The organism is Lactiplantibacillus dongliensis, from assembly GCF_005405105.1.
In the GTDB taxonomy this organism is placed as follows: Bacteria; Bacillota; Bacilli; order Lactobacillales; family Lactobacillaceae; genus Lactiplantibacillus; species Lactiplantibacillus dongliensis.
In genome coordinates this window covers 1-46,544 of record NZ_BJDK01000002.1, presented here as the reverse complement: position 1 = coordinate 46,544, position 46,544 = coordinate 1, and the positions used below count along the sequence as shown (strand labels likewise).

Below are 46,544 nucleotides of genomic sequence, written 5' to 3'. Positions count from 1 at the left end.
TCCAATAGCCATGGTTGGCTCAATCATCCAGACTTTGATAGCTTGATGAAAGCCAATGCCATCAAGAATTACAAGACCGCCTGGAAACTATTCCGCCAGGTTCATCAGGCGGGGACGCCTAAGTTTCATAAGCGTGGTTATAAGCAAACTTATCAAACCTCTTGTCTTTACAGTGCTAAAGTGACAGTTCCAACGATGAAGAATGGTAGCGTTAGACTAACTGATACCCGCCATCTATGGCTGCCCAAGTTAGGTTGTCTCCGTTTCTAGGGACTGCCGCTGAAGATTTTAGAACGAGCTGATGATATTAGAATCGGGACGACAACGGTCTCAATGGACGCTGTAGGTCATTACTTTGTGTCCATACAAATTGGGTCAGAACGCTCCTTTGTTGCCAAGCAACCCGCAATTGAATCTAAAGTCGGCATCGATTTGAATCTTGATAATTTTCTGACAGATTCCAATGAACAAGTCATTGAGAATCCCCGTTACTATCGAATGATTAAAGGAAAGCTAGCTAAAGCTCAACGGAAATTGTCACGGCGAGCCAGACGAGCTAAAAAGGCCCAACGACGCTTATCAGAATCAAAAAATTATCAAAAGCAACGGCTACAAGTAGCCAAGCTACAGCTTAAAGTTGCCAACCAACGTAAAAACTTCCTGCACCACGTCTCTACGGCCTTAATCAAAAATCACGATTTAGTCGTAGCTGAAGAATTGCGAAGTAAAAATATGTTGCGGAATCACGCCTTGGCAATGAGTATCTCGGACGTTGGTTGGCGAACTTTACTGAGCATGTTGGCTTACAAAGCTGATCTATACGGCCGGAAATTTTTGACAATCGATCCCCGAAATACGACACAAACTTGTAGCCAGTGTGGACACATCATGACCGGTAAGAATAAGTTAACGTTAGCTGACCGCAAGTGGATGTGTCCTAGTTGTGGCATGCTTCATGTGCGTGATCATAATGCAGCTAAGAACATTTTAGCTAAAGGTTTAGCAACCTTGTAAGAAACAAGTCCGTCTGGCAACCTGCGGACCTAAAAGGCTTTGGTAATTAGCGGATAAGTCCTATTCGTAGGCTAACGCTGTATCTAAGCAAATTGTGGTCGCCATGCCAGGGGGTGTGGCTCTCACAAGCGTCCGTTTTTAAACGGGCGTGGTTGACCTGTTCTTCCAACCAGATTGACGCTTACCATTGAAATTTGTTTTGACCGACCAATCAAAAAGCGGTTACAATACCTCTAGTACGACATTTAGTGCTAGTTAAAAATATCGACTGATCGTTCATTTATAGCAACTCAGTCATTAACGACGGACCCGCCAGGATTGGCGATTTAATCCAACTAGATCCTGTCAGATTTCTATATTGAGGTGACACCATTGCAAATTCAACATGAAGCGGTCCAGTCCATGCCACGACTGCCCTTTAAATATTATGAACACGATCCACTAACGACCATTGATGTTGCCCCCCACTGGCATCAAGGCATCGAACTTAACTATTTATTGGCCGGTGACAGCTTGACCTTTGTCACAGATGGCCAAACACAACAGTATCAACCAGGTGATATCTGGGCGACGAATCGCCGGAGCGTCCACAGCGCTACTGGTAGCCCAGACGCTGACTGGGATGAATTCGGGCTGATTATCGATGATGATTACTTGTTGACGCAACTGCCAGCTAGTGCCAATTGGCAACTAACTTTAGGCTTGACCACGGCTAAGGCAACGCACCCTACTAGCTATGCCGTGATCCAGCAACAATTATTGACCATCCATGACTTGCTCCAGCACCCTGTTACCGACACTGTTCGCTTACAAGTGTTGAGTCACTTTTTTCAGCTATTGGTTGAACTAGATCAACATTTCGTCATTTTGAAAGACGACACGACAACGAGTCCCAATCAATCACTAACCGATACCGTTATGACGACCATTAATGACCACTATGCTGAACCGATTAGCGGCACGACTTTAGCTGAACAATATCACGTTTCACTAACGACCTTGAACCAACAATTCAATGCCAATTTACAACTATCTGTTAATCGCTACTTACGGCTGGTTCGCTTAATGAATGCCCGCCGTTTACTACTATCAACGGATATAAAAGTTGATTACATTGCCGTCCAATGCGGGTTCACTTCCGCTAAGACACTCAACCGCAATTTTAAAGCTTGGAAAGGACTGACGCCAACCGATTATCGTCAAGCCTACCAGCGCTATCATCAAATTGATACCAGTTGCCTTTAAAAATGACCCCTATTCAAAATTTCAGCATGCTAAACTACGTTCGGTTACTTGAAACCGAGCGTTTTTATTTTAAAAATAAAAGGAGTTTTCCCTCATGATTAAACTAATTGCAACTGATATGGACGGGACATTTTTACGGCACGATATGACTTATGACGAAGACCGCTTCGCCATTTTGCACGCACAACTACAGCAACAAGGGATTCGCTGGGTCGTGGCCAGTGGCAATCAATACTACCAATTAAAATCATTCTTTAAGCAATATCCGGATACGATTTACGTCGCTGAAAATGGCGCTTATATTCGTGACCTAAAACAAACTTACGCGGTGCATACCTTTGACCCTATCGCTGTCGCAGCCATTTTACCGAAACTTCAAGCGATACCGCATTTGCAGATCACCGTTTGTGGCGTCCAACGCGCCTATGTTCTCACTACGGAAGACCCGGTCCACGTGGCAGATGTAAATCGCTATTATCCAGAACTAGCAAGTGTCGACCACTTTACCGACATTGATGATCAAATTCTCAAATTCGCTATCACTTGCCCAGTTGCCGAAACCGATGCCATCGTGGCACAATTACGAACGGCTTTGCTAGGCCTCGCCGTACCTACTAGCAGTGGTCACGGTGATATTGATGTCATTCAGATTGGGACTCATAAAGCAGCGGGACTACAAGAATTAGGTAACGTTTTGGGCATCGGTCTCAATGAGATGTGTGCCTTTGGCGATGGCGGTAATGACTTAGAAATGCTGCGCGAAGTTGGTCTCGGCGTGGCGATGCAAAATGCCCAAGCGCCCGTCAAAGCCGTCGCTGATGACCAGACGACCGATAATGAAAGCCAAGGCGTCTTAAACTTTATCAGTGATTTACTGGTTAATCCGCAATGAAGACGCCCAGTCAATTAACCACTGCGAGCATTTTAAGTCTATCATTCGTCAGTGCCGTCACCACGGTGATTACCGGGATCATTCCGCAACTAACCGCTGAATTTCCACAAATCGCGCCAACGTTAATCGAATGGCTCGTCACAAGTGCGAATCTAAGTGCACTGGTCACCCTGTTGCTCAATCCTTGGCTGACTCGCCGTTTCGGCAGCCAGCAGCTAGTGATTGGCGGCTTGCTAGTGAGCGCCGTGGCCGGAACCCTCCCCATACTCGTCACTAATTTTGCCGTACTGATGACTAGTCGAATCATACTGGGACTCGGGATTGGCCTGTTCTCACCACACGCGATTGGTCTGATTGCGCACGTCTACCACGGTGAGCTGCGGGCCCGGCTGCTGGGCTATCAGACCGGCCTGTCAGCGCTAGGTAATGCCATCTTACTTGTCCTAGCCGGTTGGTTGGTCATCTTAAGTTGGCGCGCCGTCTTCTTGCTGTATCTGATTTTAGCTGCTCTCGCGCTACTGGCATTCAAAGCGTTGCCGGACTTCCGACCGACCGCCACGACCCCTAATCACGCTGAGTCTTTGCCAGCTTCCAGCTGGATCTTACTGGCATTAACGTTTGTCACCTACTTGCTGATTTGGGGTGTTCAGTTAAAGTTACCGACATTATTCACCGAACGTCACTTCGGCAATGCCAGCGTCTTGAATCTCACCTTAGCCGCGATGAATCTAGGCGGTCTTGTTGCTGGATTATCATTTGGTAAGCTCCACCAGCACTTGCATCGTTACACCTTAACACTCGGCTATGCTGGCGCAGCGACAGCCATACTGGTCCTATGGCAGACGACCAACGCGACGCTAGGTATCATCGCCGCTATTTTCTTTAACTTTATCTACTCTTATACCGGCCCCTACCTAGTCTTTAGCAGTCAGGCTGGCTTAACCGGAAATCAGATTGATACCATGAGTAGCCGCTTAACGATTGCGACTATTATCAGTGCTTTTTTCGCGCCCCTCGTGTGGAACTGGCTCGGTAATTTCGGCTCGCAAGCCCTTACGACCAACGTTCTGGCCTGGATTGCCGGCTGTTTAACCGTGATCACATTATTGACCGGCGTGTGGGCATACCGCACCCAGAAAGGACCAACCAAGCATGTCGAATCTTGAAAAAATGCACACTGGGGATCTCTATCGACCGGATGACCCCGCAATCGAAATCCAGCAAAAACAATTGCTGAACCGCTTATACGATTACAACCAAACCCGCGTCACCGAACCCGAGAAACAACAAGCCATTCTAACAGAACTGTTCGCTGAAATCGGTCCAAATTGTTACATTGAACCACCATTTCACGCCAACTTTGGCGGTCATCACGTCCATTTTGGGTCTAATATTTACGCTAACTTCAATCTGACACTAGTCGATGATACCCATATCTATGTCGGTGATCAGACGATGATTGGCCCGAATGTAACCTTGGCAACCGCCGGGCACCCGATTCTACCGGAATTACGCGCACAGAATTATCAGTATAATATGCCAGTGCATATCGGTCGCAACTGCTGGCTAGGCACTGGCGTCATCGTTTTACCTGGTGTGACCATTGGTGATAACGTCGTAGTCGGCGCTGGTAGTATCGTCACTAAAGATTTACCAGATAACGTCGTTGCGGCTGGCAATCCTTGTCGAGTGATGCGCCAAGTCAGTGACCATGACCGGCAATATTACTTTAAGGATCGGCAAATTGATCCAAAATTATTAAACTAGTCTACAAAAAATGGAGACCCTGTATTTGAATCAGCGTCTCCATTTTTATATCGAGATAATTTTTTCATTTAATACAAATATTGTAAATCACTAGCTGGTGTCGGCTAAAACTTACTTATCGATCAAATAATAATGATTTTTCTTCAAGCAGTTTAAAATCCAAGCACATTCTGTTGAAGAAATCGATGTTCTTCTCATTTTTCAACTGATAGACCTTTGAAGCCTGCCTTGTAATTTGTGCCTCACGAGGTCGAATATAGTTAATTTCATTAAGCATCAATTGATATTTTAATACATTGCGTTCCTTTTCAACCTCCATATCTACCAAAGTATAATTAGCCTCGTTGATAGGAATCATATCATTAAGCAATAAAAAGCTTAGTGGCGCTGTATCTGATTGAGAACTACCCCAAACTTGAACAGCAATTCGTTTATTCACACGTTTACCAGACTTGGCAGTTTCCAATGGTGCAAAGTACGTAAATTCATTAAACTTAAAAATAATTCCAACATATGGTCGATGACTCTTATTCCATAAAACTCGACGATCAAACATTCTCAAATACGAAATATAATCACTATTTACATAATAAAGATTCATCTGTCCCCAAAAAATTTAGAAAAAAAAAGGGCCGCCATGCAGTCCCCTTTCATACTAAGGTTCTCACTTACGGTAGAGAATCACCAATTTTAAAAGTCTCACTTACGGTAGAGAATCACCAAATACTGAACTTCTATTCTATTCAAATTATACAACACTCTTGAAAGAAGTAAATGGATTTGCACGATATTAATTGTGCACAACAATTACCTTGAAACACGAGTTATTTACATTCACTAATACAAATACTGCAGATCACTAGCCGGCGTTGGATAGGCCAAGACTAACTTCTGCAATCCAGCTAACGTGACTTGCTTATCAATCAACAAGGCCACATAATTAATCAGTTCATCGGCAATCTCACTCAGAAAGCTAGCGCCGACCACGAGTCCGGACTGTTGGTCCACAATTACCTTCGCTAAAGCTTGCGGCGTTTGCAGCCGATAGTACGTGAACCAATGGGTCATATCCAATTCATGAACCTGGTATTTATCCGACTTCGCCGCTTGAGTTGCAGTCATGCCAACTTGGGCTAGCTTAGGTTCAGCGTACACTTCAGTCGGAACAACTGGATAGCTGATTGGCGCACCAGCTTGGGTTAACTCACCGACTAAGTAGCGCGCCTCATAACCTGCCAGCGGCGTTAACTTGGGTACCGGCGTATCACTCACATCTCCAATCGCATAAATATGCGGATTAGCAGTCTGTAAATGGTCGTTAACTTGTACCCCGTGTCGACCGTAACTAACCCCAACATTCGCTAGGCCTAAGTGATCTACATTTGGCACCCGCCCAGCAGAACAAACCACTAAGTCAGTTGTGAGATCAAAGCCGTGATCATCCGTTAGGTGCAGGCCATCTGCTTGTTGCGTAATTTTGTTTAAGTCCACGTCTAAATCAAACGTTACTCCTTGTTGCGTTAAGTTTTGCATCAACGCCTTAACAAGGGCTGGGTCAAATGCCTTCAATGGCCGTTGATTGTGATGAATCAAATGAACTTCAGCACCCGCCGAACGCGCAATCGTTGCCAATTCGAATCCAACATAGCCACCACCAACAAACGTGACGCGGCTGGGCATCGTGTCTAAATCAAGAAAGTCCGTACTAGTGGCAAAATACTCGTGACCAGTGATAGGCAAGATACTTGGTCGTTGGCCGGTCGCAATCACATAATCAGTCGCAGCGACGACCTCACCATCTACGGTCAATTCGCCATCAGCCCGAAAATACGCTTGGCCATGCATAGTATCAATCTTTTGGGCCTTTAAACCGTTCAACGTGCCACTCGGAATCTGATCCGTATACCCGCGCTTAGTTGCCATCAAAGCTGGCCAATCAATCGTTGGGACCCCCCTCAACCCATGACCAGCTAAATTCTGGGCATGGCGGCGGGCTTCAACGGCACTGAGTAAAATTTTCTTTGGGTCACAACCACGGTTAGGACAAGTCCCGCCCCATAAGTCATTTTCGACAATCAATACTGATTTACCTTGAGCTTTTAGGCCACTTGCCATGGCGGTACCTGCTGGGCCACCGCCGATAACGATAACGTCGACTTGTTTTGTCATTTTTTGAACTCCTTTGCTTGAGATTTTTGTTTTTGGTAAATTTGCTGAAACGTGTTCGGCAAGCCTGGGACCTCCGCTTGCTACGCCAGTCAAGCATGCGGAAATTCGCCGCATCATTGACTAGCTAGGCAATGCTCAGTCCCACCCAGCTCACCTTACACTCTTTTTTTGAAACGTGCTCAGTCCAACTGTGCCCTCCGCTTGCTACGCTAAGTCAACCATGCGGAAGACCACCGCATCATTGGCTTAGCTAGGCAATGCTCAACCTCAAACCGCCCTCACTCACACTCTTTTTTGAAACGTGCTCAGTCCAACTGTGCCCTCCGCTTGCTACGCTAAGTCAACCATGCGGAAGACCACCGCATCATTGACTTAGCTAGGCAATGCTCAGGCGCAACCCGTTGGCCTTCACACTCTAATCTGGTTCATGCGTACTCAAATACCCCATCACCGTCTGCCGATCCAAATACCCTCGCACCTGCTGGTCTTCCGTCACAGCCAAATAATCATGCGTCGTTAACGCTTCAAACGCGGTCCGTAATGTGGCTTGCACGTCAATGGCTTGAATCTGACCGGCGGCGACAGTCGGTTTGGCTTTTAAGTAACCTTGTTCCAAGCCCACCCGACCAACGTAAATATCATAGACTTTCTTCGCACGACTGGCGCCGAAAAACTCGCGGACAAAGTCGTTGACGGGATGCTGCGCAATCGCACTGGGCGTGTCGACTTGTAGTAATTCACCGTGGCGCATCACGCCGATTCGGTCACCTAATTTTAACGCTTCATTCATGTCATGGGTCACAAACACAATCGTATTCCCGAAACGTTGATGCAACTTTAGCACCAAATCTTGTAACTGTTGCCGTGAGATCGGGTCTAGCGCACTGAACGGTTCATCCATTAAGACTGTTGCCGGTTGGGAGGCAATCGCCCGTAAGATACCAATCCGTTGCTGTTCACCACCAGATAGTTCATCGGGCATCCGGTCGCGATATTCGGCGGGATCTAGACCGACTTCAGTCAGTAATTCATCAATCGTGGCACTGATTTCCTTTTTAGGCGTCCCTTTCATTTCGGGAATCACAGCAATATTTTGCGCGACAGTCATGGTTGGGAACAACGCAATCTGTTGCAAGACGTAGCCCATATCCCACCGTAACTCACGAATGGGCACCGTGGTCGCATCAGTACCATTGACTAAGATTTCACCGGCCGTTAATGGCTCTAAACGATTAATCATCTTCAGTGAAGTCGTCTTACCACTGCCAGAAGTCCCGACCAGCACGAACAACTCCCCTTGAGACACGGTTAAGTTCAAGTCAGGAATCACATTGTGACCATTAAAATCCTTCTTAACGTGCCGAAACTCAATTGCACTGGTCATCTTAACGCCCTCCTTCTAGTAAGCCATGTTGTACTAAATAATGATGCGCAACCGTCGCTGCCGACTTATTCTGTACGTTCACTTCATAGTTCATTTCTTGCATATCCGTTTCTGAAATTTTACCGGCTAGCTTACTCAAAGCCTTGACCACTTGTGGATGTTTGTTCGCAAAACTCGTCTTCATTAACGGCGCCCCTTGGTAAGTTGGGAAGAAATGCTTATCATCCTTTAAGATTGCTAAGTGATATTGCCGCAACTCACTATCGGTTGAATAAGCATCGACCAAGTTGATCCGGCCCTTATTAATCGCCGTATATCGTAAGGCTGGTTCCATCGACTTAGCCGTGACATTTAAGCCGTACGCCTGCTTCAAGCCTTTCAGGCCGTCATCACGATCAATAAATTCCAACGTCATTCCGGGATTCAATAGTGATTCAATCTGCGTCAAATCACTAATCGTCTTTAAATTGTGGGCTTTTTTGAACTTTTTGGTGACTGCCAGCGCATACGTATTGTTGTAGGCCATTGGTTGTAATAATCGCATCTGGTCTTGGGTCGCTAAACGTGTCTTCGCGAGTTGATACGTCTTTTCAGCGGTCAACCCTTTCGGATGACTGCCCTTAACCAATGTCTCTAAAACCGAGCCTGTAAACTCTGGATAAATATCGATTTGATCATGTTGCAGAGCACTAAATAAGAACGTCGTCTTCCCAAAGTTAGGTTTTAACGCCACTTTTACATGGTCATTGTTCGCTTCAATCAGATCTTTATACATATTAATAAGAATTTCTGGTTCAGAACCTAGTTTTCCGGCAATCGTGATGGTTTCCGTGCGGTTGGCAAAGACACTGTACGCACCGCCTCCACCCAGTAGGACCACGATTAAGGCGAACACCGTTAACGCGCGCTTAGGTTTCGCCGTTTGGAACCAACGAATCAACGCACTCAGCGCAATCGCTAGTAGCGCCGACGAAATTGCCCCGATTAATAATAACGCCGTATTATTCCGGTCAATTCCCAGCATAATAAAGGTCCCTAAGCCCCCAGCACCAATTAAAGCCGCCAAAGTGGCAGTCCCGATAATCAACACCACCGCCGTCCGAATCCCAGCAATAATTTGTGGCATCGCAATCGGCAGCTCAACTTTGAACAGCTTCCGCATTCGCGACATTCCAAAAGCATTAGCCGCTTCTTCAATTGAATCATCAATCTCGTCGATACCTAAGTAGGTGTTTTGAAAGATGGGTAATAGCGCATAGATGACTAAGGCAATCACTGCCGGAACCGTCCCAATACCAACTAAGGGAATCAATAACCCTAATAAGGCTAACGATGGGATCGTCTGGAGTACGCTGGTTACCTGTAACAAGAACTCCGCCATTTTAGGTCGGCGCACGGCCCAGATTGCCAATGGAATCGCAATCACCATCGCAATGACTAAAGCGGCCAGTGAGATCCCTAAGTGTTGCCAAAGCGCCGTCAATAAATCCCCGCGCCGCTCCATAAATGTCTGTATCAAGGTTTGCATAATTTCCTCCCCAAAGTCTGCTTTCTAATGTGTCTAATCGTAGCATAATGCCGCCAAAAATCGCAGTGAAAAGCGTTCTGATTTTTAGCTCACTTGTAACTTTAAAAGTTCAGTATACCCAGCCTATCAGTTTAGCGAAAAACTGTTAAGATTAAAAAGAAGGGATTTCCCGTCTAAAACTTTAAAAACGAAGGTGTTCCCGTATGCTCGATCCAACCGATATTGAGATCTTAAAAAGCTTAAATCGTAATTGCCGCATTAAGCTCAACCATTTGGCAAAGGAAGTTCACCTAACACCCCCAGCGGTGGCCGCCCGGGTGGAACGACTCGAAGCTACTGGCGTCATTCGCAACTATACCATTGAAGCCAACCTTGCTGAAATGGGGTTTCAACGCCAAGTCTTCATCCAAGCCGGCTTCAAAGCTAACCAGAAAAAGGCCTACTTAGCATTGATCAAACGGTATCGCAACACGATTCGCCACCACTACCGAACGACCGGTGAGATGAATACCTTGATTGAAGCCGCGTTCTTCACCGCCGCTGATTTAGACGATTTCTTACAACAACTGAGTGCCGTCGCGACTTACCGCGTGATTGATGTCGTGGCAGAAGCCTTTTAAAGCCGCAAAAAAAAAGCGTTTGGCAGCCACAACTGCCAAACGCTTTTTGAACTGACATAACATCTGGTTTACGAACACTTAATGACGACGACGTGACCAGAAACCAGCCAATCCCAACCAACTAAGCAATCCCCAACCAGCTAATGCCAAGTGTGAACTAGCCTTGTTATCCGTTCTGGGAAGTTCAGTATTGGCAATCGTCTGTTGAGCGAAGATCGAAGCCGATTGATTGGCTTGTAATCGTGCCAGCTGTTGCCCACGACTTAAATGCCCTTGGGCTTCGTCAGAATCACCATTTGTCAGTACCGGCTCTTTAGTTGGTTCCTTACTCGTAAATTCACCAGTATCAACATCCACCGGAACCGATTGCTCCGGTTTGACAGGGTCTGACGGTTGTTCAGGAACTGCTGGTTGCACTGGCTTTTCGGATGCTTCCGGTACTTCCGGTACTGCTGGTTCTTCCGGTACTTCTGGACTGACTGGCTGGTAGGTGACCGTCACTGTTATTGCTGTTAAGCCAGTATAATTCACTGGAATAACCAGTGTCTCCACTTGAGCCAATGAGGCCGCCGCATAGTTGCGACTACTTAATTCAGGGCTCACGACTGCTGCCAACTCGGAGGAGCCCACAACCAGCCAAGCTCGCTTGGGATCAAGGGTATCAATCTGCCCATCACCATTAGTATCGTAACCAACCTTCTTCGTCACTAGATCGGTCAATTGGACTTGCCGATAAGTCACGCGCTGATTAACGGTTGGCGCAACCTTAGCTTGAGTTGTACCATCGATATATTGAATCGTCCGCGTAACTGAGCGATCAATGGTCGTTGCTTTTAATCGATGCCCATAACTGATGACAATCGCCAAATCCGGCGCATCAGCATCCGCCGCTAATACTGTCACCGACGCAACTTCAGCCTGCGACGGGGCCGTGTATCCATGCTGACTTAGAATTGGACTAGTGACACTGGCCAATTGATTCGTCTGACTACTCAGGACCCAGTCAGCTGCGGCATCAGTGGTATCAGCTTGCCCATCACCAGTCGTATCGTAGCCCAATAAGTCACCGGTAATGCGGTCAATCACGGCGGTCCGATAGTAGGTGACACGTTGTACCACAGCTGGTGCTACTGTTCCCTGCGTTTCAGCATCAACATACGTCATGATCCGATTAACGCTTCGATAGTCGGTATTAGGGTCAGTAACATGTTGATAGTAGATCCGGATAAGCGGTAAGTTAAGGTCAGTCGTTGCATAATCACTGTCGATAGTTTGGGCTGCGACTTGTGCTTGCGATGGTTCTTGGTAACCGAGATTACTGAAATCTGGGCTGTCAATTGTTGGTAGGCTGGCACTTTGACTGGTTAGGACCCATGCCTTTTGCGGATCGCTGATATCGGCAACCATATCATAATTCAAGTCATAGCCAACTATTTTGTTGGTAAACGTATCGATTAAGGCAAACTTAGCATAAGTGACTTGGTGAGTAACACGATCTAACAACGTGTCCGTCCCCTGATCTAAATAATCGACTTGGCGAGTGACGGTCTTAGTGGTTACAACTCGGCCTAATTGGCGTCGTACCCAAACGTACATATCGGCCATCTCAGGCGCGTACTGTGCCCTTAAAGCTACAGAACTATAGCTTGCTCCGGCTGGTTGGTCAATCGTTCCGGTACCGACACGTTGCCAATGTCCCGGATCGCTAGGATCAACCAACACGCTATTAAATATACTACTATGACTCAAACGTGGTTCTAGTTTAAGTACTCGCAAGTGAGAGAGCTTATCTAACCAGTTATGAGATCGATTTTTCTCAATTCCTATATCTGAAAATTTTGAAATATCTAATGACCTTAATGCTGACATCTCATTAAACATGAAATCCATATTAGTCACTGCGGACGTCTCAAAGCTACTGACATCCAATTCAGACAATTTAGACAGCCCTGAGAACATATAACTCATATCTGTCACATTGCTTGTATCAAAGTTCGATACATCGAGTTTTTCTAAAGATGTCATATTTTGAAACATTGATTCCATACTAGCCACTGCATGATTTTCCAAAGGCAATCCTACTTGCGTTGTATTCCAGCCTGACAGATTCAGTTCCGTAACACTAGATACATCTTCAAACATTTTCTCCATGCTTTTAACTTTGTCCGTAGTAAAACCTGAAACATCTAGCGTCTGAACTTGACTAACCCCCTGAAACATTCGGCTCATTGTTTCAACATTTCCAGTGTCAAAGTTCGAAACATCAAGTACCTTGATACTACTAAGTCCTTGAAACATCGCCCACATCGTACTAACTGCACTAGTTTTAAAGTTTGAAACATCTAGTTCCGTTAAGCTACTATCCGTACTAAACATGCTAGACATAGATTTAACTTTTGTTGTATCAAAATTCGAAACATCAAGTTTGTTTAAGGAGTTCATTCCAGAAAACATGCCAGACATGTTTTCAACGTTACTGGTATCAAAACTCGTGACATCTAATGTAGTCACTTTAGACATCCATGCAAACATGTTAATCATATTTTTAACGTTAGCAGTATCAAATCTTGAAACATCCAATTTAGTAATCGACTGATTCCAACAAAACATGTGGTCCATATTGGTGACAAGCTTGGTATTAAAACTCGAGACGTTTAACTCTGTCAGTGCGCTCATCTCATTGAACATGTAGCGCATATTACTCACCTTACTAGTATCGAAATTAAATAAATCTAATTTGGTTAGAGCAAGACTATTACTGAACATGCTATCCATATTTTTTACATTACTAGTATCAAAATTCGAGATGTCAAGTTCACTTAAATTAGTCATACCATAAAACATGCCGCTCATATCTTCAACAAGACTCGTCTTAAAGTTACCGAGGTCTAATTTAGTCAATGAAGCATCACCGCTAAACATGTCACTCATATTACACACATTTTCTGTTTTAAAGTGACTTAAGTCTAGAACAGTTAGCGAACTCGCATTTTCAAACATACTTTTCATGTCGCCTACAAGGCTTGTATCAAACTGACTGATGTTTAAGTTTGCCAGTTGTTCATCACCACTAAACATTTCGGCCATATTCTTAACGTTTCCAGTAATAAAGCTGCTCAAATCCAAGCTTATCAACGAACTCGCATTCTCAAACATACTCTCCATATTGCTAACATTGCCAGTTTCAAAATTACTCAAATTCAAGCTAGTCAGTGAACTCACATTCTCAAACATACTCTCCATATTGCTGACATTGCTAGTTTTAAAGTGACTTAAGTCTAGATTAGTTAGTTGGCTATCTCCTCTAAACATCCCACTCATATTAGTTATACTCTGAGTATCAAAATATTCTAAACCCGTAATCTCAGTTAGGTTTGGCTTGTTAGCAAAGAGTGTTTCAACAGTTCCCGATACAATAATTGGTGCTGTTAACACTATCTTTGTAATCTTTGACAAACTGCCAAAACGACTAATCTGATTACTATAGGTATAAATATTCTGTCCCGGTAATCGTAACTGACCCCCACCCAATTTCAATAACCCAGTTTCATTAATTGTCCAGTTAACTTCCCCAATCACGCCGTTTCCCACTATAACGTTTTCATCAGCCACTAAGCTACGCGCCATTTTAGGTGCCCTGGCCAGACTTGCTAGCGGTCTCATCACACCGTCAGCATCCTCATCACCCGGGGCCGCTGGTTGTGCTAATACTGTATTCGCTGAAGTGATCGCTTTGGCGACTTCCGATGGTGCACCAGACACCTGACTGCCAGCATTAGACACAGTAACTGACTCCCTAACTGGGGCCGCCGATGCTTGACTAGGTTCAGCATAACTACTACCCGAGATAGATTGGCTCTTTACTGCTTCACTCGTTTCACTTTCCACCTCAGTTGCTGAACTAGTTGCCATACTAGTTTATTCACTACCACTAGCTACTGAGTCAACTACTGAAGAGGTGGGCGTCCCCGAATCACCATCGACAGAACCACTTGTGGTAACGCTTTCATTTTGATCTTTTAAAATAATTTCCTTGGTCGTCGTCCTAGGGATTGATGTCACCACATCGACATCGCTACTTGGTGTGGCCGTATCCGCCTGTGCCACACTAGTCATACCCTGTAAAACAACTAATCCTGTAATGCCAGCAAATACCCAAAATCGTCCCCGTTTGTACATCTTATAATGTATTTTCGAATCGCTGATTTTAATCATTTATGCTCCTCCTTTAAAGGTTTCCCTATGTAACCACCAAAACAATCCCCTTTATCACAAAAAATACTTGCTATCATTAACTGTTAGTTATACGTCAACTATACAGGAAACTTTGCTATAATAACAGATTGATTATGTGATTTAATTAATTATGTCATATTTCATCAAGCACTTCAGACGATTTTGATATCACGCAATGTGTAAAAGGCTTTTAATAGTCGTAAGTAGCAATCTCTTTACTTAACGCTTGGTGCTGGTTGGTTTAAATTGTCACTCTGGTTGGTCCAGAATCGGCTGGAACGTGGTGACCGCGTTTATGAGCCACAAAGCGGTCCCATAAGTCGGGCTTTGACTAACTCGAGAAAATCACTCGACTAAGTCAGACGACACCACTGAGCCAATTCTGGCCCGCCCGCCGTTAACTACTGGGAATAAAAAAATTATTGATTGATTATTTTCAGTCCAGTCACTTAGCCGAAAGGTTGGTTCCTAAAATGCTCAGCCGTGTCGTTGGCCTTAGTGCGAGTGGTCTACTCGGACTTAGGCCAAGGCCAGTTTTGAAGACCGCTTTTTTGGCTTCAAAATGGCCCATGGCGTTCCAGCGTTTTAGGAACCAACCGGCAGGCGGCAATTTCAACTAACACCAAGCGTACTCAATTAATTAATCTTAATCACTAAAATTAAAAAACAAGCTCGCAATTACCCAACTAACTTGGATAATTACAAACTTGTTTTGACTTAAAATATAGCTTATTAAGCACTCGTAATCTGCATCCGACCATTTTGCTTGGAATGATACAAGTTCTGGTCAACACGATTATAAAAGTCCAGCGGTTCCGCATCAATCGCCCGTAATTCGGTCACGCCAACTGAAATGGTGGGTTCAATCTGCGCCCCACCAGCGATGACTTTCAGGTGATTCACGGCATTAAAGATCTGGGCAACGGTCGCTTGTGTGGCAGCTAATCGATAATCCGGGAATAAGAGGTTAAACTCCTCACCACCCGTTCGATATAACTTGATCTGCGAATCATTGGCATCGATCACCGTCTGAACCGTCACCACAACTTGTTGTAAAACGTCATCGCCAGCTAAATGCCCATAAGTATCATTAATTCGTTTAAAGTGATCAATATCAAACATCATCATGGCTAGCGGTTGCGCATCGTGCTTACTCTTATCGAACCAATACTGACTCGCTTCAACATACGCCGCAAAGTTCGCTGCATGTGTCAGTGAATCATGACTAGCAAACCGTTGCAGTCGTTGCTTTAATTCACTGTCATGCGTCAACATGATCACATAGCTATACACCAAGATAGCAAAGACGACTAAGTACAGCCACTGCATCGTCACGGTATGCCAACTCAATTGATGCTTCAACCGCATCCAATACCACAACAACCAGCCGAACGGGACCACCACAACTAAGTACATCATCGGCGCCACCCGCGTGGTCCGAAACTTCCGTTGCACCACATTCAGCAACCAGAAAAAGACTAGTAAGGTCAACGCATGCCCCCAAGATTGCCAAACGAATAGGGAATGGTTGTAAGCCATGAAAGCCACCACGATTGGGAACAACCATAACGGTGGAATCCGGATGTTTAAAAAGTACCCACAGAAAATAATGGCAATCAACTGAAAGTTCATAAATTGCCAATTATACGTTTGGCCCACAATTAACGTCTGCAGGCCAAACGTGAACGCCACCATATAAACCATGCCATACCAAGCTTCCAACGTATGATCGGCAATCTCCCAGTGGTGGTCATGTACCCAGGCTTCTAACGACCTAATGGTTGCCCAATATAGTGTCAACACGCCTAAGACAAAGAAGACACTAGTCACGAACGGTGCCACATGCCAATGCGTCCAAGTCATCTCATCACCTTCTCTATCCAACACGACGCTTGTGTTCATTTATATTAACTATACCATTAACGCTTAAGAATAGCGGTACTTTCCGGTAACGGCCCCCTATATCAAGTAACAAAAAAACGTCACCCATAGTTTGGATAACGTCTTGCCGAATCAGTTACGCGCTCGTAATCTGCATCCGACCATTCCGTTTCGAATGATATAAGTTACGATCAACGCGATTATATAAATCAATCAGCTCATGGTCCACACCTTGTAACTCGGACACGCCCACCGAAATCGTCGGTGCAATCTGCAGACCGTCAGCGACAACTTGCAAATGATTGACGGCACTAAAAATCTGCGCCACGATCGGTTGGGTAGCGGCCAAGTGATAATCTGAGAACAAGAGGTTAAACTCCTCGCCCCCGGTCCGAAAGAGTCGAATCCGCGGATCAGTTTCGTCAAGTACGGTTTGAACGGTCGCCACAACTTGTTGTAAGACATCATCGCCAGCTAAATGACCATGGGTATCGTTAATCTGTTTAAAATGGTCAATATCAAACATCATCATTGTCAACGGCTGATCCGTGCGTTTGCACTTCGCAAACCAACAGTCCCCGACTTCAACATAGGCCGCAAAATTGGCCGTCTGCGTCAATGAATCATGACTGGCAAACCGTTTTAGCCGTTGTTTCAATTCACTATCCCGGGTCAACATGATCACATAGCTATACAATAAGATGGCAAAGACTACTAGATAGAGCCACTGCAGCGTCAGCATCCGCCAACTCAACTGATACTTCAGCTTCATCCAATACCACAACAACCAGCCGCATGGGATGATAATTGCAAGATAGATTACTGGTGCCAATCGTCGTGTATGCCACTTACGATAAGCGATATTCAGCCCCCAGAATAGGACACACAGCGTCACCGTATGTCCCCAAGACAACCAGGATGTCATTGAATGATTGTAGATCATAAACACAATGACGGTGGGAAATAGCCAAATACCGGCCACCCGGTCACTCAAAAAGTAACCACAAAAAATAATCGCCATTAGTTGGAAATTCATGAACTGCCAATCATAAGTCTGACCAACCACTAGGGCCTGCAAGCTAAACGTGAACGTCACCATGTAAAGCACACCATACCAAGTCTCAATGGTCCGATCGGTAATCTCCCAGTGATGCCCATGAATCCAGCGTTTAAGCCAACTCACACTTGCCCAGTACAGCGTTAAGACCCCTAAAACAAAGAACACACTAGTCACAAACGGGGCCACGTGCCAGTTCGTCCAGGTCATCACGTCACCTTCCTTTTCAATCCGCTTGCCACTAGCTTTGGTGAGCCAATTAGGCTAACCCCAAATCAGCACTAACTACGAACATAGCCGCCTTCTTGTTCAACCGCAATTTGGCCGACTAAATTCAAGTAATCAAATGGATTGTTAAAGTTCGGCGAAAACAACATGTCAACCATGGCCAATTGGTCAATCGTACCGTTATTTTGCATCAAAACTGACACAACGTTCGCTGATTGGGCTACGCTATGTTGACTCATAATCTGAGCGCCAAGTACTTTACGACTATTTCGATCATAGACCAGTTCAACATTGACATCGAACGCATCCGGCATAAAGTCCGGTCGATAGGGGCCGTTATAATGCGCCGTTGTTGCATTCAAGTGCGCCGCTAGAGCTTGTTTCAAGGTCACACCAGTTTCAGCGATCGTATGCCCGAATAACATAATCCCCGTCGTCGATTGCGTTCCCATCGTCCGAACACGTCGTTCACCAACATTGAGCCCAGCTAGCGTCCCTTGGCGAATCGCATGTGAAGCCAACGGGGCATACCGCTGCGTATGGGTTGGATTAGCATGGATAACCGTCGCATCGCCCGCCGCTAGAATAGCTTCGTTGGAAGTATACATATAATCATCCGTGATGATGGCACCTTTTTTAGTCATCTTAACTTGACCAGCCAACAATTCCGTATTTGGTAACATGCCGGCACTGACAGCGGCCATATCCACAACAAAGTCTCCGGCCGTGGTCGCAACTACCAAGTGACCCGCGGCATCATCTTCAAAGCTGGTAACCGTCGTATCCGTAACCACGTGAACGCCATTAGCCACTAACAACTTCTGTACTGCGTCAGACAAGGCTGGTTCCAGATAATCATTTAATAAGTACTTAGGCCGTTGAAACAGTGTGACTTGATGGCCCGTCTTAGCATAACCTTCTGCCAATTCGACGCCGATGTGTCCGCCGCCCAGAATCGCAATCCGCGGTTGATCCGTGGTGGCAGTACATAAATCGTGAGCTTGATCATAAGTTTTACAAAGCATTACCTTGGGGTTTTCGATTCCCGTAATGGCCGGGATTGCCGTAATGGAGCCAGTTGCCATGATTAACTTGTCGTAGCTGGTGGTTTGCATCGCTTTAGTGATTAAATTCTGAACACGAACAGTCTGCTTTTGAGCATCAATCTTAATGACATCATGCTGAATCCGCATATGGACCCCTTGTTTGGTAAAATCAGCTGGTTCCGCGTAAAAGGTATCTTCCAACCGCGGCACCGTTCCTTCAATATGTAAATAAGTGGCACATGATAGGTAAGAAATGTTTGCTTGACGCTCATAGACCGTGATATCCGCTGTTGGATAAGTCTTCAAAATTTGTTTAATCGCTGCAATTCCTGCGTGTGTACACCCTACTACAACAATCTTCAAAGGCAAAAGCCCCTTTCTTTTTTCAAAAGATTAGTTTATCATATTAATACGCATATACGTTTATGATTATTACATATACAACCCTAATATTATACTAACTTTCAACTTAAAAGCAAACTGCCACAGGAGGACCTTGATTGAAACCCATTTACCGTTTCTTTGTTCAACCACAAGTTAATACGGTCACCAAAACGATCGCTGGCTATGAACTATTAATTCGTCAACGAACAGCGTCTGGCTGGCGTTTGCCGGCTTCCTTTACTGCGATTGATCCGTTGATTTTTGCCAACTTATTAGTCGAAACCACTAAGGTTTTGGGTCTCAAGGTTCAACATTGCTCGGTAAACATCAGCCGCCAGCAATTAATGACCACCGCGGTTGCCCAAGCGTTAATCCAGTGTCAGATTCAACTCTACCCAACCAAATTGGTCGTCGAATTAACGGAAGACGAAAGTACTGAAGACTATTGTACGAGCACAGTTTTAGCCCACCTTAAAATGTTCGTCCAACACGGCATCGAAGTGTCATTAGATGACGTTGGCAGCGGCGAAAACTACTTCACTGAGATTCGTGATTTATTACCGTACGTCAGTGAAATTAAGTTTGCGTTACAAAACTTCAAACAACACTTTCAAGACCCCGAGATGATGCGCCGGGTTCGTTTCTGGCGTGCCATTAGTAACGAATATGACTTACGGCTGGTCTTGGAAGGTATCGAAGATCAACCGGATAACCAATTAAGCAATCGACTCGGTATCGGCGTCAAACAGGGCTATTACTTTGGCAAGCCCCGCTTATTGCGGTTGCCTAAAGATACAACTGACTGTGCCTGATCAGCTAAAAGCGGCGTTCACAACACTCATCATTGAGTTGTGAACGCCGTTTTTTGATTGCTGTTAGCCATGCCGATAGTGTCGACTACCAGCCCGTTTCGCATCTTTACGCGCAAAATGGGCTAGTTTCGCCGCGCCAACTGTCGCTTGGTTCATTAACTTATCGAACTGGCGATCAGACAACCAATGCCGCGCCGCTAATGACACCCCGGCACCCATCCCAGCGTGATACCGAGTCTTCGGCTTCACATCATTGACCGCCCGCACCATCAATTTCGCAATCACACCTGGATTAGACGCAAACGTATCGAACAACGAGAGCATCGCCCCCACGTTACGTGCTTGCTGACCATAAGCCGTGTCACCAGACACTTCTAGTAATTTCTTTTCAGCGATGCCAGCCCATTCGGTCTTAATGCCACCCGGTTCAATAATCGACACGTCAATCCCGAACGGTGCTAGTTCCATCCGCAACGTATCGCTCATCCCTTCGATCGCATGCTTGGTACCCATATACCACGCACTCAACGGCTGATAAATCTTCCCACCGATGGACGACACGTTGATAATCCGACCACGGTGTTGTGCCCGCATAATCGGCAAGACCAGTTGCGTTAACCGCATCACACCAAAGACGTTCACTTTGAATTGATACTCACCTTCCGCCAACGGCACATCTTCCAGTGACCCATATGAGCCATAACCCGCATTATTGATAAGCACATCTAAACGTTGTTGTTCCGCTTCAATTGTTTTAACCGCTGCAACCAAGGTCGCTTCATCCGTCACATCCAACTTCAAGACGTGCACCCCCGCGGCCGCTAGATCCGTCATCTTTTCGACTCGGCGGGCAGCACCATAAACAATATTGCCTTGTGCCTGTAGCTTTAACGCTGTGGCTTTCCCAATTCCTGATGATGCACCTGTGATTAGAATGACTCGTGGCTTTGCCATAAGTTTTGGCCTCCCATTATCCTCAATTAATTACTGCCATGCTACGCCTTACCAGCACGAAATGCAATCGGATTCATAGCTGGAGTTATGCTAAAATAATGGTAAGTCATTTTGAAAAAAGGGGTTGGGAAAATGTCCGTTAACTTTGGAATTTTAAGTGCCGCTTCAATTGTGCCCCGTGTGGTTGCCGGCATGCGTGAGTCATCCTTGGCAACGCCGCAAGCCATCGCCGCTCGGTCACGGGTCAAAGCCGAAGCCTTAGCGTTACGTTGTCAGTTACCGACTGTCTATGACGATTACGAAACCTTATTGAATGATCCGCAACTTGATGCCGTTTATATTCCAACTTACAACGCTGGACACTTTCCGTTAGCCAAGCTGGCCTTGCAGCACCACAAACCCGTCTTACTCGAAAAGCCGTTCACTCTAACTGCTGACCAGACGCAGACTTTGTTCGACTTAGCTGCACAAGAACAAGTCTTATTAATGGCAGCACAAAAGGCCATCTTTTTACCGATTACACAGCAAGTCAAGCATTTACTGACGGCCGGAACGCTGGGACATGTGCGGACAATTAATATTACCGAATACCATCCTAGCGGCAATCCAACTGGCTGGTTCACCAATCGGGCGGCGGGTGGCGGCGCTTTATATGGCAGTGGTGCTTATCCGCTCGACTACTTACAATACTTATTTGCACCGACTGATTTAACGATGACCGGCGTCGCGACGATTCCGGCGGGCTTAACAGATACCCAAGCTGCACTCAGCTTGCAGTTTGGTGACTGTCTAGTAAACTTATTGATCACGTCAGCGCAACCGCAGCCTAGCCAGATGGTCATTCATGGTGACCTAGGCACCTTGACGATTCCTGACTACTGGAAAACGGATCACGCGACTTTAGCACTAACCGGCCAACCCATACAAATGCTCCACGCTGATCAACAAAGTGAATTTCGGTTTGAAATCGATCACTTTTGTCAGCTACTCACGAGCGGTCAAACAACGAGTCCTGTCATGACACCGGCCATGACAAAACGCACCATCCAATTAATCGAAGCTTGTTACCAGCAATGGTTTTAAATACGAGGAGGAATTGCTATGCCAATCAAACTAATTATGGACACCGATCCTGGAATTGATGACGCCGCAGCCATCACGATTGCCCTGAACCATCCCGACTTAGAGTTACAATTACTCACGGCCGTTGCCGGCAATGTTACCGTTGATAAAACGACGTTGAATGCGTTAAAACTCGTGCGTTTCTTCAATAGTAACGTACCCGTTGCTGAAGGCGCCGCACAACCACTGATTAAGCCCTTTGAAGATGCGGCCCGGATTCATGGCGAATCTGGGATGCCAGGCTATGACTTTCCAACTGATTTGCCCAAGCCGCTACCAATGACCGCGGTCGAAGCCTTACGTGATACGTTATTAGCGGCACCCGAACCACTTACGCTAGTCCCAACTGGCTCCTATACGAACATCGGCTTACTTTTGAAGACCTACCCCGAAGTCATCCCGCATATTAAACGCATCGTGGCGATGGGCGGGGCACTCGGTAAAGGCAACATGACCAGTGCCGCCGAATTCAACGTCTTCACCGATCCGCACGCAGCCGCCATTATGTATGCCTCAGGGATTCCGATTACGATGGTCGGCCTCGATGTCACGATGAAAGCTTTGTTAACCTCAGCAACCATGCAGACGTTGCCAACTTTAGGTCGGACTGGGACTATGTTGCACGCCCTCTTCACACATTATGGCGATGGCGACCAGACCGGGGTACCCATGCATGATGTTAATACGCTCTTTTACTTATTACATCCGGAAGCATTCACGACTGAGGCAATGTGGATTGACATTCAAACTGACGGCCCGGCGATTGGTGAAACGGTCGGCGATATTCGTGGCGCCTATCATGATGGCCGCACAAACGCTAATGTCTGTGTCGATATCGATGCGCCAGCGTTTAACCAATGGTTCTTAACCACCGTTGCCGCAATCAGCTAATGAAACCAGAAAATACCTGGATCTTACAATTCGGCGGAATTTTGATTTCAGCTGGGGTTATTTTAGCCGCGTTCGGCTGGTCTAGTTGGCCGCTCGCTACGATGATCTTAACGGCTTTACCGCTCAGTTGGGGATCGGTTCAACTGTCAAAAGCTTACAGCTCACCAGCTTTGAAACGTTTCTTTCTACTAATAGGCTTAATTATGATTTTAGATGTGGTACTCGGTTTAATTTGGTTTCGGCGGATTTTTTAGATTATTAGATGATCGTTCATCCCCAGTCTTAGCGCTTGTTATGTTAAGACTGGGGATTTATTTTGACCCTATTTTTCATTGATACAGAGATAATCCGTTTAGTGCTAGTTGGACTAAATCACCACTCGTACTTAAGTTTGGAAGACCGGATTGGGCTTCAAAATGACTCATGGTATTCCGGCACTTTATAAGCCAACCAGCAGGCGCCACTTTAACTAGCTCCAAGCCTACATTCGCAATAATCTGCAACCCTATTTAGGACCAACTTTCAATTATGATATAGGTTTAAAATCATCCACATGTTAAAATAAAGAGGACTACTATTAACTATTTAATTAGGATTGTTCACAAATAATTGCGAGGGGGATATTCTTATGAAAGTAGCCACCGATACCAATATCCATTATAAAATGTACAAGAAAGGACGCTTTTGGCTTTTCACTAGCCTATCATTATTAATATGGCAGTCGGCAAGCCTCAACGTTCAAGCTGACACTAATGATACTGATTCGACTACTACGATTACCAGCGCCACCACAACCGATACAAGTTATCAAACAGATACAGCTGTACCTCTAAGTCGAACACCTCAGGAATCAGGACCTAAATCTGAACCATCAGCGCCAGCTACAGAAGAAGACCAGCTACAATTTTCATCAACAACCGACCCATCCACAAAATCTGAAACAATTGTTGATGAACAAAAGACAGAAGAACCAATTCCCACTGAAACAGCAAAGGAACACTCAAATACCAGTAACTCTGAAAGCATGACACCACCCATTAAAGAAAAACTAGCGTCAGAGACAACAGATACATCTAAAATTAAACCCGCTAACATTAAAGATGACGTAGAAACAATAGCTATTGGCAAAAATGAAAGCGCTAACAGTTTTCGTGTAAAAACTAACTTTACTAAGTCGCCAGTAAATAATCAACTGTCCAATACCGCAAACTATAAAAATTTTACCGTCAGCTATACACCAGCAATTGAACAGATTAAAGCAACAACAATTGCTGATTTGCCAATCGCAGATACTGACTACGCTGGCTACCATGACGAAACCAACTTGGATAGTGGTATTTATGGTGACCCACATACGGGCTCAGAATGGTGGGTTGATCAAGACCAGATACTGCACTTAGGCGCTGGAACATTACCGGCTACTGAAGTCAGTAGCGTACTTAATGATGATGGGGTCCCGCAATTTGGAACAATTCCCTGGTTTCTTGGGGAACTAAAGCTTCCAAACAAACCATTTTATAAAATTAAAAACGTTATTCTTGAAGGTACTGTCATCGCCGAAAAAGATGTATCTGGGCTATTCTCGCACTTACCTGACGCCACTAGCATTCAGAATCTAAATTATCTCGATACTAGTCAAGTAAGTAATTTTTCTTATCTCTTTTTTGATTACAGAGGTGAAAATCTAGACGTTTCAAACTTTAAAACTGCAAATGCAACTACTATGCAGTCTATGTTTCACTGGTGTTTTAGGCTTAATAGTTTAAATTTGACTAGCTTTGATACTCATAAAGTTACTAGTATGTCTGGTATGTTTGCTGGTGATGAAAAACTTACAACACTGGATTTATCAAATTTCGATACGAGTAACGTTACCGACATGAGTCTAATGTTTGCACGTTGTGCAGGCCTTGAAAATCTAAATGTATCTAGCTTTAATACTGAAAAGGTAACCGATATGTCAATGCAATTTTGGTACACAGGACTATCAGACCTTAATTTATCTAACTTTAAAAGTACTTCATTGACACAGGCAGCTGGTATGTTTGCTACTTCTTTTGCAACAAGTTTGGACTTGTCAGGCTTTGATATGCATAATGTTCAAGTAATCAACACGACAAATTTTCCGATGTTTTTTCAAAATGCTTATCTAAAAACGATTACTCTAAACCCTAATTTTAAGCTAGAGTTGGCAGATGGCTCTAACGCTAACCTTGGTTCCGATAAAGATGCTAATCTCATGTACACTGATAACTGGCTAAACACCACTACCAATATCAGTTACAGTTCTTCAGAACTAATGAAGCAATACGGACCAGATTCGACAATTGACCAGACTTATACCTACACTCGCCACAAATGGGTTGATGCAAAAGACCTTACCTTGTACGTTGGCCCCAAAACAACCTGGCAACCGGCCGATAATCTTATAAGTGCCGCTATACCTGATGGAACTCAAGTGAGTGTTGAGAAACTAAAACCAACTATCGTTGACGAAAAAGGCAATATACTGGCTAATATTGATCTAACAGTTCCAAATAAAATATACAAAATTACTTATCATGACATGTTCAACTACTTTCCTACCGATATCACTGCTCAGATTCATGTTATTCAATCAGCGGCTCAAGTTTCAGGAACCGACCTATCTATCAATCTAGGGGATCAGTGGCGGCCAACTGATAACTTGACCAAGATTGTTGATGTTGATGGTCAAACACGAATTGATTTAACCGAACAAAACGTTACCGCAAAAGTCGATACAAACCAATTAGGAACCTACTATGTCAGCTATCATTTATTCGACAGTGCTGAAAATATAATTCCAATGGTTAATTCAACCGGTGACGCTATTGATTCAAATGGTTTTAAAGTAATTGTTTGCGGTATCCAATTAAAAGACAACCAAATCGCTGTAAAGACGACCGACAACTGGCAAGCCGCCACCAATCTAAAGCGTGCACTGGATCAAAAAGGCAACGATATCACGAATCAAGTCACATTTGAAATGCGCAATAATGACGATGACCAACTGACAACCACTTTAACCAAGCCTGGTACTTATACGGTGAGCTACAGTTATAACGGTCTGCCAACAGTCCAAGTTCAAGTCAGCGTGACCAGTAAAGCTACGATTTCAGTTAAGAATTCAACACTTAGATACGCCGACAAGTGGGACCCACAAGCCAACTTTGTCGCGGCTACTGACGTTAATGGTAAGAAACTATCACTAAATCAGTTAAGTTACCCGACTGATGCTGTCGATACAACTAAACCTGGAAAGTATCTAGTAACTTATCGTTATTTAGATGCTGTTGGTAACGAGACAACCGCTACCGCAACAGTTACGGTCCAGTCACCAGTCACTATTACAACCAAAGATAGCTATTTAACAGTTGGTGAGTCTTGGCAACCCCAAGATAACTTCGTCAGTGCTACTGATGAAAACAATCAGTCAATTGCCTTTTCCCAGCTTAAGATAACAACTACTGGTGTCAACACCAATCAGCCAGGAAATTACTTGGTGACTTATTCCTATCATGATGCTATGGAAAATGAAACAACTGCCAGTGCAGTAGTTACCGTTCAGGCCCCTACAACGATTAGCGCCAAAAACAGTACGTTAACAATTGGCGATTCTTGGCAACCTCAAGACAACTTTATTAATGCGATTGATAAAAACGGTCAAAAAGTTAAGTTCTCTGAAATCAAAGTGACAACTGATGGTGTCGATACAACCAGTGCTGGAAATTATTTGGTAACATATAGCTATGGCAAAGCAACGACGACTGTCACTATCACAGTTTTAGCAGCTGAGACACCAGATAGACCTGATCCAGAGCAACCACCAAAACCAGTATTACCAGTGACTGACCCACAACCAACACCAGAACCAGAACATTTAACACCGCCGATAACTGATAACAATTTAACTGCTAACCAGCAACCAATAATAATGACTAAGCATCCAAAGACAACCAGTAACCGTCAACAAATCTCGAAAGGAAATCTTACTAACCAAGTTTCAATGACCAAATCACAGCAACACTTGATTAACGATGTATCGATTAGCAACCATTCAGATTTATTAGCCATGAGTCAAGACGGTCACCTTAAACAGTCAATGACCAAGCTACCTCAAACTAGTTCAAGAACAAATCAGTCACTATCGATATTAGGACATCTTCTCTTAGCGCTAAGTGGTTTAATTAGTATTTCAGTGCTTACAACCAAACATCGTCGTTGATTTAACATGCGCTCATTAATCGATCAACATCACTCAACAGATTTTATTATAAAAAGACGACCACGGTCGTCTTTTTTGATACCCATTCTTTACGAAAACACTACACAATCATGCTATTGCCTACTCCGAATTGGCGGCAGACTATCATTAGTTACTACCGTCACTTTCAAAGGAGCTGGACGTTATCTTAACTGAACAAGATATGCCGTTTCCAAATGAAAATAATCAGCTAGAATACAAAGAACAGTTTAACGAAAAACTCAAAAAAGAAATCGCAGCTTTTCTAAACGGTCAAATGACCGGCTACATTTATCTGGGTGTCAACGATAAATCACGTCAACTCACCCATTCATTTACACCTCACGAAGCCCATCAGATTGAAGAAACCATTAGTCATTGGCTAACCAGTTCAATCTATTATCCCAGTCCAGTGGGTCTAGTCACTATCCATACTAACAATAGCCCGCTCTGTATCTCAGTAATAGGCGGTGATTACCAGCCTTACTCCCTTGACGGAAAAGTCTATATTCGAAATAATTCTGAATCCGTTAAAGCTTCCGCTGAACGTATTCAAAAGATGTTACGGCAAAGCAGTCTAGGCACCTATGATAAATCAGAATCAGCACAACAAGCCCTGACGTTTAAATATCTAGATATTATGACTGACGCCGCCGAATTAGACTTTAAGCAAAATGCACTCGGCTTTCAGTTAAGCAACAGTCACGCCTACACCAATACCGCCTTTTTAATGAGTGACCAATGTGACTTTTCCGTTAAAGTCGCCGTGTTTGAAGGTTTAACTGTTGATCAATTCAAAGATCGCAAAGAAGTTCGTGGTCCCATCCCCAAGCAGATTGATGAAGTTCTCGCCTTCTTAAAACTCAATAATCAGCTCTCTTCCGTTATCACTGGTGCTGGTCAACGGACCGATCAACAGAGTTATCCGATAGTTGCAATCCGTGAAGCCGTGATTAGTGCAATTGCACACCGTTCGTACTTTAGCCGCGCAATGGTTCAAATCGAACTCTTCGACGACCGTTTAACGATTATGTCCCCCGGCCCATTGCCAGGCGGCCTACAACCAGCCGCGATGTTGAACGGCCAATCGGTCCCTAGAAACTACAACGTTCTCAATTGCTTGTTCCGTTTAAAGTACATTGAAAACTATGGGACCGGCATGCGTCGTATCTTCAATAGCTATCGTGGAACTGGTCAGAAACCTAGTATTCTGGCGATGGAAGACTTTGTTAAGCTGACACTGCCTAATTTGAACTATACACAGCAATCCAGAGTCAATAATATTGAGCTTCAGCCCAAAACTACAATTGTCACGCTACAATTAAATAAGATTACCAATTATTTAGCAACCCATCCAACAATTACACGTATTCAAGTACAAGAACTACTAAATGTTAAAGAAAGCTCAGCTAATAAATATTTAAAAATATTAATAGATACTCAAAAAATTGTAAAAATTGGGGTTACCCGTGGTGTCAAATACCAACTAAATCAATAAAATCGGGAGATACCGGGAGATACTGGGAGATACTGGGAGATACCGGTACAACCAAACATCGTCGTTGATTTAACATGCGCTCATTAATCGATCAACATCACTCAACAGATTTTATTATAAAAAGACGACCACGGTCGTCTTTTTTGATACCCATTCTTTACGCAAACAACACATGATCATGCGATTATCAGCGTAAGCACCCAAGATTGGCAGCAAATCTACGATATGATAACCTCATCTTAGTCATGTGGTAACCACTTTTCAATTCATACATTTTAATCGGGCCACTAGTTAATGTTAACCCATCGCCACAACCCAGCCGAGCGCAATCGGTAGGGGGAAAATCATCCACCCATTCTTCGAAAGAAATTCCCAGCCATTCATCGGTCGTTGTCCCTCTGGCAAAGCTTTGACTGCCTGGTAAGACTGTTCTTTAACCTCAGCTACTTAGCCCCCGACCAGTTCATTCAGATCCACTTGTAAGAGATTGGCGAGCTTCACAACTGTATCCAAATCCGGCGACGTTGCACCCTGCTCCCACTTTGAAATCGACTGTCGCGACACAAATAGTTCGTGAGCGAGTTGTTCCTGTGATAAACTCCGCCGACGCCGCAATTTTACCAACTGCTGACTAAATACATTCTCCATGCTCTCATCCCCTTTTGCTTAGAATCATCATACCCGAAACACCTCGCGCTTCCTAGCGAACAAATCCGAACATCCCGCACTTTGCCCGGGCTAGTTGCGCCCGCCATGGTTGCACAATCGGTTGCAAACACCCAGGTGTCAAGCTGACATCGCCTAATTTGAACGCTACAAAAGCAGTTCAAACTCTAGCACTAAATCCCAATTATCCTCGCCAAACCGGGAGCAAACCGGGAGCAAACAAAAGCCCCAGCTCTAACGCTAACTGCGCTAGAACTGGGGCTTTTAAGTTTAGAGTTCACCTAAGTTATCCGGTACTAATTCGATCAACGGCTGACCGAAATTAACGTCATCGCCGTTCTTCACTAAGAACTGCTTGACTTGCCCAGATTGCTTAGCGACAACGGGCCGCATCATCTGCATCGCTTGAATCAAGCCCACTTGCTGACCAACACTAACGTGGTCGCCCACCGTCACATAGGGCGGTTCTTCCGATGAATGTGCCTGATAGTAGATGCCGACCACCGGGGCCGTTACACATTGTTTGGGATCAATCTCGTCCAACGGGGCCGCACTTACTGGTGTGGGGGCGGCAGTTGGCGCGACCGTCGTTGCTACTGAGGCCATCGTTGGCTGTGGGGTAACCGGCGCCTGACTCGCTGCTGGGGCATTTGGAATCGGTGCTGGTTGCGCCGGAGCTGGCACTGGTGTCGCCGCATGTGCTTGAGCCTTTTTGCCTAACTGAATCTCAAAATCTTTGTCGCGGTATTCAAAACTCGTTAAGCTGCTTTGTTCGAACTTATCCATTAATTGGTAAATCTGATCTAATTCCATAAAAACAACCCTCCAATAGTTTACGTTAATAATTATAACGCTAAGTGTATCGTAGGATTGTTATGGAAGTGTGATGAGTTCATTAAGAATCTTTCAAATTATGATGACTACGCGGAAGCCAACTGTTGCGCTGATACCGCGACTTTAAACAAGAATAATGGTGCTGGTGATTTACCAGCATCAGCATAGGCTAAGACGGCATCAACATGGTCCAACTGCATCAAACGATTATCCAACTGCCACAAATCCCGAGCATAATAATCATGACAATACTGAACGAGATTCGTCAAAAAATTGCCAATGGCTTCATTGACCGTATTGCCACGCCCATCGACACCCCAGAAATCCGCTGACTCAAGCCAATAACGTTGTTCGGCCAATTCTCGATAATGGCCCTCTTCATGAACTAAAACTAACCGTGTTCGCATTGCCAGGCCCCCTTCAAAATATCCTAACTTTTAATGGTTCTTAAGATACCACCCGGACCGCCAACTGACAATACGAAACAACGAACCCGTTTGAAATTAAGGTTCTTAAGTGAACCCACCTTAGTTTGCAAACAAGTCCGTTGTTTTGATTAAGAATCTAAACCGGCTTCTTGAGCTAAAAAGTAACCATGGTGTTGAATATCATGTTTCAAATCGGCCATTGTGAACTGATGATAATAGGCGCGATATTGCCGATCAGCGACCGTGAACAAATCCGTTAAGGTTTCACTGATATTAGCCGCAATCGCCGACTGATCCGCAGCATCGTCTGTCTGCGAATGTCCCGTAATAAAGCGCGCGTAACTTAACGTTGGCGGAATTGTGACATCATACAACTCCCCGACATTCATCGATGCCAGGTCTTTTTCTAACTGATAACCCCCGTTTTTTCCAACTGTCCCGATCAGATAGCCCTGCTTATGTAAAACTGACAAAATATTGCGAATCATCACTGGATTTAAATGCAGTGACTGTGCTAGCTCGCGACTAGACACTTTTTGTGGTCGATGTTCATCTAGATACAGTAAACTATGTACCGCCACCGAAAAATCAAGTTTCATAAACAATCCCTCCAGATTATCCGAAATTCGCCAAACTTGTATTAGCCTAATTCTACCACCAATTGTAATGAGTATCATTTCAATTAACATGGCGCTTACGTTATAATGACGCTCAGGGGGTCCTTTTATATGACAACTGAACTTAGTGCCGCCACCTTCAAACTAGCGGCCACTGCGGCGTTATCACCCGCTCAGCAACAACTTGAACACCAGTTGTTCACGTTCATTAACGAACATTTACACACGCCGCAACCGGGCCTTTTTGTAATCCATGGTGATGCCGGCACGGGCAAAAGTGCCGTCTTAGCAGCCGCTTTTGCCCGTTTACAAGCACTCAGCCGTAGTCAAACTGCTAATCCATTACAAGGCACGACCAACTATCTGGTCGTTAACCATAATGAGATGCTTAAAATCTATAAACGCTTGGCCGGTGAAGACGACCAGCTGCGTAAAAAGGATTTTCAAAAACCAACACCATTAATTAACCGCCTAGCGAAGACCAACCAACTGGCCGATGTCACATTTATTGATGAAGCCCATTTGTTACTAACGCAGCCGGATCGGTACAATCGCTTTAATCAGCACAACCAACTCAGCGAACTGATTCAGCATAGCCGCGTGGTAGTGATGGTCTTTGATGAACGGCAGGTCCTCAAGCTAAAGAGCTACTGGCAAGCTAGTGCCCTACAGCCCTTCTTAGCGGCCTATCCGCATCAACAATTTAATCTGGATACCCAGTATCGGGTCACGGGTAGTACCGCGGTCGTTGACTGGATCAATCACTTTACTCGTGGTCAGCTAACCGCCAAGCCACACGTCCGCGACTTTGACTTTCGCATCTTTGAGGACGGCCAGCCGATGTATGACTTGATTCGCCAACGCGATCAGACTGTCCAACTCTCGCGGATGATTGCGACCGCTGACTTTCCATACGTCGTTAATCACGGCACTTGGTATGTGACCGCGGGCAGCTTAAAGCTCCCTTGGGACAAGGTCAACTTAACGGATGATCCGTGGGCGCTACGCCCAGAAACTTTGGATGAAGTCGGATCCATCTATACCATTCAAGGGTTTGACTTGAATTATGCCGGCGTCATTTTAGGGCCATCGGTTGGCTATGACGCCACAACTGATCGGGTAATCGTCCGTCCTGAGCGCTATGAAGACCAAGAAGCGTTTAAAAATCGTGATGACTTGGGTAACTTAAACCCATTAAAAGCCCAGATTATCTTCAATTCCATTAACGTTTTAATGAAACGCGGTCGTTACGGCCTATATCTTTATGCCGTCGACCCCGTCCTACGCCAACGATTATTAGCGTTATAATAGAAGTAAACTTACGAGGAGGGATTTTTATGCAAGTCTCAATTCCAACTGAAAATGGGGTCCTAGCGGCGAAATATGCCAAACAAGCAGCGGCCAATCAACAGTACAAAGGCCACCCCATTATTTCGTTTCCAGTTCATATTCAAGCTGTGCCCGCTGGTACCAAAACCTTGGCGTTCGTTTTTTACGACCACGATGCGATTCCGGTTGGTGGTTTTACGTGGATTCACTGGATTGCAGCTAATCTACCGGCAGACACCACGCTGATTCCTGAAAATGCCAGCCAAACGGGGGCTGTTACCATGGTTCAAGGTAACAACTCAACTGCTGGCGGCTATACCGGGGAAACCGATTTAAAGGTTACGCAACATTACGTTGGGCCTTATCCGCCTGATCAGGATCACGACTACACCTTTAAGCTGTACGCCTTAGACACCGAGTTGCCCTTACAACCCGGATACTGGTTGAATGACTTCTACAAACTTAGTGCCGACCATATCTTGGCCACCGCTAAAACGATCGTTGTCGGTAAAAAATAAAGAAATTTAGCGATCTGATTTTAAAAAATCAGGTCGTTTTTTTATCACGCAAATTAACCGTTACCAAACGCCATCCAATCATATTTTAGTTAGAAAATGATATTTAAAAGTAATATTAGCGTGGCCAAAACGTACTACCTTCAACCTGAATATTTCAAAAAAGTGTGTTATACTCGAACTCGTTGTTTATCAAATATATTATAATTTTATATCAAAATTAGTAGGAGATTACCTTGAATATACACCTTAACAAATTAGAAATACGCGATTACCTTATCGGGTTTGCATTAGTCCTCATCATGGTCGGCATCGCCACTTGGCAACATGACTACGAAATTATCTTGCCCGAAATCGGCGCCCTAACAACTGGTACTTGGATCTATCACAAAAATGACTGGGTCAACCAACCGTTCAAAATTTTCTTAGCCCCATTTGGCACGGCGGTGCTAGGGTTCCTAGTAAATCAGCTAGCCATTGGTTACCCAGAAAAAGTCTTGTTGACCTTGATTGCCATGTTAATTTGGCTACGCATCGTTGGTTCAGCTTTAGCACCTTCATTTGCGACCGGGTTGTTACCCGTCATCGTCAACGCAACGCACTGGTCATTTATCGTCGCGATCTTTGCATTTACCGCGATTTTGATGCTGGGCGTTTACGTCCGCGGCTTACAACACGGTTGTAAACCCGGTGAACCCTTGCATTATCAATCCATGCTGATCTTTATGGTTGTTGCAGCAGCGTGGGTCGGCGGTGTTTGGCTAGTTGGTCGCCCACAGATGGCCGCAATTCCACCTGTATTAGTCGTCTTTTTTGAAGTCCTTCAAAAGCCGACTTACAGCGGTAAACTAATGTTCAAACAGATCATTGCCCTAAGTCTTGCCGCCACCATTGGCGTGTTGATCCACATCGGCTTGGCCTCATGGTTACTCACGACCTTAATCAGCCTGCCACTAGTTTTCATACTACTACAGCTACTTGACATCAAGCTGCCCGCCGCCTACGCGTTTCCATTGTTAGCACTCGTCTTACCTGCTAATATGTTTAGCCACTTACCGGTCACCGCAGTGCTAGCAGCCAGCTTCTTCTTAGGACTGGTCTATGGTTACAAAAAGTTGGCAACAGTGATCAAATTCGCTTCAGCGAACGACTAACCTAAAAAAAGTTAACTCAGCCATGACACTTCGGCTGAGTTAACTTTTTTATTTTGTCCTATTAATGCCGATATAACTTAAGCCAAGTAGACTAAGATGAATGCGATCAACGCCGGTAAACCTTGTACCACGATAATGTCCTTGCTGGCGGTGGCACTGCCATAGACGGCCGCCACCATGACACAAGCTAAGAAGAACAATGTCACCCCGGTACTAGCCACGGCGGGAACTACGAACAAACTAAACAGAATGCCGACTGCTAAAAAACCATTGTATAACCCTTGATTCCCCAACAATGTTTTTACTGCTGGGTCTTGTAATAATTTGCGTGGCACCCCGAATGCTCGTGAAGCCATCTCACTATCGGCATTAAACATTTCCAACCATAGAATAAAAAAGTGTTCCAAAGCAACGATGATTGCCATAATCATTGCAGCAACTGCCATAACGTCCAACCCCTTTACTTTCTAATTAACTTTAGTCTACCAAACTAACCGCCACGGATAAACCACTAACGCTCAAAAAAACAGCCAGCAACTGCCAGCCGTTCTAAGCGCAACATTTTACATGCCAGGCATCCAAACATCTTCAGGTTTAACCCCTTGTTCTTCTGCAAAAGCTTTCGTTAATGTTTCCATATCCATTAAATGGTATGTCTTTGGATGATCTGGATCATACGATTCAATCTGCGCCATCATCCCACCATCTTCATGTTCAATGATATGGCAATGATACATATAGACCCCAGTCAAATCAAACTTAACTTGAATCCGCACCGTTTCACCAGGGTTAACCCCCACGGTATCCTTCAAGCCATGTTCGTTCGGATAAACGGGGCCGTCATTCCGGGCTAACACTCTGAATTGTGTCCCGTGAACGTGGAATGGATGCACCATCCCGTTCTTCGTACTATTGGTATTACGAATTTCCCAGATGGCAACATCGCCGACTTTTTGACGGGCATCGATCCGTTGCATATCGAACTTCTTACCATCCATTGCCACTTGTTCGTCCATGCCATCCATCGTAATCTTACGAACCGGTAGCCCTGGCGTTGGCTTTTCTTCCGGGATATCCACTAAGTGTTCAGGCAACGTGGTGTCGTCTGGCGTATAGTCCTTAATCCGGAAACGCAGTAATGGCGTATCATCAGTCATCAAAGTAACTTCATCGCCTGGTTGATACTTACCAAAGTCCAAGACCAATTCATCACGTTCCGCACAAGTAATCATCAAATGCGTCATGTAAACTGGTGATGGCATGATCCCACCATCTGAACCAACTTGGGCAAAGGCCAGATCGTCATTAAAATGCAACCGCCATTCGCGGCGGTTAGACCCATTTAAGATCCGTAACCGGACGCGTTGCGTGGTGACATCAAAGTAAGGATTGACGGTCCCGTTAACCAATGCGGTATGGCCTTGAACACCATCGGGATCATAATCTGCGCGATAGTTAAATTGATTATCTTCATGGAATTCTCGATCTTGCAAGACCAACGGAATGTCATCGACCCCGTAGTTACGTGGCAATGGTAATTGATCTTCAACATCATCTTTGATAATCACCATTGCGGCCAAGCCTTTCCAAACTTGGGTCGCAGTGGATGGGCATGGATGGGCATGTAACCAGATTGAAGCGGCCGGCTGCATCACATCAAAATCAATATGATTGGTCTTGCCGGGATAAACTGGTGCATGACAGCCACCATCTGTGATTGGGCCGGGTACATTTAACCCGTGCCAATGGAACGTGGTTAATTCTGGTAATGCATTTTTTAAATCAATATGGGTGTGTTTCCCATTACGAAACACAATCGTTTGCCCTAAGAACCCGGCGTTATAGCCCCAAGTCTTGGTCTTCTTACCCGGTAGAAATTGGGTTTCACTCGCTTCAGCCTTGACGGTGTAATAGTCGTCAGTCGCCGTTTGCTTATCCGGCTTCAATAATGGTGGTACGGCCAGTGGTTGAGGAGCAACCTTCGGCGTAACTAACGGAATATACCCGCCATCATGGGTATTAAAAGCTGGTTCATCAAAAAAATAATCAGTATAGACTTTCTTTGCCATTGTGACATCCCCTCTAAAATTCTAAACAGTCTTTATTAATTGATTCCAATCAGATGTCAGCGCTTACTGATATCTATCTCTAGTTTAGAATTGTTTTAATTGAGTGTCAATGCCTGCCCAATATCCGATTCAAGTTCAAATACCAGACACCAAGTTAGTCATCAGCTAACTTGGTTCACTACTATCCTGCAATAAACCGGTTATCTAACGCCGAGCGGACCAGCATTGGCTCAGTGGTGTCATTTGACTTAGGCGAGTGGCTTTCGCTTATAAGACCCGCCCTTCGGCTCATAAACACGGCCACCACGTTCCAGCCAAGGCTGGCCCAACCAGAGTGACAAATTAATCATTATATATAGAAGAAAAAGGGCGAAAAAAAAGAATTCAGTCCCTAACTAGACTCAATTCTTAGTTTATTTTCCTAATTTTTAGGCCGGACCTTGGTTGCTGAAAGCCAAGGCCGGAAGATCTGCCAGTTACTAGGTATCTAGCAACCGAGTGGGGATTTCAATTTTAAGTTAAGGGCGACCTTCCAGATTGATAGCTGCCGCCAGATGAAGCTAAGTTTATTGTAAACTTAGTGAACTCTTCCCAACTGCCATGATGTCCCGTTTAGCAACCGCGGTCTTGTCGACCCCCGCAATTGCATTATACCGATTATTTGCCATCATCACGCTATGTGAATTAGTGCTGTGTTGCAACCCAATCACATGGCCTAGCTCATGTTCGGCAACGTGGACCCGGTCAGCTTTGGAATACTTATAAGTGGCAAGGTTCTTACGGAGTAATTTAACCGTTGCACTAGTGAAATAGCCTACCGAATTAGCTTTAGTAAACGTAATCCCGGCTAGCATATTATACTTGCCAGTCGTCGCAGTACTGGTTGTCAAGACAACGTCATGATCCTTGGAAGTACCAGCAATAAATTTGAAATCACCGGTCTTATTCCATGCCTTGATGGCTTTTTTATAAATACTGCGGTAATAATTGGATTTTGTTTTAAAAACATATGTCACTTCTGGTTGCCGCCAGCGGTGACTGCTAAATGGGGTAGCTGCTGATGATGCTTCAACGATACTCCCTAAGTTTAATGATAATATCACGGTAAGCACCATTAAAACCAACCGCATTCTCTTTCTCTTCATCGTATGGTACCTTCTTTCGCTTCACTGAAGGTAGCTATCAATGTACCTATATTTTAGGCCAAGCTACCTGTATTTTTTTATTCAGTGTCTGGAATTCCCCAAAAATCACACATCTTCTGAATTTTTTTTGTTAGTTAATTGCTGGTTCCAATTTCCAAAGCAAGTCACGCTCAACTTAGTGGTATGATGGAAACATCTTTGGATGAATTGGAAGTGTAACCTAATATGTCTATCAGCAAATTTATAGTACAACAGGCAATTTCACTTATCAAACCCGGAATGACCGTGGGATTCGGTGGTGGCTCCACAGTTGGTTTGTTAGTTAAAGAATCTGCCAACCTAGTTAACCAAATACAAGTTTTAACCCCTTCACCAACTACCCGTCAGTTAGCCACCGTCCTTGGCTATACCGTGATCGACCCCCAATACTGTGATCGCATCGACATTGCTTTCGATGGCTGTGACCAGCTGGATCACCGTCACTCCGCGCTTAAGAGCGGTGGCGGTATTCATACTAACGAAAAAATCATCGCGACCCTCGCCGATGAATACTGGTTGTTAGCACCGAAGAACCGCTTAGTGACGCAGTTTAGCACCGATATACCGTTAGTCTTAGAAGTCTTACCAAAAGCCTTGGCACTAGTCATGCATCGAGTTGCCGCTTTAGGTGGACAGCCAACCGTTAGAACCGCAAGCAATCGCGACGGTCTAACTCTGACTGATAACGGTAATCTCTTGATTGATTGTCATTTTCCAAGCTACAATCAGCTATCCAATATCAACCAACAGTTATCAGCATTAGCTGGTGTCGTTGAGACCTCTTTTTTCGATCATTTAATCACCAATGCTATTCTGGGTGACCCCGACACCAACACAATAAATTACTTATATTAAATTTTGTTTACAACAGTAAATCCGACTAAAAAAGCCGTTTTTATCCGACTAATTGTGTAAAATTAGTTCGCATAAAATGGCTTTTCATATTATCAATACTTATTATGCTGTTGGCTAACTTGGGTTATCAGTTGACAACCTAGTTTGATTAAAACACTGATATAGCCCTATTTTAATCTTTTTTAGTTGCTTTTGTAAGCTAAATTGACAAAACTTTTATTATAAAGATTAATAATACTTATTCTGAGTGCTATCGTTTATACGTTAATTTAGCCTTACCAAAGCAGTATTATAAATGCTTATAATTTTACTGGCATTTCAATGTCCAAGCTGTGCTTATCAGGCGTATTTTGACGTTCATTCAACTAAATCCACTGAATGTTCACCCAGTTTGACTGTTAACCACAGCTTAGTGCCCGTCACCGGAAACTAAGCTTTGAACCCCGTCATCAATTAACCGGCAGTCATGCAGTCACAAACCCCATCAAATCAGGAATCGGTTACATTATTCATGGTCATTTGATTTCAGGCGTCAGCTTATCATTCAGGCAGTGATTTCATTCGAATTAAGGTGTTGATTTTAGGCTAAACTACTTACAACAGGGCTTTATGCAGCTAACACCAAAATTACTGGTATAAGATTAGTTTATATTGAAGAAAATTGACACTCACTCATAACTTATATACCGATAAATAGAAATAAAGGCGTTTTCTCTACCCTTTCAAGTTTCAAGCCACTAAGTTTACTTCGATTAACCTAGCAACAATCGCTATTTTTGAGTCAAAAAAGCCAAGGTCACTTCGAATTCGAAATGACCTTGGCTTGATTTTTAATCTGACTACCGGAATCGTTGTTGGCCAGCCATTAATCGTGATAATTGGCCTTTAAACTCATCACTATGACGCTCAAATTCAGTTAGTTGAGAACTCATTGGCACTGTGTAATCTGCGACTTCGCCATGCTCGCCTTGATCCAGGCCGAGTTTTTCTTCATCCACCCCAACTCGCATCTTAACAACCCGCTTTAAAACGATAATGATCAACATGCAGAGCCCAGTCGTAAAGGCTATCGTGAACACCGTTGCCAACACTTGGATGCCAAACAACTTGATGCCACCGCCATACAAAAGTCCGTTCAGACTAATGGTCGGGTTGACGGTCTTCGTCGCAAAGACACCGGTTAGTATGCTGCCAACAATACCGGAAACCCCATGACACCCGAAAGCATCCAAAGCGTCATCAATTCCTAGGCGTGGCTTTAATAAGGTGATGAAGCCATAGCTTGTTAAAGTTGCAATCAAGCCAATCCAGAAGGCTCCGGCAGCAGTAACGTAACCGCAAGCTGGCGTAATCCCAACCAGTCCGCATAACGTCCCGGTACAGACCCCGACCAGAGTCGGCTTGCCTTTAGTGACCATGTCCATAACCATCCACGTCATCATGGATGTCGCCGTCGCCACCGTAGTCGTCAAGAAGGCTTGGATCGCCACATCATTCATCGCTAGCGCTGACCCCGCATTGAAGCCGTACCAGCCAATCCATAAAATCGCCGTTCCAAGTAAGACCCATAAGATATTATAATGTTGCGTTTCACCCTTACCATAGTTATAGCGTGGTCCCAAAAAGGCCGATAAGACTAACGCCGTAATCCCAGCATTAATATGCACCACCGTGCCACCCGCGAAATCTAGTACCCCTAGATGGGCCAGTAATCCATTGTCCCAGACCATATGCACCATCGGATAATAAATCAGAATCGACCAGCAAGCGATGAAGGCTAATAAAAACTTAAACCGAATTCGACCAACGACGGCGCCCACAAACAGCGCCGGTGTAATAATGGCAAACATCATCTGAAAAATAAGATACAATCCATTGGGAATCTTTGTCGGCGTCAAAGCCGTCAAGTCAATACCATGTAGCCAAACTGCCTTAAGATTCCCAACGATCCCCGCAACATTGCCGGAAAACGCCAAAGAGTACCCAACCAACAGCCAAAGCAAAATTGCTAAGCCACAAATCATAAATACCGACAACATCGTATTAACAACGTTGCGTTTGGATACCAGACCGCCATAAAAGAAAGCCAAGCCCGGTGTCATGAACAATACCAATATACTAGATAAAACTAAAAACGTTGAATTTGCAGCGTTCATATTGTCATCCCCCATCTGTACCATTTAATGTTAGAAAGTATAACATTAGTAATAAATAAATCACAGTATTTTTTAATAAATAGATTTATTTTGATGATTTTTAACCAAACCCGCAGTTAATTAAGTAGCCCATACCAACCAACACGTCAGCTTTTCTAACATTAGCAGGCACTTGCTGCTAATTAACATCGTCACCTGTTAACTATCGGAACGCTAACGACACGGCTAAGCATTTTAGTAGCCACTCCCTCGGCTAAATGACCGAACTGAAAATAATCAAGTGTTATTTTTTAAGCCCCGTTAGTTAATGGCGGGTGACCCAGAATTGGTTCAGTGGTGTCGTTTCTCCTAGTTGGTGATTTTCCCATTTAGCTAATCCCGCGGCTTGGAAGACCTCAACCTCGGCTTCCAAACGCATCCACCACGTTCCAGCCGATGCTGGGCCAACCGGCACTAAACGTACCAAGCATGGTTAATTATCTTAAGTTTCAACCCCTAGCTGATGGATTAAGTTAGAACCAAACTTAATATAATGAAGAGATACGTAATAAACCGTTTTCAATATTGACTTCTATTTTTGCGCATTGTAAGCTTACTAGCGTTCTATTAGAAAATGATTAGATAGATACTTAATCTCTTAATAATTAAAACGGAGGTACATACTTATGCGAAAATATGCGATTATCGGGGTTGGCCATGTAGGGGCAACCATTGCTTACACGTTAGTTTGTAAAGGAATTGCCGATGAACTAATCTTGATTGATACAAATGCTGGCAAGGCTCGTGCCGAACAATTAGACTTACAAGATGCACAAGCACGGTTAGATAGTCGGACGATTATTAAGATCAACGACTATCGTGAATTAGCCGACACTGACATTCTCTTCATTACTAGTGGGAACATTCACGCATTAGATCATGCCTCTGGCAACCGCTGGGCAGAATTTGAATATACCAAAACCATCGTTCAAGAGATTGCCCCTAAAGTTAAGGCCTCGGGTTTTAACGGCGTCGCCATTGATACGATGAATCCTTGCGATGCGATTACCCATTATTTCCAACAAGCAACTGGGCTTTCACGCGCTCAAGTCTTCGGTACAGGAACTTTCTTGGACACTGCCCGGATGCAAAAAGTTGTTGCCGAAGTCTTTGACTGTGACCCTAAGAACGTCAGTGGTTACGTCTATGGTGAGCATGGCGAATCACAATTCAGCGCCTGGTCAACCGTTCAAGTCAACGGTATTCCCATTACCGACTTAGTCACCTCCCACCAGCTCGATTTGGATGCTTTGGAAGCCGAAGCTCGACACGGTGGTTGGGCGGTGCATTCCGGCAAAGGCTACACGAGCTTTGCCATCGCGACGTGTGCTGTCAAGTTAAGCGAGGCCGTCTTCGCCAACGCCCGGCTCGCCTGTCCAGTGTCTGCTTACAGTGACCGCTTCGGTACTTACGTCGGTCAACCGGCTATCATCGGTCGCGATGGTGTTGAAAGTGTCACCACATTAGCTTTGACCGCCGAAGAAGAAGCTAAGTTCCAAAATTCAGCGAACACAATTATCGAAAAGTTCCATGCCTTTGATGATGTCTTAAATACCAAGACAACTTCGGCCCAACGCAAACCAGCCTAACCAAAAATCACGAAAGCCCAGGATCAACTCAATCATCGAGTCGATCCTGGGCTTTCGCTAGTTAAGCTTATCTTTAGCTAAACCAAATTGCCATCTGTTTGGTCCCCACAAGTTTATAATGAAATCAATCAATTTATTAACTAGGAGGGACCTTCCTTTGAAAAAGCGTACATTATTGACTGGTATTTTAACCGCCGGACTCATCCTCACAGTCGGCACACTGCCTGCACAAGGTGCTAGCAAATGGCGATCTGGCGCGCCAAAAGTAGTGCTAGGTACTTGGCGGACTGCTTATACGCACAATCATCATTACAATCCATTTTCCTATTATTTTCGTGACACCTTCACGGTCAGTATGACGGATACGGCTGGGGGTACAGCCATGTACAACCGCCATCCTCATCACCTTAGTAACGGGTCTGGTTGGGGCGCCAACGCACAATTACACTACCAGAAATTGGCCAGCCACACTTACCGACTTCGTTCCTACATTGATGTTAAGCACCACCGCTTGCCACTCATTTATCAAGTCACCTTAAGCCACCATCAACAACAGCTCACCCTCACTCGGTTAAACGGTGTCCCAACCAAATTAGGCCGCTTTTATAAAATCACCAACTAAAAACACTACCGTTAAATCGGTGGCGCTTTTAGTCATCAGACTTAACTAAGCCACCACTATCATAAAGCGGGATCAGTTTCGATCACTTGTTGTTGCCATAATTGCCAAACATTGGCAGTTGAAAAATCACTAGCCCGCTGGTACGCCCCCGTGCTTAACCGTTGGCGCAAAGCAGCATCGGTCATCACTAGTATAATTTTGGCCGTCATTGCTGCTCGATCACCATATGGCACCACATAGCCATTCTGGGCTTGCTTGATGATATACGCCGGACCATAGTAAGTGTCATACGAGATAACCGGAACTCCTTGGGCATTAGCCTCCAATAGCGCCAACGCAAAGCCTTCCAAATGACTTGATAGCAACATCAATTGAGCTTGTTGATACACCGTTTCAAGGTGCGGCGTATAGCCTTTGAAGGTCACAACTGCCTGTAGCCCCGTACTTTCAACTAACTGGTGTAACCGCTGCGTTTCATGGTTACCGTTAATCGCATCACCATACCCATAAATATCTAGTGTCAGCCAAGGCAATTGCTCATACGCCGCCTTAAAGGCTAGAATCGCGTCACTTAAATTCTTTTCAGCAAATAGGCGGGCCACAATAACTACCTTGCCTTTAATTCGTGGCGCCGCATCAATTGGCACTGGACTGGCTTCTAACTGCGCAGTTTCAACCATTCCTACTGGGATATTGACGATTGGGACTTGTGTTCGCAAGCGTTGCCGTAAATCTTGCGCCTGTTGTGGCGTTGCCGTGACAATCAAGTCAGTCCGACTTAATTGATCCGTATAACGCAAGGAATCATAGACTAATTGTGCCTGGAACGGTTCACGATAATCATCAAAATGAACACTATGCAAATATTCAACTTTGCGGGCCGGGGTTTGCATTAAGGTCATCGGTAGATTAGCCACGGCTGTCCGATCAGAGATGAACGTATTGCCACCGCCGTCACGCTGATTCAAGTCATCATAGAATTGGGTAATCATTTGGTCCCGCTTTACACATGACGTCACCTGCCCCGCCGACGTCTTTAACCGATAATTAGTCGCCACAACACTAGTCCCGCGCTGTTGGTACGTAATCTCCAAATAGATTTGCCCCGTCAACGTATAGAATTGTTCCAAAACCAAATAAGTCGTGGCGGGCGCCACCGTCGTGGTCCAATACTTGGTATATGCCCGAAATCCCCGTTCATCATAGATATCCGTACAACTTTTTTGATCAGCCGCATCGAAATAAGTTACTGTACTAATGACCGCTTGCCGATTAGTAGCATACTGAACCGTGGTAACTCGTCGCTGACCATCCCAAAAGCTAGCGCCTGCCGCCTGCTTTTCTAGTCGATAACCCTGCTGCGCAACCGGTAAATCGGCTAAGGTCAAAGGTGTAGCGGCATAAGTCTCAGTCCCAGCATAAAAGTCATAGAGATTGACAAAGTTTTGTTCCGCCAATTGCCAGACCGCATTGTCACTGCGCGTCGTAGCCGAATAATCAATCGTCACTAACTGTGCCGGTACCCCGAATTGGTTAAACAACCGAATCCGTTTCAACTCAGCATGTTCCACCCCGGACGCCAACGGTCCCAGATGATCGTTCAAAAAATAATACATGGTTCCCCTCGCTTTCATTGTGGCTATCCAAAAAGCAGGCAACTCATCACTGAATTGCCTGCCTGATTAAATTAACTGCTTTTGCAAGAAAAATTAGCTTAAATTAGATGAGTTCTTCACGCCGTTTTCGCGCACCCAATAAACCAACTAGACCTAACATAATTGTGCCAGCGACTGCTAATGACCCGGCGCCGGTTTCATCCGTTTGTGGCAACGTTCCAGCATGACCTGTACTTGCGCCAACTGGGTTAGACACTGAACCTTGCAGGTCACCGCCACCCGCATTAAGATCAGCACCGGCCGCAGTTGTCCCAGCTCCAGCCATCGCTGGTGTGGCCACGCCATTACCACCAACTAGACCATTGCCGTTACCAGCAACAGGATTAGTGCCATTGTTCAAGCCATTACCAGTACCAAGCATTGTGCCATGACCTGGCGTTGGACTAGTATGCAACATACCCGTATTAGCGTTAGTACCGCCATTCACGTGATGACTATTGCCAGCCACGTTAGTTCCGGCACCCGTCACTGTTCCGGTATGGGTCCCGCCAACATTAGGCTTAGTCCCATTGCCAGCAGTTATGCCACTACCATTGGTGCCTAAGTCTTTAGTTGGTACCGTCACAACAATTGCCTTACTTGGCACGCCCACATGGGTGGACGTGAGGTAAAGCTTATCGCCAGGTTTTAGTTGTGCATTCGGTACCGTTAAAGTAAAGCGACCATCAGACCCAATCGTCGTTGTGCCCAAAGAATGGCCTTGACCATCTTTAATGGCAATGATTGCACCTGGCTTACCAGTGCCAGTAACCGTGACGCCATTATTATCGTGCTTAACCACGATATTACCTGGTTGCGCGCTTGGTACAGTGATCGTAATGGGGTTACTATCAGTACCAGCTGTCGTTTGTGTAATAACAACCGTTTGACCAGGCTCAACAGCGCCCGCTGGAACAGTAATCGTAAAGGAACCATCCTTACCTACTGTGCCAGTTGCTACTTTATGACCAGTTGTGTCCGTGACCACTACTGTCGATCCTGGTTGACCATGACCACTAACCGTGACCTTGTCATCCTTATTATCGACAACCACACCAGCAGGTTGCGCTGACGGTACTTTGACACCAATGGCGGTGCTTAGACCACCATCAGTAGCCTGTACCACTGCCAAAACAGTTCCCGCTTTGCTATTATCAAGCGGTACCTGAACGTCAAAGCTACCATCATTGCCAACCCTACCAGCAGCCAACGTATCACCATCTGCCGTAAAGAGATAGATGGTTGACCCAGGCGTCCCTTTACCAGCAACATGTGCATGTCCATTAGCTGCTACGGTGACCGTTAAATTAGTAGGTTGATCAGCTGGCATTGTAATCGTAATGGCCTGACTATGTTGACCACCTTTAACTTGAGTTAACGTGACCTTTTGGCCAGCTTTAGCAGCTTCCTTTGGTACCGTTAGCTTAAAGTTGCCATCACTACCTAACGTGCTGCTAGCAATGGCCTTACCAGTAGCATCGCTAATCGTGATGGTTGCTCCAGCAGTTCCTTTACCACTAATCACGACTGAACCATCAGCTTGCTTATCAGTCGTGATATCTGTCGGTGACGACAATTTGTCTTGATTATTGCCGGTGGTTGAACCGGAGCCGGTATTGGAACCAGAGCCGGCATTCGATCCGGAACCTGCATTGGAACCGGAACCTGTGTTTGAACCAGATCCAGTATTTGAACCAGAGCCTGTATTTGAACCGGAACCAGCATTCGAGCCTGAGCCAGTATTTGAACCTGAGCCAGTGTTCGAGCCGGAACCGGTATTTGAACCTGAGCCGGTGTTTGAACCAGATCCTGTATTTGAACCTGATCCGGTGTTTGAACC

37 protein-coding genes and 1 pseudogene are annotated in these 46,544 nt (G+C 44.9%); 18 read left to right on the top strand and 20 right to left on the bottom strand.

Features of this window, described 5'->3' with window-relative positions:
- The 5 genes and pseudogenes from FFM80_RS00760 to FFM80_RS00740 form a co-directional block, all read left to right on the top strand.
- Positions 1-1,014, top strand: a pseudogene (locus FFM80_RS00760) (RNA-guided endonuclease InsQ/TnpB family protein); the annotation flags it as partial.
- Between the two features lie 372 nt (positions 1,015-1,386).
- Positions 1,387-2,259: an AraC family transcriptional regulator gene (locus FFM80_RS00755; protein WP_137639069.1), complete on the top strand. Its 873-nt coding sequence runs from the start codon at positions 1,387-1,389 to the stop codon at positions 2,257-2,259.
- 94 nt (positions 2,260-2,353) lie between these two features.
- Positions 2,354-3,151 carry a Cof-type HAD-IIB family hydrolase gene (locus tag FFM80_RS00750; protein ID WP_137639068.1) on the top strand — a complete coding sequence of 266 codons (798 nt, stop codon included), beginning with the start codon at positions 2,354-2,356 and terminating at the stop codon, positions 3,149-3,151.
- Entirely contained in the window at positions 3,148-4,317 is a 1,170-nt protein-coding gene (locus tag FFM80_RS00745) for an MFS transporter (protein WP_137639067.1), read from the top strand. The genes FFM80_RS00750 and FFM80_RS00745 overlap by 4 nt, the downstream gene beginning before the upstream one ends.
- Positions 4,304-4,918 carry a sugar O-acetyltransferase gene (locus FFM80_RS00740; RefSeq protein WP_137639066.1) on the top strand — a complete coding sequence of 205 codons (615 nt, stop codon included), beginning with the start codon at positions 4,304-4,306 and terminating at the stop codon, positions 4,916-4,918. The genes FFM80_RS00745 and FFM80_RS00740 overlap by 14 nt, the downstream gene beginning before the upstream one ends.
- 115 nt (positions 4,919-5,033) lie before the next feature.
- Here the strand turns inward: FFM80_RS00740 and FFM80_RS00735 are convergent, their stop codons facing one another.
- The 4 genes from FFM80_RS00735 to FFM80_RS00720 form a co-directional block, all read right to left on the bottom strand.
- Positions 5,034-5,519 carry a type III toxin-antitoxin system ToxN/AbiQ family toxin gene (locus FFM80_RS00735; protein WP_137639065.1) on the bottom strand — a complete coding sequence of 162 codons (486 nt, stop codon included), beginning with the start codon at positions 5,517-5,519 and terminating at the stop codon, positions 5,034-5,036.
- 236 nt (positions 5,520-5,755) lie between these two features.
- Positions 5,756-7,087 carry a dihydrolipoyl dehydrogenase family protein gene (locus tag FFM80_RS00730; protein ID WP_137639064.1) on the bottom strand — a complete coding sequence of 444 codons (1,332 nt, stop codon included), beginning with the start codon at positions 7,085-7,087 and terminating at the stop codon, positions 5,756-5,758.
- Positions 7,088-7,502: 415 nt separating this feature from the next.
- Positions 7,503-8,471 (bottom strand): ABC transporter ATP-binding protein, encoded by a 969-nt coding sequence (locus tag FFM80_RS00725; protein ID WP_137639063.1) that lies wholly within the window; start codon positions 8,469-8,471, stop codon positions 7,503-7,505.
- A gap of 1 nt (position 8,472) precedes the next feature.
- Positions 8,473-9,999: an ABC transporter permease/substrate-binding protein gene (locus FFM80_RS00720; protein ID WP_137639062.1), complete on the bottom strand. Its 1,527-nt coding sequence runs from the start codon at positions 9,997-9,999 to the stop codon at positions 8,473-8,475.
- A gap of 203 nt (positions 10,000-10,202) precedes the next feature.
- On the opposite strand from FFM80_RS00720, the gene FFM80_RS00715 reads away from it, so the two are divergent.
- Positions 10,203-10,619 (top strand): Lrp/AsnC family transcriptional regulator, encoded by a 417-nt coding sequence (locus FFM80_RS00715; RefSeq protein WP_137639061.1) that lies wholly within the window; start codon positions 10,203-10,205, stop codon positions 10,617-10,619.
- A gap of 78 nt (positions 10,620-10,697) precedes the next feature.
- On the opposite strand, the gene FFM80_RS00710 is transcribed toward FFM80_RS00715, so the two are convergent.
- The 5 genes from FFM80_RS00710 to FFM80_RS00690 form a co-directional block, all read right to left on the bottom strand.
- Positions 10,698-14,531 (bottom strand): BspA family leucine-rich repeat surface protein, encoded by a 3,834-nt coding sequence (locus FFM80_RS00710; RefSeq protein ID WP_137639060.1) that lies wholly within the window; start codon positions 14,529-14,531, stop codon positions 10,698-10,700.
- 6 nt (positions 14,532-14,537) lie between these two features.
- Positions 14,538-14,834, bottom strand: a complete 297-nt coding sequence (locus tag FFM80_RS00705) for a KxYKxGKxW signal peptide domain-containing protein (protein WP_137639059.1) — start codon at positions 14,832-14,834, stop codon at positions 14,538-14,540.
- Between the two features lie 753 nt (positions 14,835-15,587).
- Complete coding sequence (locus tag FFM80_RS00700) at positions 15,588-16,718, bottom strand: GGDEF domain-containing protein (RefSeq protein ID WP_137639058.1); 1,131 nt, start codon at positions 16,716-16,718, stop codon at positions 15,588-15,590.
- A gap of 154 nt (positions 16,719-16,872) precedes the next feature.
- Positions 16,873-18,003, bottom strand: coding sequence for a GGDEF domain-containing protein (locus tag FFM80_RS00695; RefSeq protein WP_137639057.1), 1,131 nt, complete (start codon positions 18,001-18,003; stop codon positions 16,873-16,875).
- A gap of 71 nt (positions 18,004-18,074) precedes the next feature.
- The gene (locus FFM80_RS00690) at positions 18,075-19,430 is read right to left on the bottom strand and encodes an FAD-dependent oxidoreductase (RefSeq protein WP_171001003.1); all 1,356 of its coding nucleotides are present in this window, start codon (positions 19,428-19,430) and stop codon (positions 18,075-18,077) included.
- Positions 19,431-19,567: 137 nt separating this feature from the next.
- Between FFM80_RS00690 and FFM80_RS00685 the strand changes: the two genes are divergently transcribed.
- Entirely contained in the window at positions 19,568-20,263 is a 696-nt protein-coding gene (locus FFM80_RS00685) for an EAL domain-containing protein (protein ID WP_137639055.1), read from the top strand.
- 63 nt (positions 20,264-20,326) lie between these two features.
- Here the strand turns inward: FFM80_RS00685 and FFM80_RS00680 are convergent, their stop codons facing one another.
- Positions 20,327-21,217 carry an oxidoreductase gene (locus FFM80_RS00680; protein ID WP_137639054.1) on the bottom strand — a complete coding sequence of 297 codons (891 nt, stop codon included), beginning with the start codon at positions 21,215-21,217 and terminating at the stop codon, positions 20,327-20,329.
- A gap of 132 nt (positions 21,218-21,349) precedes the next feature.
- Here FFM80_RS00680 and FFM80_RS00675 point away from each other — a divergent pair, with 132 nt between their 5' ends.
- The 5 genes from FFM80_RS00675 to FFM80_RS00655 all read left to right on the top strand — a co-directional run bounded on the left by FFM80_RS00675 (position 21,350) and on the right by FFM80_RS00655 (position 28,992).
- Complete coding sequence (locus FFM80_RS00675; RefSeq protein WP_137639053.1) at positions 21,350-22,300, top strand: Gfo/Idh/MocA family protein; 951 nt, start codon at positions 21,350-21,352, stop codon at positions 22,298-22,300.
- 18 nt (positions 22,301-22,318) lie between these two features.
- The gene (gene rihC / locus FFM80_RS00670; RefSeq protein ID WP_137639052.1) at positions 22,319-23,230 is read left to right on the top strand and encodes a ribonucleoside hydrolase RihC; all 912 of its coding nucleotides are present in this window, start codon (positions 22,319-22,321) and stop codon (positions 23,228-23,230) included.
- Positions 23,230-23,484: a hypothetical protein gene (locus FFM80_RS00665; protein ID WP_137639051.1), complete on the top strand. Its 255-nt coding sequence runs from the start codon at positions 23,230-23,232 to the stop codon at positions 23,482-23,484. The genes rihC and FFM80_RS00665 overlap by 1 nt, the downstream gene beginning before the upstream one ends.
- A 374-nt stretch (positions 23,485-23,858) precedes the next feature.
- Positions 23,859-27,476, top strand: a complete 3,618-nt coding sequence (locus tag FFM80_RS00660; protein WP_137639050.1) for a bacterial Ig-like domain-containing protein — start codon at positions 23,859-23,861, stop codon at positions 27,474-27,476.
- A gap of 202 nt (positions 27,477-27,678) precedes the next feature.
- The gene (locus FFM80_RS00655) at positions 27,679-28,992 is read left to right on the top strand and encodes an ATP-binding protein (protein WP_137639049.1); all 1,314 of its coding nucleotides are present in this window, start codon (positions 27,679-27,681) and stop codon (positions 28,990-28,992) included.
- Positions 28,993-29,439: 447 nt separating this feature from the next.
- Here FFM80_RS00655 and FFM80_RS00650 read toward each other — a convergent pair whose 3' ends face one another.
- The 4 genes from FFM80_RS00650 to FFM80_RS00635 all read right to left on the bottom strand — a co-directional run bounded on the left by FFM80_RS00650 (position 29,440) and on the right by FFM80_RS00635 (position 31,519).
- On the bottom strand, positions 29,440-29,640 hold the full coding sequence (locus FFM80_RS00650; protein ID WP_137639048.1) for a helix-turn-helix transcriptional regulator: 201 nt from the start codon (positions 29,638-29,640) through the stop codon (positions 29,440-29,442).
- A gap of 288 nt (positions 29,641-29,928) precedes the next feature.
- Positions 29,929-30,471, bottom strand: coding sequence for an acetyl-CoA carboxylase biotin carboxyl carrier protein (locus tag FFM80_RS00645; RefSeq protein ID WP_137639047.1), 543 nt, complete (start codon positions 30,469-30,471; stop codon positions 29,929-29,931).
- Between the two features lie 107 nt (positions 30,472-30,578).
- Entirely contained in the window at positions 30,579-30,899 is a 321-nt protein-coding gene (locus tag FFM80_RS00640) for a hypothetical protein (protein ID WP_137639046.1), read from the bottom strand.
- 149 nt (positions 30,900-31,048) lie between these two features.
- The gene (locus FFM80_RS00635; RefSeq protein ID WP_137639045.1) at positions 31,049-31,519 is read right to left on the bottom strand and encodes an RrF2 family transcriptional regulator; all 471 of its coding nucleotides are present in this window, start codon (positions 31,517-31,519) and stop codon (positions 31,049-31,051) included.
- Positions 31,520-31,648: 129 nt separating this feature from the next.
- Between FFM80_RS00635 and FFM80_RS00630 the strand changes: the two genes are divergently transcribed.
- From FFM80_RS00630 to FFM80_RS00620, 3 genes are all read left to right on the top strand, one after another.
- The gene (locus FFM80_RS00630) at positions 31,649-32,845 is read left to right on the top strand and encodes a DUF2075 domain-containing protein (protein ID WP_137639044.1); all 1,197 of its coding nucleotides are present in this window, start codon (positions 31,649-31,651) and stop codon (positions 32,843-32,845) included.
- A 29-nt stretch (positions 32,846-32,874) separates the two neighbouring features.
- Positions 32,875-33,384 carry a YbhB/YbcL family Raf kinase inhibitor-like protein gene (locus tag FFM80_RS00625; RefSeq protein WP_137639043.1) on the top strand — a complete coding sequence of 170 codons (510 nt, stop codon included), beginning with the start codon at positions 32,875-32,877 and terminating at the stop codon, positions 33,382-33,384.
- A gap of 299 nt (positions 33,385-33,683) precedes the next feature.
- Positions 33,684-34,535, top strand: a complete 852-nt coding sequence (locus FFM80_RS00620) for a hypothetical protein (protein WP_137639070.1) — start codon at positions 33,684-33,686, stop codon at positions 34,533-34,535.
- A 77-nt stretch (positions 34,536-34,612) separates the two neighbouring features.
- On the opposite strand, the gene FFM80_RS00615 is transcribed toward FFM80_RS00620, so the two are convergent.
- The 3 genes from FFM80_RS00615 to FFM80_RS00605 all read right to left on the bottom strand — a co-directional run bounded on the left by FFM80_RS00615 (position 34,613) and on the right by FFM80_RS00605 (position 37,749).
- On the bottom strand, positions 34,613-34,981 hold the full coding sequence (locus FFM80_RS00615; protein WP_137639042.1) for a DUF1304 domain-containing protein: 369 nt from the start codon (positions 34,979-34,981) through the stop codon (positions 34,613-34,615).
- A 117-nt stretch (positions 34,982-35,098) separates the two neighbouring features.
- Positions 35,099-36,604, bottom strand: coding sequence for a multicopper oxidase family protein (locus tag FFM80_RS00610; protein WP_137639041.1), 1,506 nt, complete (start codon positions 36,602-36,604; stop codon positions 35,099-35,101).
- Positions 36,605-37,170: 566 nt separating this feature from the next.
- Complete coding sequence (locus FFM80_RS00605) at positions 37,171-37,749, bottom strand: matrixin family metalloprotease (RefSeq protein WP_137639040.1); 579 nt, start codon at positions 37,747-37,749, stop codon at positions 37,171-37,173.
- 225 nt (positions 37,750-37,974) lie between these two features.
- On the opposite strand from FFM80_RS00605, the gene rpiA reads away from it, so the two are divergent.
- Positions 37,975-38,643 carry a ribose 5-phosphate isomerase A gene (gene rpiA / locus FFM80_RS00600; protein WP_137639039.1) on the top strand — a complete coding sequence of 223 codons (669 nt, stop codon included), beginning with the start codon at positions 37,975-37,977 and terminating at the stop codon, positions 38,641-38,643.
- A gap of 839 nt (positions 38,644-39,482) precedes the next feature.
- Here rpiA and FFM80_RS00595 read toward each other — a convergent pair.
- The gene (locus tag FFM80_RS00595) at positions 39,483-40,799 is read right to left on the bottom strand and encodes an ammonium transporter (protein ID WP_137639038.1); all 1,317 of its coding nucleotides are present in this window, start codon (positions 40,797-40,799) and stop codon (positions 39,483-39,485) included.
- A gap of 665 nt (positions 40,800-41,464) precedes the next feature.
- On the opposite strand from FFM80_RS00595, the gene FFM80_RS00590 reads away from it, so the two are divergent.
- Complete coding sequence (locus tag FFM80_RS00590; protein ID WP_137639037.1) at positions 41,465-42,427, top strand: L-lactate dehydrogenase; 963 nt, start codon at positions 41,465-41,467, stop codon at positions 42,425-42,427.
- Between the two features lie 157 nt (positions 42,428-42,584).
- Complete coding sequence (locus tag FFM80_RS00585) at positions 42,585-43,049, top strand: hypothetical protein (RefSeq protein ID WP_137639036.1); 465 nt, start codon at positions 42,585-42,587, stop codon at positions 43,047-43,049.
- A gap of 59 nt (positions 43,050-43,108) precedes the next feature.
- Here FFM80_RS00585 and FFM80_RS00580 read toward each other — a convergent pair whose 3' ends face one another.
- Together FFM80_RS00580 and FFM80_RS00575 are read right to left on the bottom strand one after the other, a co-directional pair.
- Positions 43,109-44,665, bottom strand: a complete 1,557-nt coding sequence (locus FFM80_RS00580; RefSeq protein WP_171001002.1) for a glycosyltransferase — start codon at positions 44,663-44,665, stop codon at positions 43,109-43,111.
- A 103-nt stretch (positions 44,666-44,768) separates the two neighbouring features.
- A partial coding sequence (locus FFM80_RS00575) for an Ig-like domain-containing protein (RefSeq protein WP_171001001.1) occupies positions 44,769-46,544 on the bottom strand: 1,776 nt, incomplete at its 5' end.

Excerpts from the sequence above, each read along its gene's own strand:
- FFM80_RS00750 (WP_137639068.1), top strand. The coding sequence starts at position 2,354 with ATGATTAAACTAATTGCAACTGATATGGACGGGACATTTTTACGGCAC.
- FFM80_RS00745 (WP_137639067.1), top strand. The coding sequence starts at position 3,148 with ATGAAGACGCCCAGTCAATTAACCACTGCGAGCATTTTAAGTCTATCA.
- FFM80_RS00740 (WP_137639066.1), top strand. The coding sequence starts at position 4,304 with ATGTCGAATCTTGAAAAAATGCACACTGGGGATCTCTATCGACCGGAT.
- FFM80_RS00735 (WP_137639065.1), bottom strand. The coding sequence starts at position 5,519 with ATGAATCTTTATTATGTAAATAGTGATTATATTTCGTATTTGAGAATG.
- FFM80_RS00730 (WP_137639064.1), bottom strand. The coding sequence starts at position 7,087 with ATGACAAAACAAGTCGACGTTATCGTTATCGGCGGTGGCCCAGCAGGT.
- FFM80_RS00725 (WP_137639063.1), bottom strand. The coding sequence starts at position 8,471 with ATGACCAGTGCAATTGAGTTTCGGCACGTTAAGAAGGATTTTAATGGT.
- FFM80_RS00720 (WP_137639062.1), bottom strand. The coding sequence starts at position 9,999 with ATGCAAACCTTGATACAGACATTTATGGAGCGGCGCGGGGATTTATTG.
- FFM80_RS00715 (WP_137639061.1), top strand. The coding sequence starts at position 10,203 with ATGCTCGATCCAACCGATATTGAGATCTTAAAAAGCTTAAATCGTAAT.
- FFM80_RS00710 (WP_137639060.1), bottom strand. The coding sequence starts at position 14,531 with ATGGCAACTAGTTCAGCAACTGAGGTGGAAAGTGAAACGAGTGAAGCA.
- FFM80_RS00705 (WP_137639059.1), bottom strand. The coding sequence starts at position 14,834 with ATGATTAAAATCAGCGATTCGAAAATACATTATAAGATGTACAAACGG.
- FFM80_RS00700 (WP_137639058.1), bottom strand. The coding sequence starts at position 16,718 with ATGACTTGGACGCATTGGCATGTGGCACCGTTCGTGACTAGTGTCTTC.
- FFM80_RS00695 (WP_137639057.1), bottom strand. The coding sequence starts at position 18,003 with ATGACCTGGACGAACTGGCACGTGGCCCCGTTTGTGACTAGTGTGTTC.
- FFM80_RS00680 (WP_137639054.1), bottom strand. The coding sequence starts at position 21,217 with ATGGCAAAGCCACGAGTCATTCTAATCACAGGTGCATCATCAGGAATT.
- FFM80_RS00675 (WP_137639053.1), top strand. The coding sequence starts at position 21,350 with ATGTCCGTTAACTTTGGAATTTTAAGTGCCGCTTCAATTGTGCCCCGT.
- rihC (WP_137639052.1), top strand. The coding sequence starts at position 22,319 with ATGCCAATCAAACTAATTATGGACACCGATCCTGGAATTGATGACGCC.
- FFM80_RS00665 (WP_137639051.1), top strand. The coding sequence starts at position 23,230 with ATGAAACCAGAAAATACCTGGATCTTACAATTCGGCGGAATTTTGATT.
- FFM80_RS00660 (WP_137639050.1), top strand. The coding sequence starts at position 23,859 with ATGAAAGTAGCCACCGATACCAATATCCATTATAAAATGTACAAGAAA.
- FFM80_RS00655 (WP_137639049.1), top strand. The coding sequence starts at position 27,679 with ATGCCGTTTCCAAATGAAAATAATCAGCTAGAATACAAAGAACAGTTT.
- FFM80_RS00650 (WP_137639048.1), bottom strand. The coding sequence starts at position 29,640 with ATGGAGAATGTATTTAGTCAGCAGTTGGTAAAATTGCGGCGTCGGCGG.
- FFM80_RS00645 (WP_137639047.1), bottom strand. The coding sequence starts at position 30,471 with ATGGAATTAGATCAGATTTACCAATTAATGGATAAGTTCGAACAAAGC.
- FFM80_RS00640 (WP_137639046.1), bottom strand. The coding sequence starts at position 30,899 with ATGCGAACACGGTTAGTTTTAGTTCATGAAGAGGGCCATTATCGAGAA.
- FFM80_RS00635 (WP_137639045.1), bottom strand. The coding sequence starts at position 31,519 with ATGAAACTTGATTTTTCGGTGGCGGTACATAGTTTACTGTATCTAGAT.
- FFM80_RS00630 (WP_137639044.1), top strand. The coding sequence starts at position 31,649 with ATGACAACTGAACTTAGTGCCGCCACCTTCAAACTAGCGGCCACTGCG.
- FFM80_RS00625 (WP_137639043.1), top strand. The coding sequence starts at position 32,875 with ATGCAAGTCTCAATTCCAACTGAAAATGGGGTCCTAGCGGCGAAATAT.
- FFM80_RS00620 (WP_137639070.1), top strand. The coding sequence starts at position 33,684 with ATGGTCGGCATCGCCACTTGGCAACATGACTACGAAATTATCTTGCCC.
- FFM80_RS00615 (WP_137639042.1), bottom strand. The coding sequence starts at position 34,981 with ATGGCAGTTGCTGCAATGATTATGGCAATCATCGTTGCTTTGGAACAC.
- FFM80_RS00610 (WP_137639041.1), bottom strand. The coding sequence starts at position 36,604 with ATGGCAAAGAAAGTCTATACTGATTATTTTTTTGATGAACCAGCTTTT.
- FFM80_RS00605 (WP_137639040.1), bottom strand. The coding sequence starts at position 37,749 with ATGAAGAGAAAGAGAATGCGGTTGGTTTTAATGGTGCTTACCGTGATA.
- rpiA (WP_137639039.1), top strand. The coding sequence starts at position 37,975 with ATGTCTATCAGCAAATTTATAGTACAACAGGCAATTTCACTTATCAAA.
- FFM80_RS00595 (WP_137639038.1), bottom strand. The coding sequence starts at position 40,799 with ATGAACGCTGCAAATTCAACGTTTTTAGTTTTATCTAGTATATTGGTA.
- FFM80_RS00590 (WP_137639037.1), top strand. The coding sequence starts at position 41,465 with ATGCGAAAATATGCGATTATCGGGGTTGGCCATGTAGGGGCAACCATT.
- FFM80_RS00580 (WP_171001002.1), bottom strand. The coding sequence starts at position 44,665 with ATGTATTATTTTTTGAACGATCATCTGGGACCGTTGGCGTCCGGGGTG.